The following is a 57308-nucleotide window of genomic DNA, read 5'->3' on the forward strand; positions in this document are numbered from 1 at the left end:
GCATCGCGATCGTCGGGTACGGAGGCTCGGGGCGTGGGATCCACGCCCGACTGGCCAGGGAGGTGGGGCTGGCGGTCACGGCCGTCGTCACCCGCGACTCGGGACGGCGCCAGCAGGCCGCCTCCGACTGGCCTGGCGCACGCCTGCACGACGACCTCGACGCGCTGGTCGCCGCGCGCGCCGGCTACGACGTCGTCGTCGTGACCTCGCCGACGGCGCTGCACGCCGACCACGCCGCGCACCTGGCGCGCGCGGGCATCCCCTTCGTGCTCGACAAGCCCATCGGCGTCGACGCGCACGAGGCGCGCGCGATCCTCGCCGAGGCCGCCGCGACCTCGACGCCGTTCACGGTGTTCCACAACCGCCGATGGGACGCCGAGCAGCTCACGCTCGCCGCCGTCCTCGCGCGCGGAGACCTCGGCGACGTGCACACCTTCGAACGGCGCTGGGAGCGGTGGCGACCCCAGCCGCAGCAACGCTGGAAGGAGAACGACGTCATCGGCGGCGGGCTGCTGCTCGACCTCGGGCCGCACCTGGTGGACAGCGCGACCCAACTCTTCGGACGGGTCACCAGCGTCTGGGCTCAGACGCGCGCGCTGACCACCACCACCGAGGACGACGTGTTCCTCGTGCTGGCGCATGAGCCCGGCGGAGGTCTGGCCCGCTCGGCGCGCGGCGTCGTGTCGCGGCTGTGGGCGGGGTCCGTCGTCGGCGCCCCGGGGCCACGCACACGAGCGCTCGGCTCCGCGGGCGCCTATGTGGTGACCTCCTACGAGCAGGACGCCTCGCCGTTCGAGGTGTTCGACGCCGACGCCCCCGCCGGCGCCGAGGGCTGGCTCACGCGTGGACGCGAGCGCACGCCCGTGCCGCGCGCCGCCGGAGGCCACGCCGACTTCTACCGCGCGCTCGTGGCGTGGTTGGGCGAGGACGGCGAGATCCCCGTCGACCCCGCCGACGCCGTGCGCACCGCCGAGGTGCTCGACGCCGCCCGCGTCGCGGCGCGCGAAGGACGCACCGTCGCGCTGTGACCGGGGGTGGGCCGCGCCCGTCGCGGCCTGCGCGGCGGATCGCCCCCGTGTGACGGCTCGCCTCGCGCTGTGGATAACCTCGGCTCCCGACCCGCCGGGTGCGGTTCGATCACCCCGTGACCGCAGAGCGACCCGATGACCGCCCCACGCCAGGCGCCGTCGTCGTGCCCGTCCCCGCCGACGCCGCGGCGCGGGCCGCGCTGACGGCGCGTGTCACGGCGCTCACGGGCGTGCGGCACGCGCATCTGGTCGCTGTGCTCGGCGCCGGCACGACGCGGCCGGGCGTGCTCGACGTCGTCTACGCGCGTGGCGAGGCCGCCGACCTGCCCACCGTGCTCGCCGTGCGGGGCCGCTTGACGCCCGCGGAGGCGGCAGCGGTCGGCGTGAACCTCGCGCAGGCGCTCGCGGCCCTGCACGCGGCCGGGCTGTCGCACGGGCCGATCGAGCCGTGCGACGTCGTCCTGCGGGCCGGCGGAGCCCCCGCACTGCGTCCGCGCACGGTCGCGCCGCCCGAGGAGTGGACGACGGCGCAGGACGTGCGCTCGCTCGCTCGGCTGGTCGACGGGCTCCTCGGGTCGCGGCCCGTCACGCCCGGTCCGGGATCGCCGTTCGACGGCGACCGGGTCGTCGACCCGGACGGCGCACTTCGCGCGGCGCTGGGACCGGCGCTCGGCGCCGACCCCCGCGCGCGCCCCGAGGCGGGGACCCTCGCCGCGCTCGTCGACGCGGCGTGTGAGCCGAAGGACCTGCGGCTGCCGGATCCGGCGACGCTGGCCGGAGCGGCGCTCGCGGGCACGCGCCGCGCCGCACCCACGAGCGGCCCGGCGCCACGGCCGGTCCGTCGCCCCCGTGACGCGCGGCCCGGCCGCCAGGCGGCGTCAGGGTCCCGGCGCGTCGTCGGCGGGCCACCGACGCATGACGGCAACACGCGTCCGCAGCCTGACTCGCCGCGGCGTGGCGGCGGGCCGGGCCGAGCCGGACGGGAGCGGCGCCGATGGGCCCCGCGATGGCCCGACCGCGCCGCGCTGCGGCCCGCGGCGGTGGTGGTCAGCGTCGGGCTGACCGTGGGGCTCATGACCGGAGCCGGCCTCACCTGGCGCGACCACGGCGCACGGGCGATGGCAGGCGGGCCGACGGCGACGCCATCCGCGCCCCCGCCCGACGCTCCGAGCCAGACGCCCGAGGCCGCGCCGACCAGCGGCTCGCTCGCCTCGGCGCCGCAGCCCCTTCGGGCGAGCACGGTCGACCCGACGCTCGACCGTGACCGGCCCGGGGACGCGGCCACCGTGCTGACGCAGCGGCGACTCGACCTGATCGCCGGGGCCGCGGGTGACCTCACCGCGGTCAACGTGGTGGGTTCGGCGGCCGAGCGTGCCGACAGCGAACTGCTCGCGCAGTTCGCGGCGCAACACGTGCGCCCCGAGGGCCCCCGGGCGACTGTCCGCGCCGTCGACGTCGTCGCCGAGGACGGCTCGACGGCGCACGTGCGCATCGAGTACGTCATCGAGGCGCATGCCTGGGTGGCCGCCGACGGGACGCGTACGACGGTCGCCGCCTCGCCCCGTCGCATCTCGACGTTGAGCCTGCGGTGGACGTCGGACGGCTGGCGCGTGGAGGGTGTCGCATGAGACGCAGTCTCGGCTACGGTGTGGCGCGGACAAGGCGAGTGCCAGGACGAGGACGTCGAGGCGAGGGGCGCACACATGGCGGAGCAGGTCGACGACGAGCGGCCCGACGGGGCCGGGGACCACGACACGCAGGCGCAGAGCATGGAGCGCCCCCCGGGTGAGGAGAGCTTCGACTACGACGTGGTGGTGGTCGGCTCGGGGTTTGGTGGGTCGGTCGCCGCCCTGCGGCTGACCGAGAAGGGCTACCGGGTCGGCGTGCTGGAGGCGGGACGCCGGTTCGCCGACGACGAGTTCGCCCGCAACTCGTGGCACGTGCGCTCGTTCCTGTGGGCGCCGGCGCTCGGGTGCTTTGGCATCCAGCGCGTTCGGCTGTTGCGCAACGTGCTGGTGCTCGCGGGCGCCGGGGTGGGCGGCGGCTCGCTGGTCTACGCCAACACGCTGTACCGCCCGCTCGACCCGTTCTTCACCGACCCCGCCTGGGCCCACGTGACCGACTGGAGGGACGAGCTCGCCCCCTACTACGACCAGGCCGAGCGCATGCTGGGCGCGACCCGGTTCCCGGGCCACACCCCCGCCGACGGGGTCATGCGGGAGGTCGCCCAGCGCATGGGCGTGGGGGAGACGTTCCGGTACGCGAACGTCGGCGTGTTCTTCGGCCCCGACGGATCGCAGACGCCGGGGCGCACCGCGCCCGACCCGTACTTCGGCGGCGCGGGGCCCGAGCGCACCGGATGCACGCAGTGCGGGGAGTGCATGACCGGCTGCCGGCACGGGGCCAAGAACACACTCGTGAAGAACTACCTCTACCTCGCCGAGCGCGCGGGGGCGCAGGTCCACGCGCTGACCACCGTCACGGCCGTCGTCCCGCTGCCGGGGGGCGAGGGGTTCGCCGTCGAGACCCGACGCACCGGGCGTCTGGGGCCGCGCCGCCGCATCACTGCGCGGCAGGTCGTCCTCGCGGCCGGCACGCTCGGCACACAGTCGCTGCTGCACGCGATGCGCGACACCGGGCGTCTGCCGCATCTGTCCGATCGGCTCGGGCACTTGACCCGCACCAACTCCGAGGCGCTGCTCGGCGCGATGACGCCGCCCAGCGGGCCGCGGACGCGGCAGGGCGACCGCGACCGCACGGCCCCGGACTACTCACAGGGCGTCGCCATCACGTCGTCGTTCTACCCGGACCCGGCCACGCACGTGGAGCCGGTGCGCTACGGGCGGCGCTCGAACCTCATGGGTCTGCTGCAGACGGTGCTGGTCGACGGCGTGGGTCCGGGCCAGGGGCCGCGGTGGCGGCGTTGGCTGGCCGAGCTGTGGCGGCAACGCCGGGCGCTGCCCGCCATCCTCGACCTGCGGCGGTGGTCGCAGCGCACGGTCATCGCGCTCGTCATGCAGGCGCGCGACAACTCGCTGACGACCTTCACCCGGCGCGGCCCGCTCGGGCGGCGGCTGACGTCCCGGCAGGGGACAGGCGCCCCCAATCCGACGTGGATCCCGCAGGCGCACGACGCCGTGCGCCGGATGGCCGCCGTCATGGGCGGGTATGCCGGCGGCTCGCTCGGCGACCCGTTCGACATCCCGATGACGGCGCACATCCTCGGTGGGTGCACCATCGGCGCCACCGCCGGCGACGGCGTCATCGACCCGTACCACCGCGTGCACGGATATCCCGGGCTGCACGTGGTGGACGGCTCGGCGGTGACCGCGAACCTGGGCGTCAACCCGTCGCTGACGATCACCGCGCAGGCCGAGCGGGCGTTCGCGCTGTGGCCCAACCGGGGACAGGCCGATCCGCGCCCCGCCCCCGGCGCCCCGTACACCCGGCTCGCCCCGGTCGCCCCGGCCTCACCCGTGGTTCCAGTGACCGCCCCGGCGGCCCTCCGGCTCCCGATCGTCGGGATCCGCCACCCCTGACCCGCAGTCCGGGCAGACGACGGCGGGGTCGGAGACCCGTGAGGGCCCGACCCCGCCGTTGAGTCACAAGGGCGTCAGATGCCGACCTCGGCCTCGAACGCGCCCTCCTCGATGCGGGCCTTGACCGCAGTGAGGAAGCGGGCCGCGTCCGCGCCGTCGACCAGGCGGTGGTCGTAGGACAGGAACAGGTAGGCGAACTGGCGGATCGCGATCGTCTCCTCGCCGTCGACCGTGATCACCGCGGGCTTCTTGGTGATCGTGCCGGTGCCCAGGATCGCGACCTGGCCGCCCGGGACGATCGGGGTGTCGATGAGCGCGCCCCCCGAGCCCGTGTTGGTGATGGTGAAGGTCGCGCCCGACAGCTCGTCCGGGCCGACCTTGTTGGCGCGGGTACGGGCGCCGAGGTCGCCGATCTGGCGGGCGAGGCCCGCCAGGTTCAGGTCGCCCGCGTTCTTGATGACCGGGACCACCAGACCGCGCTCGGTGTCGACGGCGATGCCGACGTTCTCCGACGCGTGGTAGGTGATCTCACCCTTCTCGGGGTCGATCGAGGCGTTGATCTTCGGGAACGCCTTGAGCGCCTCGACGGCGGCCAGCGCGTAGAACGGCAGGAACGTCAGGTTCGCGCCCTCGCGCGCCTTGAAGGACTCCTTGGCCCGCGCGCGCAGCTTGGCGACCTTGGTGACGTCGACCTCGACCACGGTGGTCAGCTGCGCCTGCGTGTGCAGGGCCTCGACCATGCGCTCGGCCACGATCTTGCGCAGGCGCGTCATCTTCTCGGTGGTGCCGCGCAACGGCGACGGCGCCGGGATCGACGGGGCCTTGGCCGCCGGGGCGGCGGGCGCGGCGGCCGGAGCGGTGGCGGCGACGGGGGCGGGCGCCGCGGCGGCCGCGGCCCTCTCGGCTGCCGCGAGCACATCCTCCTTGCGGATGCGCCCGCCGACGCCGGTGCCCACGATCGTGGCCACGTCGACGCCCTTGTCCGCGGCGAGCTTGCGCACCAGCGGGGTCAGGTAGGACTTGCCGTCCGCTGCGGGAGCGGGCGCTGCGGGAGCGGGCGCTGCGGGAGCGGGCGCTGCGGGAGCGGGCGCTGCGGGAGCGGGCGCTGCGGGAGCGGGCGCTGCGGGAGCCGGGGCGGCGGGCGCGGCTGCGGCAGCGACGGGAGCCGGGGCGGGCGCGGCCGGAGCCGCCGGAACGGGCGCGGGGGCCGCAGGCGCCGGGGCGCCTGAGCCGACGATCGCCAGAACTGCGCCGACGGCGACCGTGTCGTCCTCGTTGACGAGGATCTGCTGCACGGTGCCCGCCACAGGCGAGGGGATCTCGGTGTCGACCTTGTCGGTGGAGACCTCGAGCAGCGGCTCGTCGACCTCGACGCTCTCGCCGACAGCCTTGAGCCAGCGCGTGACCGTGCCCTCGGTGACCGACTCGCCCAGCGCGGGGAGCGTGACCTCGGTGCCCTCGCCGGAAGGGGCGGCGGGCGCAGGAGCGGCGGGCGCGGGGGCGGCGGGGGCCGCAGCCTCGGGCGCTACGGCGACCGGAGCCACGGGCTCGGCCGGAGCCGCGACGGGCTCGGCGGCCGGGGCGGCGGGGGCGGACCCTGCGCCCGACCCGTCGCCGATGACGGCCAGCGTCGCGCCGACCTCGACCGTCTCGTCCTCCTCGACCAGGATCTGCTCGAGCACACCCGCGACGGGCGAGGGGATCTCGGTGTCGACCTTGTCGGTGGAGACCTCGAGCAGCGGCTCGTCGACTGCGACGGTGTCGCCGACCTGCTTGAGCCAGCGGGTGACGGTGCCTTCGGTGACGGACTCGCCCAGTGCGGGCAGCTGCACGTTCTCAGACATGACCTGTGAGGTCTCCTTCGTCGGTTGTCGGGCCGTCGCGCGCCGGGTGCGCGAGGGCACTGCGAGTCATCTTGTCACTTCGGCTGGGTGCTCCCCAGCCGTTCAGGGCGCTCGACCCTGTGACGCTCAGTACAGTAAAGCCGCAGGTCCGAGGTCAGACCACGCGACGGGGCACTCACCTCGCACCGTCTTCGAGGTAGGCGAGCAGCGTGCGCACACCGACCCCGGTGCCGCCCACAGGGGTGTACCCGAACGCCGTCTTCTCGTTGAACGCCGGACCGGCGATGTCGAGGTGGCCCCACGGCGTCTGGCCGACGAACTCCTTGAGGAACGTCGCGGCGAACAGCATGCCGCCCGCCCGGTCGGACGCCGAGTTGACCATGTCGGCCACGTTCGACTTGAGCCCCGCCTTGAGCTCCTCGGGCATGGGCATGGGCCAGAACGACTCGCCCGCGGCGTCCGCCGCGGCCTTGACGGCGTCGCGCACGTCGTCGTCGCCCATCACGCCCGACACGCGGTTGCCGAGCGCGACGACCTGCGCGCCGGTGAGCGTGGCGATGTCGAGGACGACGTCGTGGCCGTCCTCGACGGCCGAGACGAGCCCGTCGGCCATGACGAGCCGGCCCTCCGCGTCGGTGTTGGTGATCTCGACGGTCTTGCCGCCGCGGATCGTCACGACGTCGCCGGGACGCTGGGCGTTGCCGCCCGGCATGTTCTCGGCGAGGCACAGGTACCCCGTGACGGCGACCGGCAGGCCCAGCCGGGCCGCCGCGACGACGGTGTGCAGCACCGCGGCCGCCCCCGACATATCCGACGTCATGGCGTGCATGCCGGCCGGCGGCTTGAGCGAGATGCCGCCCGTGTCGAACGTGATGCCCTTGCCCACGAGGGCCACGCGCGCGGACGCCTTGGCGGGGGAGTAGGCGAGCTTGACCAGGCGCGGCGGGCGCGCCGACCCCTGGCCCACGCCCACGATGCCGCCGTAGCCGCCCGCGGCGAGCTGCCTCTCGTCGAGCACGGTGACCTTCACGCCCTTGGCGCCGAGGTCCTTGACCGCGGTCTTGGCGGCTTCGGCGAACGCGGCCGGGAACAGGTGGTTCGGCGGGGTGTTGACCAGGTCGCGCGCCCCGTGGACCGCGGCGGCCACCACGTGGGCGCGCTCGACGGCGGCCTTGGCGCGCGCCGACCGCACGAACGGGGTCAGCACCTCGATCGAGGCCACCGGCGCCTTCTTCGCCGCCGCGTCGCCCGTGCGGTAGGCGGTATGGGCGTAGGCGCCCAGCAGGGCGCCCTCGACGACGGCGGTCAGGTCGTCCTCGGTCGCGGTCGGCAGAGCGATCGCGACCGACGTCGTCCCCGCGACCTCGCGCACGGCGGCGCCCGCGGCGCGGCGCAGGGTCTCGGCGGCGAACGTCCCGTCGGCCTCACGCTCGCCCAACCCGCTGAGCACCAGCACCGAGGCCTTGACGCCGTCGCCCGCGGGCAGTTTGCGCACCTCGTCGCGCGCGCCCGTGACGCCGAGCTGCGGCGCCAACGTCTCGATCTGGCGCACCAGGCTCGCCGGGAGCTGGTCGGCGACGATCGCCGGTCCGTCGGAGGTCTTGCACGTCCCGACGACGAGCGCGTCGACCTTCAGTGCGGTCGGGTTCTTTCCGGAGAGGGTGAGGTCAGCCACGCTCGCGATGTTATCGCCCACCGCGCACGCCTGCTGAGACGGGCGCGGCCCGGACGCCCGGTAGTCTCGGCCCCGTGGTGCTGCCCCTCCTCCTCGTCCTGGTCGCGCTGTGCCTGGCGCTCGCGGCGTGGGCTCTCGTCTTTGTGGTCCGCGATCGCGCCGTCGTCCTGCGGCAGCTCTTCGGCGCCGCGGCGGTCGAGGCGGTGCTGATCGTCCAGGCGGTCGTGGCCGGGGTCAAGCAGGCGGCGGGCGGGCACGACGTCGACGGGCCGCTGTTCTGGGGATACGTCGCCACCGCGCTGGTGCTGCTGCCGATCGCGGCGGCGTGGGCGTTCGCCGAGCGGACCAAGTGGTCGTCGGTGGTGCTCCTCGTGGCGGCGCTGACCGTCGGGTTCCTGACGTTGCGCATGTGGCAGATCTGGGAGGCGGCGTGAGCGGCACGACGACGGTGGGCGAACGCACGTCCGGGACGGGCTTCGGCCGCCTGGTGGTGACCATCTACGGCGTCCTCGCGTTCGCCGCGCTCGGCCGGTCGTCGTACCAAATCGCGACGTCGGCGCCGCACGTCCCGCTGGCGTACTGGCTCTCGGCGCTCGCCGCGGTCGTCTACGTGGTCGCGGCCATCGCCATCGCCCGGGGGCGCGGCCGTTGGCGCGCGCTCGCCTGGGCGACGGTCACCGTCGAGGCGGTCGGTGTGCTGTCTGTCGGCGTCGCGTCATTGTTCAGCGACGAGCTCCAGCACGACGGCACGGTCTGGCGCCTGTTCGGCATGGACTACGGCTTCTTCCCCCTGATCCTGCCGTTCGTCGGCCTGTGGTGGCTGTGGCGCACGCGCCCCGCGGCGGCTGCGGCGGGCACGACGATCGCGCCCGAGGCGACCGCCTCCCGCACGACCCCCTCCCGCACAACCCCCGAGAGTGAGGCCTGAGCGTTGCGCAAGCCCTACCACCTGTTCTTCGACGTCGTCTTCAAGCGCATGGACCCGGAGGCGGCGCACGGCCTCGCCTTCCGGTGGATCGGCCTGGCGGGCCGCGTGCCCGTGCTGCGCGACGTCGTCCAAGGTGCGCTCGCGCCCTACCTCGGCCGCGGTCTGGGCGGCCCCGGCAGCGTCGAGACGCTCGGGCGCACCTACGCGGCCCCGTTCGGCCTGGCGGGCGGCTTCGACAAGGATGCGCGCGCCGTGCGCGGCCTGACGATGCTCGGCTTCGCGTACGTCGAGGTCGGCACCATCACCCCGCGCCCGCAGCCGGGCAACGAGCCGCCCCGCATGTTCCGCGAGCTCGACCTGCGCGCGCTGCGCAACCGCATGGGCTTCAACAACGCGGGCGCGCACGCCGCCGCGGCGTCCCTGCGACGCCTGCGCTCGACGTCTGCGGGCCGTCAGCTGCGCATCGGCGTCAACATCGGCAAGAACAAGACGACCCCGGCCAAGGACGCGGCCGAGGACTACGCTCTGTGCGCGCGCGTGCTCGCCCCCTACGCCGACTACCTCGTCGTCAACGTCTCCTCGCCCAACACGCCCGGGCTGCGCGACCTGCAGACCACGGCCGAGCTGCGCCCCATCCTGACCGCGGCGCGCGCTGCGGCCGACGCCGCGACGAGCGCCGCGGGCCTGCCCCGCGTCCCGCTGCTGGTGAAGATCGCTCCGGACCTCGCCGACGAGGACGTCGACGCCGTCGCCGACCTCGTGCTCGACCTCGGCCTCGACGGGGTCGCGGCGGTCAACACGACCATCGGGCACAACCTGGGCCCCGGGGGTCTGTCCGGCCCGCCGCTGCTGGCCCGTGGGCTGGAGGTCGTCTCGCGGCTGCGCGCCCGACTGGGCGAGGGCCCGGCGATCATCGGCTCGGGAGGCATCACGACGCCCGACGATGCGCGCGCCTACCTGCGCGCCGGCGCCAACCTGATCCAGGGCTACACCGGGTTCATCTACGAGGGCCCGTTCTGGGCCGCGCGGCTCAACCGCACGCTCGTCGCCGACGCGAGGCGAGGACGGTGACCGGCGCCATCCGCCCGCGCTGGGAGTGGGCGCTGGTCGACGAGGCGGGCGCACTGCTCGACCCTGCGCTGAGCCCGGTCTTCACCACGCAGTACGACGCAGAGGAGTGGCTCGGAGAGCGGTGGCGCTCACTGGCCGCCGGGGGCGCCGTCGAGGCGCGGCTGTTGCACGACGGCGCCCCGGCGACCGCGCCGCTGCCGCTGCGCGCACCCTGACAGGTCACCCAGACACGCGCTCCCAGGCGCGCACGAGCCGCGGCAGCGCGCGCTCCAGGTCCGCCGTCGGGCGGGTGAATGTGAGCCGGACGCGGTCGGCGCCGCTGGCGAGGGCGGAGAAGGTGGGCCCCGCGTTGACCAGGACCCCCTCGGCGGCGGCCGCCGCGGCGAACGCCTGACCCAGCGGCGCGCGCAACGAGGGCCACACGCTCAACCCTCCGGCTGGGCGCGGCACGTCCCAGGGCAGCGCGGCGCGCAGCCCGTCGACCAGGACGTCGCGCTGCGCGCGCAGGCTCGCGCGGCGACCCGAGAGCACCTCGGCGCGCTGTGCCAGCAGCTCGACGACCGCGAGCTGGTCGAGCAGCGGTGAGGCGATGTCGAGCGATCCGCGCTCACGCGCCAGCCGCGCGACGACGTCGGGGTGTGCGCGCACCCAGCCGATCCGCAGCCCGCCCCAGAACGCCTTGGACGCCGACCCCACGGTGACCACATACGGGCTCGTGCCGTCGCCCGCGAGTGACGGCGGCACGTCGGCGTCGCTCGCCGGGGCGCCGTCGGGAGCGTCGAGCGCGAGCTCGCTGAGCGTCTCGTCGCCCAACACCGTGACGCCGTACCGCTCGGCAGCCGCGCGCACGGCCTGGCGCTCCGCGGCTGTGAGCGTCAGGCCCGTCGGGTTGTGGAAATCGGGGATGAGGTAGGCCAGGCGGGGGCGTGACCGGCGCAGCGTGGAGGCGAACAACTCGACGTCGAGCGCTGCGTCCGCGGGACACGGCACGCCGACAAGACGCGCACCGCCGCGGCGCAGCGCCTCGATCGCGTGCACGTAGGTCGGGTCCTGCACGACGACGGCCTCGCGCGGGCGCAGGAGGCTTCCCGCGAGCAGGGCGATCGCGTGCTGGGCGCCCGTCGTGACGAGGATCTGCTCGGGCGAGGTCGCGGCGCCGCGCTCGGTGTAGCGATCAGCGATCGCGGCCCGCAGGGCGGGCACACCGAACGGCTCGTAGCCCCCGCGCCCGAGGTAGGCGGGCAGCGCCTCAAGCGCGCGGGCGAAGGCGCCGTGCAGTTCGGGCGGCGCGGGGGGCGTCGCCTGCGAGAGGTCGACGCCGTCGTCCGGCAGCGTCTCGGCGCCGGGTGCGGGGGCGTCACCGCCGGGCTCGCTCGCGGCGGGCGTGGCCGGGCGGGGGAGCACCGCGACCGTGCCCGACCCGGTGCGCGAGACCGCGAAGCCGGCCTCACGCAGGCGGCGGTAGGCCGCCGTCGTCGTCGCGCGCGAGACGCCCAATGCCGCGGCGAACTCGCGCTCGCTCGGCAGGCGGGTGTGGGGAGCGAGCGACCCGGCGAGCACCGACTGGCGCAGCGCGTCGGCGAGCGCCGCGTAAGCGGGGCCGCCCGCGCGCCAGGCGCCGAGCAGCCGCACGGCCGCCGCGGGGGACAGATCGCGCTGCGCGGGTGGGGGCGTCACCGATCCACTCTGGCGCAATTGGCTATGGAAATCCAGTCCAAAGGACGCGCAGAATGGGCGCCGTGACAAGCACCGATCACCCGGCCGAGCCCACGACGACTCAGCCCCGCCGAGCCCCGCGCACTCAGGGCGCACGTCGCGGCGTCCCACTCATCCTCGGCCTGCTCGCCTACGCGCTGTCGATGGCCCTCATGCTGCACGCCGGGCAGGGCGGCATGCCCTGGGACGTGCTCCACCAGGGGATCGTGCGGCGCACGGGGCTGGCGTATGGGCCCGTCGTCGTCGTCGCGAGCGTTCTCGTGCTGCTCGCGTGGATCCCGCTGCGCCAGCGCCCCGGAGTGGGAACGGTCGCGAACGTCGTCGTCATCGGCGCTTCGGTGGACCCGTTCCTCGCCCTCCTGGAGCGGGTGGCGCCGCATCCAGCGCTCGTCGCTCAGGTGGCACTGGCGCTCGCGGGCATCGCGCTCAACGGCGTCGCGACCGCGGCCTACATCGGCTCACGGTTCGGACCCGGCCCACGCGACGGGCTCATGACCGGGCTCGTGGCCCGCACGCGCCTCTCGGTGCGGGTCGTCAAGACGGCGATTGAGGTCACCGTCGTGCTGCTCGGGTGGGCGCTGGGCGGCACGTTCGGCTGGGCGACGGTCGCCTATGCGCTGGGTGTCGGCCCCGTCGTCCAGCTCGCGGCCCGCCGCCTGGCCCCGTCGATGACCGCACACCCCTGACGCGCACCCTCGACACCCCCACCCCGACGCCCACCCGCGCTGCCCCGCCACGCGCCCGCTCCGACGGGCTGCCCCGCCACGCCCGCACCGCCCCGGCGCCCGCGCACGGGGCTCGCAATTCGGGTGTTCGAGCGATTGGGGGGTTCTTCGAGCGCTCGTGGGCTCGAAGAACCCGCCGTTTGCTCGAACACTCCGCGAATGCTCGAACTCGCGTGGGCGGGCGGGCGGGTGGGCGGGAGGCGAGGGCGGGCGTTGGGCGCCCTGTTGCCGGGCACCGGGCGGGCGTCGGGCGTCCGGCCGCCGGTCGGGTGCCGGGGCGTGGTGGGTCAGCTGGGGCGGTGGCGGGGGGCGTTCTCGGCCGTCATGGCCGGGTCGCGCTCGACGACGTCGCCGAGCACGTCGTCGATGCGCGCCAGCAGGTCGGCCGGGATCGTCACGCCCGACGCCTTGACGTTCTCGGCGACCTGCTCGGGTCGCGAGGCGCCGACGAGCGCGGCCGCCACGTTGTCGTTCTGCAGCACCCACGCGACCGCGAGCTGGGCCATGGTCAGGCCGAGCTCGTCGGCGATGGGTCGCAGTCCCTGCACGCGCGTGAGCACGTCGTCGTTCATGAAGCGGCCGATCATGTTCGCGCCGCCCTTGGCGTCGGTGGCGCGCGAGCCGGCGGGCAGCGGCTGGCCCGGCACGTACTTGCCGGTCAGCACGCCCTGCGCCACGGGCGACCAGACGATCTGCGAGACGCCCAGCTCGCGCGAGGCCGGCACGACCTTGTCCTCGATGACGCGCCACAGCATCGAGTACTGCGGCTGGGAGGAGATGAGCTGGAGGCCGAGCTCCTTGGCCAGCGCGTGCCCTGCGCGCAGCTGGTCGGCGGTCCACTCCGAGACGCCGATGTACAGCGCCTTGCCCTGGCGCACGACGTCGGCGAACGCCTGCATCGTCTCCTCGAGCGGCGTCTCGGTGTCGTAGCGGTGGGCCTGGTAGAGGTCGACGTAGTCGGTGCCCAGGCGCCGCAGCGATCCGTTGATCGACTCCATGATGTGCTTGCGCGACAGCCCTGAGTCGTTGGGGCCGCCGGGGCCGGTGGTCCAGTAGACCTTCGTGAAGATCTCCAACGACTCGCGGCGCTGGCCCTTGAGCGCGTCGCCGAGCACCTGCTCGGCCTTGGTGTTGGCGTAGACGTCGGCGGTGTCGAACGACGTGATGCCCGCGTCGAGGGCGGCGCGCACGCACGCGGTGGCGACGTCGTTCTCGACCTGCGAGCCGTGCGTCAGCCAGTTGCCGTAGGTGATCTCCGAGATCTTCAGACCGCTGTTGCCGAGGTACCGGTAGTTGACCATGGGGTCACCCTAACGCGGCCTCAAAACGATTCGACAGTCACCCTCGCCGTGTCGGGCGCCAGGTGTCACCACTCGCCGGGGGCGGTCACTGGGGCCAGACGCCGTGCTGCTTGAAGTTCGGCCGCGGCATGCGCGAGCGGCGGATCTGGAACGCGCGCATCCCCGCATACCAGGCGGTGCCGCGCTCGACCTCGCCGAACTTCGCCTTGAGCTTGCCCTTGAGGCGGTACCACATGATGACCGCGTCGGCGATCGCCACGAGCACGACCACATAGAGCGCCACGAGAATGACGAACGCCAAGGTCGGGCCGAACCGCGCGATGGCGAAGTTCAGGATGATGAACACGAACGCGACGGGCAGGAAGTACTCGCCGACGTTCCAGCGCGCGTCGACGTGGTCACGCACATAGCGGCGCTGCGCGCCCTTGTCGCGGGCCGGTAGGTACCGCTCCTCGCCGCGCTGCATGCCCTCGTACGCCCGCGCGCGGGTCTCGCGCTGCTTCACCTTCGCCTCGCGGGCGGCGCTCTTGCGGTCGCTCGGCACGAGGGGGCGCTTGTTGGCGGCCTCGGCCACCGAACGCTTGGGCGTGGGGTGGCCCTTGCCGACGGCGCCGGCGCGCTCGATCTCGGCGGCCTGTGCGGCGGCGTCGGTGGCGTCGGGGGATCGCTTGTTGCGGGAGAACACGGCAGGAGTCTACGGGGACAGGCGGGCGGCCGGCGCCGCCGGGCCCGGGTAGCGTGGGCGGGTGACCGCTTCGACTCCCGACGTCCCCGAGCCCCGCCCCGCCGACGTCGAGGCGCTGCGCGCCGCCGTCGACGACCTCTTCCCGGCCCTCCAGGAGGACCTCGCCTCGCTCGTGCGCATCCCGAGCGTCGCCATGGCCGCCTACGACCAAGCGCACGTCGCCGCCTCGGCCGACGCCGTCGCGCGGCTGCTGCGCGACGCAGGCTTGCCCGAGGTGCGGATCCTGCGGGCGCCGCGGCCCGACGGCACGCTGGGCGCGCCCGCCGTCGTCGCCCGCCGCCCGGCGCCCGACGGCGCGCCGACGGTCATGCTCTACGCGCACCACGACGTGCAGCCGGTGGGGGAGGGCTGGCAGACCGATCCGTTCGAGCCCGTCCAGGTCGGCGAGCGGCTGTACGGCCGCGGCGCGGCCGACGACAAGGCCGGTGTCGCCGCCCACCTCGGCGCGCTGCGCGCGCTGACGGCGGCCAACCTGCTGCCCGAGGTGGGCGTCACGGTGTTCGTCGAGGGCGAGGAGGAGGACGGCTCGCCGTCGTTCCGCGCGTTCCTCGAGGAGCACCGCGACTCGCTCGCGGCCGATGTCATCGTGGTGGCCGACTCGGCCAACTGGAAGGTCGGCGTGCCCGCGCTGACGACGTCGCTGCGCGGCCTCGTCGACGGCTTCGTCGAGGTCGAGGTGCTGGGCCACGCGGTGCACTCGGGCATGTTCGGCGGCCCGGTGCTCGACGCGCTCACGCTGCTGTCGCGCCTGATCGCGACGCTGCACGACGACGCCGGCGACGTCGCGGTCGCCGGGCTCGTCCAGGGGCCCGAGCCCGTCGTGGAGTACGACGAGGCGGCGTTCCGCGAGGAGTCCTCGGTGCTCGACGGCGTCACGCTCGCGGGCACTGGCCCGCTCGCCGGTCGGATCTGGACCAAGCCCGCGCTGTCGGTCATCGGGATCGACGCGACGCCGGTGGCGCAGGCGTCCAACACGCTCACGCCGCGCGCCCGGGCCAAGCTCTCGCTGCGGCTCGCACCGGGGCAGGACCCGCAGGCGGCGGCCGTCGCGCTGGAGGAGCACCTGACCTCGCACGCTCCGTTCGGGGCGAAGGTCACCTGGACCACCAAGGAGACCGGCAAGCCGTTCCTCGCCGCGGGCGACACCGCGGCGATGCGGGCCGCGCGGGCCGCGTTCGCGGCGGCGTGGGGCGTCGAGCCGGTCGACACCGGCATCGGCGGCTCGATCCCGTTCATCGCCGACCTGCTCGAGGTGTTCCCCGAGGCCGCGATCCTCGTCACGGGCGTCGAGGACCCCGACTCGCGCGCGCACGGCGCCAACGAGTCGGTCCACCTGGGCGAGCTGCGCAAGGTCATCGTCGCCGAGGCCCTGCTGCTCACCCAGGTCGCTCAGGCCGTGTGAGCCTCGTGGCCCACCGCCCCCTCGCGGTGGGCCACGTCGACCGAGCGGGCCCACGCGGCCACCTCGGGCGGCAGGGTGGGCGAGGCGGGGGCGTCGTCGCCGAGCAGCGCGATGACGTCGGGCATGGGGATGCGCGACCCGTCGCGCGAGAGGAAGCGCCCGGCGAGCCACGCCGAGGCGTACACGACGTCGCCGCGCGTGAAGACCTGCTCCATGTAGACCACGCGCTCGTCCCACCCGAGCACGCGCGTGGTGATGCGGAACCTGTCCCACAGTTGCAGCGACCGCTTGTACTTGACGGTTGACGCCGCGACGACGGGGTACCAGCGCCGCTCGCCGAGCCGGGCGAACCCGCCGAGGTCGGCGAGGTAGTTCCAGCGCGCGATGTCGGCCATCTGCAGGTACACGCCGTTGTTGACGTGCAGCAGGATGTCGAGGTCGCCGGGATGCACGCGCATGTCGGTGACCGACGGGTCGAGCAGGCCCCGACCGGGCACGGGCTTGCGCGGGCGGAGCGTTTTCCAGGCGAGCTGCAGCATCCGGGTCACGAGCCGCAGACTACTGCCCGTGACGGGCGGTATCAGATATCTACGTCACACCCGTAGATCACACTGATGGGTCACGCGCGTGCGTCACACCTCACAGCAGGTCGGCGCCCGGCTCATGCCGCAGGTCATCGCGCACGGCCTGCGCCACCGCCCGCGACTCGAGCCGCGCGACCAGGTGCAGGGCCATGTCGAAGCCCGCGACGCCGCCGGCCGAGGTGACGACGTCGCCGTCGTCGACGTACCGGGCCTCGGTGTCGATGACGACCGACGGGTCGATCTCGGCGAGCTCGTCGTAGTGGTCGCGGTGCGTGGTCACGGGCCGGCCCGCCAGAAGCCCGGCGGCGGCGAGCACGAGCGCCCCGGTGCACACGCTCGCGACGAGGGGCGTCGTCGTGCGCGCCGAGCGCAGCCACTCGAGGTGGCTCCGGTCTGCGCGCAGCGCGCCTGCGCCGATCCCGCCGGGGTGCACCAGCAGGTGGAGCGGTCCGACGTCGTCGGCGCCGGCCGCTGGAACGACCCGCAGCCCGTGTGCGAGGCGCACGCCACCGCCGTCGCGCGAGAACGTCGTGACGGTGGGCTGCAGCGCCGAGCGGGCGACCCACGCCGAGAGCACGACGAACGGACCCGCGACATCCAGCTCCTCGGCCCCGTCGAACACGAGGATGCCGATATGCGGCCCCGCGTTGGTCGTCATGGCCCCATCGTCGTGCCACGATCAGCACCGTGCACGCGCTGATGCTCGCCTCCACGGCCGCTGAGGCCGAGGCCCTCGCCTCGGTGTGGCGTACGGCCGCGGCGGGATCCGTCGACCCGGCGGTGCTGCCGCCCGGTCCCGCCGCGCCGACGACACCGGGCGTCTTCGTCCCCCTCGCCGCGCTCGGCCTGACGACGGCGCACGCGACCGACCCCGCCGAGGTGCGGCTGCGCGAGCTCACCGGACTCGCCGACGTCGTCGTCGTCCACCTGGCGGCGCTCGACGGCGCGGGCCTGCACGAGGGCGCGTTGCCGCTGGTCACGCGCGTCGCGGCCGAGCGCGCGACGCCGGTCGTGGTGATGGCCGAGCGCAGCGAGGTGAGCCGGCGCGAGTGGTCCGCGGGCGGTGTCAGCGGTGTGCACGAGGTGGGCCCGGCGGGCGCCGCGCGCGATGAGGCGGTCCGGCGCGTCGCGCGCACCTGGGCGCCGCGTTGGTCGCAGACGGTCCCCACGGAACGTCGCGATGCGTAGTATCGGGAAGAGCGAGACTCACCCTGTTGTTGGAGGAAGCATGACCGACACCCTCGAGACCGCCACGCACGGCGTGGTCCTGACCGACGTCGCAGCCGCCAAGATCCGTAGCCTCCTGGAGCAGGAGGGCCGCGATGACCTGCGTCTGCGCGTCGCCGTGCAGCCCGGCGGCTGCTCGGGCCTGATCTACCAGCTCTACTTCGACGAGCGCCTGCTCGACGGCGACGCGACGCGCGACTTCGACGGCGTCGAGGTCGTTGTCGACAAGATGAGCGTGCCCTACCTCGAGGGCGCGACCGTCGACTTCGCCGACACGATCGAGAAGCAGGGCTTCACGATCGACAACCCGAACGCGGGCAGCTCGTGCGCCTGCGGAGGCTCGTTCGCCTGACAGGGCTCTGACGACAGCGCCGGCCCGGCCGCCTGGGGACACGCCCCAGGCTGCCGGGCCGTCGTCGTCTGAGGGAGCGGGATGCGGCGTGGAGTTGCTCACACAGGTGCGGACGCCCGCGCGGTGAGCGTCAGCACCCGCGCAAGCGTCGACGCTCGCCCCGCCGTACCGCCGCCAAGAATCTGACATTCCGTCCGCGAGTGTCGTGACCAGCGCCGATGCTGGCGCGAACACCTCCGGTCGTCACCTCCGAGCCGACCCTGTGCGGTGCTGTTCGGACGGTCGGCGCGCTAGGCTTCGGCTATCGAGGACGAGAAGGACCCGCCACCGGTCTGTCGCGCAAAGTGTCATCAGCTGACGCTGACCGCTCGGACTGGGATGCGGGTCGCGATGTGAAAGGCCTCCCTTGCAGTCGAAGCCACCTACCCGCACCCCGCGGACCATCCTGCGCGTGACGGCGATCGCCGCCGCGGTCGCGGTGCTGGCCTCCGGATGCGCGAGCGACGCCGTCAAGCGCGGCTACCTTCCGGGATACACCGATGGGGAGGTGACCAATCACACCGAGGGGCTGCGGCACCTGTGGGTCGGCTCCTGGGTCGCCGCGCTCGCCGTCGGCGTCATCACCTGGGGCCTGATGTTGTGGTGCGTCGCCGCCTACCGCAAGCGCCGTGACGACAACCAGTTGCCGGTGCAGACGCGCTACCACGTGCCGCTTGAGCTGATGTACGTGATCGTTCCGCTGGCGATGGTCCTCGTGCTCTTCTACCACACCGACCGTGTGATGAGCGACGTCAACCAGGTCGACGGCGACGCCGACGTGCACATCCAGGTCATCGGCAAGCAGTGGAGCTGGGACTTCAACTACCTCGACGACGACGTCTACGACACGGGCCAGCACCTGGCCGACCCGGGCAGCCAGACCGCCGAGGACGAGATCGACGGGGCGCCCGGCACCTCGACCGCGCTGCCCACTCTGTACCTGCCAGTGGGGGAGAAGGTCGAGTTCACGCTCGACTCGCGCGACGTCATCCACTCGTTCTGGGTCCCGGCCTTCCTCTACAAGAAGGACATGATCCCGGGGCGCACCAACGTCTTCGAAGTGACACCTGAGCGCGAGGGCGCCTACGCCGGCAAGTGCGCCGAGCTGTGCGGTGAGTACCACTCGGGGATGCTCTTCAACGTCAAGGTCGTCTCGCGCTCTGAGTACGACGCTCACATGGACGACCTGCGCGCCCAGGGGAACGTCGGCGAGCTCGGACTCGACCTCAACCGCCACCAGGAGGCCCCGGCCTCCGCCGAGAGCCAGGAGGCCGAGCACTGATGGCGACGCCAGCAATCGCAGGCGGCGAGCTGATCCCCGGGCTGGCGCCCGCGCGTCAGAACCTCGGCCGCACCGTGGTCAAGTGGATCACCTCAACCGACCACAAGACGATCGGATACATGTACCTGATCACCTCGGTGATCTGGTTCTGCATCGGCGGTGTCCTCGCGCTGTTCATCCGCGCGGAGCTGTTCGAGCCGGGGCTCCAGATCGTGCAGAGCAAGGAGCAGTACAACCAGCTCTTCACGATGCACGGCACCATCATGCTGCTGCTGTTCGCGACACCGCTGTTCGCGGGCTTCGCCAACATCATCATGCCGCTGCAGATCGGCGCCCCCGATGTCGCCTTCCCGCGGCTCAACATGTTCGCGTTCTGGCTCTTCCTCTTCGGCGGCATCATCGCCGCGGCGGGGTTCTTCACCCCGCAGGGCGCCGCGTCCTTTGGGTGGTTCGCCTACGCGCCGCTGTCGAACACGACGTTCAGTCCGGGCCTGGGCGGGGACCTGTGGGTCTTCGGCCTCGCGCTCAGCGGTTTTGGCACCATCCTCGGCGCGGTCAACTTCATCACCACGATCATCACGATGCGCGCGCCCGGCATGACGATGTTCCGCATGCCGATCTTCACCTGGAACACGCTCATCACGAGCATCCTGGTGCTGATGGCCTTCCCGCCGCTGGCTTCGGCGCTGTTCGCGCTCGGCGCCGACCGCCGCCTCGGCGCACAGGTGTTCAACCCGGACAACGGCGGCGCCATCCTGTGGCAGCACCTGTTCTGGTTCTTCGGCCACCCCGAGGTGTACATCATCGCGCTGCCGTTCTTCGGCATCGTCTCGGAGATCCTGCCGGTCTTCTCCCGCAAGCCGATCTTCGGCTACAAGGGCCTGATCTACGCGACGATCTCGATCGCCGCCCTGTCGGTGACCGTCTGGGCCCACCACATGTACGTGACCGGCGCGATCACGCTGCCGTTCTTCGCGTTCATGACGATGCTCATCGCGGTGCCGACGGGCGTGAAGTTCTTCAACTGGATCGGCACGATGTGGCGCGGGAAACTCACGTTCGAGACGCCGATGCTCTGGTCCATCGGGTTCCTCGTGACGTTCCTGTTCGGCGGTCTGACGGGCGTCATCCTGTCAAGCCCCGCCCTGGACTTCCAGATCTCCGACACCTACTTCGTCGTGGCGCACTTCCACTACGTGGTGTTCGGCACCGTGGTCTTCGCGATGTTCGCCGGCTTCTACTTCTGGTGGCCGAAGTTCACGGGCCGCATGCTCAACGAGCGCCTCGGCAAACTGCACTTCTGGCTGCTGTTCATCGGCTTCCACACGACCTTCCTCATCCAGCACTGGCTGGGCGTCATCGGCATGCCGCGCCGCTACGCGGACTACATGCCGGAGGAGGGCTTCACCTGGATGAACCAGGTCTCGACGGTCGGCTCGTTCATCCTCGCCGCCTCGCTCCTGCCGTTCTTCTGGAACGTGTACACCACGTGGCGCCACGCGCCGCGCGTGACGGTCGACGACCCGTGGGGCTATGGGCGTTCGCTTGAGTGGGCGACGTCGTGCCCGCCGCCGCGGCACAACTTCACCTCGTTGCCGCGCATCCGCAGCGAGTCCCCCGCGTTCGACCTGCACCACCCCGAGGTCGCCGCGATGGAGCAACCCGAGCTGTACCCGCAATACGCCAGCGCGACGAGCACGATCGAGGGAGGCGCCAAGTGAAGATCGAGACCAGGCTGTTCCTCTACCTCGCGCCGTTCTTCGTCGCCATCGGCGTCGTCTACGGGTTCGTCGTGGACTGGCAGGAGCCCGTCGGGTTCCTCGCCCTGCCGCTGCTCGGCGGCCTCATGGCCATGGTCGGCGCCTATCTCGCGCTGACCGCGCGTCGCATCGACGCGCGGCCCGAGGACGACGAGCACGGCGAGATCGCCGACGGCGCGGGCGACCAGGGTGTCTTCGCCCCCTGGAGCTGGTGGCCGCTGGTCATCGCCGCCGCGGCGGCCGTCGCCTTCCTGGGGCTCGCCGTCGGCTGGTGGGTGCTCTACCTCGGCTTCGTGCTCGGCGTCATCGGACTGGTGGGCTGGGTGTTCGAGTTCAGCCGCGGCCAGCACGCGCACTGAGCGCCTGATCCGAAAACCCCGCTGCGCGCGGCGGCCCACGACAGGCCCGCGCAGCGGTTCGGCTCCCACGAGAGCCGACGTGAGGGGCCCGTTCCGTAGAGGAGCGGGCCCCTTGCCATGCCACGATGACGGGGACGGTGCGAGGATCGGCGCGGGCCAGGTCCTATCAGCCGGGGGGTCGCGGATCTCGGCTGCGGCCGAAGGTGAGGGCTGCTCGGGGATCACGACGCCGCCCGGCTCGGTTCGAGGCGGAGGTGGTGGCCGAGGGTGTCGGTAGACGAAAGCGCCCCCTCCCGCCGGCGGGCGGGAGGGGGCGCTCTCGGGAGTGAGCCGTCAGAGAGACGGGACGATCAGCCCAGCCGTCTGCGCCTTGGCGCGGGCCAGGCGCGCGTCGGCGTCGGCCCAGTTGACGACGTTCCACCAGGCATTGACGTAGTCCGCACGGACATTCTGGTAGTCGAGGTAGTACGCGTGCTCCCAGCAGTCGAGCAGCACGATCGGCACCAGGCCGAGCGCGATGTTGCCCTGCTGGTCGTAGAGCTGCACGATGACGAGCTTCTCGCCGATCGAGTCCCAGGCGAGGATCGCCCAGCCGGAGCCCTGCACGCCCGCGGCGACCGCCGCGAAGTGGGCCTTGAACTTCTCGAACGAGCCGAAGTGCTCGTCGATCGCCGCGCCGATCTCGCCGGTGGGCTCGCCGCCGCCCTCGGGCGACAGGTTCGTCCAGAACGCCGAGTGGTTGACGTGGCCGCCGAGGTTGAACGCGAGGTTCTTCTCGTGCAGGTTCACCGCGGCCAGATCGCCGCCGTCGCGGGCCTCGGCCAGCTTCTCGAGCGCGGTGTTGGCTCCGGCGACGTAGGCGGCGTGGTGCTTCGAGTGGTGCAGCTCCATGATCCGCCCCGAGATGTGGGGCTCCAGCGCAGCGTAGTCATAGCTCAGGTCAGGGAGCGTGTAGACAGCCATCAACATCCTCCTGTTGCTGTCTCGGCCGTCGGGGTGGCGGTCGAGGGGAAAGACGACGACCCGTGCCCGCCCATCATGGCGGATGGGCGCGCACGGGCCGTCGCAGTCGATCAGGTCAGCGCTCAGCGCTCCTGCTCGGTGCGGGTGGCGCCGGCGGGCAGCGCGGCGTGGTCACCGCGCGCGGCCTCGACCGCGTCGTGCTCACCGTGCGAGTGAGCGGCGGCCAGCTCGGCGGGCGTGACGGGCTCGACGCGGTCCTCGAAGAAGAACCTCGAGAGGCGGTGCCAGCGCTTCTCGGCGGCGTACCCCTGGCGCTTGACGCCACGGGCGTCGCTGGCGGGGGCGAGTTCGAGCGGCCGGCGTGCCTCGTAGTTGACGCGCAGCCAGCGCTCGTGCTCGTCGAGCGGGGTGTGGACCTCGATGTACTCGCCGCTGGCGAAGCGCACGATCCGACCCGACTCGTGGCCGTGCAGCACCAACTCGCGGTCCTTGCGCTGCAGGCCGAGGCACAGGCGCTTGGTCACCCAGAACGCGAACCACGGGCCGACGAAGAGCAGAACCCGGAACACCCAGGTGATCTCGTTGATCGACAGGTGGAAGTGCGTCGCGATGAGGTCGTTCGAGCCGGCCAACGCCAGGATGATGAACGCCGTCAGGAACGCGACACCCAGGCCGGTGCGAACCGGGACGTTGCGCGGGCGGTCGAGCACGTGGTGCTCGCGGTGGTCGCCGGTGACCTTGGCCTCCAGGAAGGGGTAGGCCAGCAGGAACGTGAACAGGATGCCCGGAACCACGACGGCGGGGATGAGCACGTTGAGCGACAGAGTGAAGCCGCCCCACGTGACGATCTCCGCCTGGCCCGGCATGAGGCGCAGCGATCCCTCGAGGAACAGCATGTACCAGTCGGGCTGGGCTCCGGCCGAGACCGGCGACGGGTCGAACGGGCCGTAGTTCCACACGTTGTTGATCGCCATCGTGCCGCCCATGAGGGCCAGGACGCCGAAGACGAAGAAGAAGTTGCCGCCCATCTTCGCCACGTAGACCGGGAACGCGGGGAAGCCGACGACGTTCTTGTCGGTGCGCCCTCCGCCCGGGTACTGCGTGTGCTTGTGGAGCACCATGAGGAACAGGTGCAGGCCCACGAGGGCGAGGATGAGCGCGGGCACCAGCAGGATGTGCACCGTGAAGAGCCGGGCGATGATGTGCTCGCCGGGGAACTCGCCGCCGAAGATGAAGTACGACATGTACGAGCCGATGATCGGGATCGACTTGACCACGCCGTCGGTGATGCGCAGGCCGTTGCCCGACAGCACGTCGTCGGGCAACGAATAGCCCGAGAAGCCCGCGGCCAGACCGAGGATCATGAGCGTCGCGCCGACGAGCCAGTTGAGCTCGCGCGGCTTGCGGAACGCGCCCGTGAAGAACACGCGCATCATGTGCGTGACGATCGAGGCCATGAAGATCAGCGCCGACCAGTGGTGGATCTGGCGCATGAGCAGGCCGCCGCGCACCTCGAACGAGAGGTCGAGGGTCGAGGCGAACGCCGCCGACATGAGTTGGCCGTGCAGTTGCGGCAGGTCGCCTTGCCAGGTGACGAGCGCCATCGACGGCTGGAAGAAGAGCGTCAGGAACACGCCCGTGATCAGCAGCACGACGAACGAGAACAGCGCGATCTCGCCGAGCATGAACGACCAGTGGTCGGGGAAGATCTTGCGCGCGAACTCCTTGACCGCGACGCCGATCGACGTGCGCTGGTCGAGGTAGTCGGCCGCCTTGCCTGCGGGCGTGGTCGGCTCGGCCGCCCGGCGTGGGGTCGCGGCGGTCTGGGACGTGGATGCGGTGCTCACTTCAGGCGCTCCCAGAAGCTCGGGCCGATGGGCTCGGAGAAGTCATCCTCAGCGACAAGGTACCCCTCATCGTCGACGGTGATCGGCAATTGGGGCAGCGGTCGCTTGGCCGGGCCGAACACCACCTTCGCGCCGTCCGCGATGTCGAACGTCGACTGGTGGCAGGGGCACAACAGGTGGTGGGTCTGCTGCTCGTACAGCGCGACCGGGCAGCCGACGTGGGTGCAGATCTTGGAGTAGGCGACGATGCCCTCGTAGGACGCGCCCGGGCGGTGCTCGGACTTGATGTCCTCGGGGTTGAGGCGCACCAGCAGGACCACGGACTTGGCCTTCTCCGTGATCCACTCCCCGGTGCGGCGCTCCTCCTCGGTGGCGTCGGGCTGGACGTGCGCGACCGAGCCGACCGTGAGGTCCGTGGCCTTGACGAGGCGGCCATCGGGGTCGTAGGCGAGCCGGCGGCCCTTCTGCCACAGCGTGTGGCGGAACTTGCTGACGTTCCAGTCGTCGCCGACCGAGCTGATGAGCGGCACCGCGATGGTGAGCGGGAAGAGCGCGAGTGCGCCGACCATGGCGCCCTTGAGCACACCGCGCCGCGCGATGCCGGAGTCCTCGACGCCCTGCTGCAGAGCGATGACGGCGACCTCGCGCGCCTCGGGCGACGTCGCGGTGGTGTGCCGCTCGTCGATGTACTCGCGGTTCGACATGAGCGACTTGGCCCAGTGGATGGCCGCGAACCCGATGCCGAGCAGCGAAACCGCCAGCGTCACGCCGAGCATGAGCGTCGAGAGCCGCACACCCTGCGTGGTGCCGTCGGGCCGGACCGCGAAGTAGGCGACGAGCGATCCGATCGTGCCGAGCGCCGACAGCGTGAACAGGATGACGACGGTCCGCTCGGCGCGCTTGGCGGCCCGCGGGTCGGTGTCCGTCAGGCGCGGCTGGTGCGCGGGGACGCCGGGGTCGGCGAACCGGTCGGCCTGCGCGAGGGCGCCCGCGTCGTGCGCGCGCTCGACCTCGTTCGAGGGGTTGTGGGGGGTGTTGCTCTCGCTCACGAGGACTTCGCTCCGATCCAGATCGCGCCGGCGATCATGATGCCCAGGCCGACGACCCACGCCCACAGACCCTCGGACACCGGTCCGAGGCTGCCGAGCGCGAAGCCGCCAGCCGATCCGGCGTGCTGCTCGTCGATGAACGCGATGATGTCGCGCTTGCCCTCGGGCGTGATGGTCGCGTCGTTGAACACCGGCATCGACTGGGGGCCCGTGAGCATCGCCTGGTAGAGGTTGCGCTCCGAGGTCTGCAGCAGCGACGGCGCGAACTTGCCCTGCGACAGGGCGCCGCCGGCGCCGACGGCGTTGTGGCACATCGCGCAGTTGGTGCGGAACAGCGCCATGCCGTTGGCGGCGTCGCCCTTCGACGCGTCCACCTGGGCGTCCGTCGGGATCGCCGGGCCGGCGCCCAACGAGGCCACGTACGCGGCGAGCGCGGCGGTCTGGTCCTCGTCCATCTGCCGGGGCTTGGCCTGGGCCTGCGGGCCGCTCATCTGCATCGGCATACGGCCGGTCGAGACCTGGAAGTCGACGGCGGCGGCGCCGACGCCGACCAGCGAGGGCGCGTCGGCCGTGCCCTCGGCGTTGGGGCCGTGGCAGGTCGCGCAGTTCGCCTGGAACAGCTGCTTGCCGGTCTCGATGTCCGCGGTGCTGGCGGTCGCGGCGTTCGCCGGACTCGGGGCGAGGGCGGCGTACACGCCGCCCGTGACCAGCAGCGCCAGCAGCAGGAGCACGACCGGGGCTGCCCGGTGGTGCCTGCGGGCGGCGAGTGCCTTCACGAAAGTGACCTCGTCTCGTGGCTGTGAGGAGTGAGTGGGTGGAGGGCGCGGGAGCCGCTGCGCCCCCGCGACGTGGGCGCCTGCCTCGTCACTGGAGCAGGTAGATGACGGCGAAGAGAGCGATCCAGACGACGTCGACGAAGTGCCAGTAGTAGGACGTCACGATGGCCGTCGTGGCCTCGTGGTGCCCGAAGCGCTTGGCGGCGAAGGAGCGGCCGAGCAGGAAGAGGAAGGCGATGAGGCCGCCGACGACGTGCAGGCCGTGGAAGCCCGTCGTCAGGTAGAAGACGGAGCCGTAGGAGCTCGACGAGATGGTCAGGCCCTCGTGGATGAGCGAGCTGTACTCGAAGATCTGACCGCCGATGAAGAAGGCGCCCATGAGATAGGTGAGTGTCATCCACTCGTTCATGCCCCACTGGCCGGCCTGCCAGAGCTTGCCCGTGCGGACGGGCTTGAAGCGCTCGGCGGCGAGCACACCCATCTGGCAGGTGACGGAGGACAGCACCAGCACCGTGGTGTTGAGGAGTGCGAACGGCACATTGAGCCGCTCGGTCTCGGCGGCCCACTCGGCCGGGTCCATCACGGAGCGGACCGTGAAGTACATCGCGAAGAGGCCCGCGAAGAACATGAGCTCGCTGGCGAGCCAGACGATCGTCCCGACCGAGACCGGGTTCGGCCGGTTGACGCTCACATGCTGATGGGCGGTGGGGGCAGCAGCCGTATCGATCGTGGACACGGAGTCATTATTGCCGACTTGGGCACGGTTCTGCCCATGCCTCACGGCACTTCGGGTCCGGAAGTCCGCGGATTCTCGCGGATTCGCGCCAAAGTGCTCGCGCTTGCTGACGTTCGATGGGAGAGTGCCATGAAGAGACCACGTTTTGATGGTTCTCGACGTGACGCTCGTGTGCCACGATGCCATCAAAACGTGGTTCACCCTCGCCCCGAGGCGCGTTCTGTCGCACCCGGGGCCGCGACGGAAGGCACGACGGCATGACCGAGACCAGCCCAAGGACGAGCGGTCCGCGCATCCTGCTCTACAGCGACGACCGGACCGTGCGCGACCAGGTGCGCCTCGCTGTCGGGCCGCGACTGCGTGCGCACGCCCCCGAGATCGAGTGGGCCGAGGTCGCGACGCCGTCCGCCGTCGTCGACGCCGCCGACCGTGAGCGATGGGACCTGGTCGTGCTCGACGGCGAGGCCGACAAGGCGGGCGGCATGGGCCTGGCGCGCCAGCTCAAGAGCGAGGTCTACGAGTGCCCGCCCGTGCTCGTGCTGACCGGTCGGGCCGAGGACGCCTGGCTCGCGTCCTGGTCGCTGGCCGACGCCGTCGTGTCACGCCCGCTCGACGCGATCGCCGTGCAGGCCACGATCGCCGGCCTGTTGGCGGGCGCCCGCGTCTGAGGCGCGGACCGCGCGGCCCGGCGCCCTGGCGACCCGGTAGCGTTCGCTGTGGCCCCAGCGCCCTGCGCGGACGCGGGGGCCGGTCGTGCCCGCACCGAGAGAAGGACCAGCCGTGAGCCAGCCCGTCGTCGACACCGCCCCCGCGACCGACCCGACGCTGGCGTGGCCCGTCGTCATGAACCGGCTCGTCGTCGGCGGCGACCTCACGGCCGCGCAGGCCGCCTGGGCGATGGACGAGGTCATGTCGGGCGAGGTCTCGCCCGCTCGGCTCGCGGGGTTCCTCATGGGCCTGCGCGCCAAGGGCGAGACGGTCGCCGAGCTCGGGGGCCTGGCGACGTCGATGCTCGCGCACGCGACGCGCATCGAGGTGCCGGGCCCCACCGTCGACCTGGTCGGCACCGGTGGGGACCGCGCGCACACCGTCAACATCTCGACCATGGCGGCGATCGTGGTCGCGGGCGCCGGACTGCGCGTGGTCAAGCACGGCAACCGGGCCGCGACGAGCGCCTCGGGCGCGGCCGACGTGCTCGAGGCCCTGGGCATCCGGCTCGACCACGAGCCGGCGCGCGTCGCCCAGATCGCCGCGCAGGCGGGCATCACGTTCTGCTTCGCGACGGTGTTCCACCCGTCGATGCGCCACGCCGGCGTGGCGCGCAAGGAGCTCGCCGTGCCGACGGCGTTCAACTTCCTCGGCCCGCTCACCAACCCCGCGCTGACGAGCGCGACGGCGGTCGGCTGCGCGGACGCCCGCATGGCGCCGCTCATGGCCGGCGTCTTCGCCGAGCGCGGCACGTCCGCCCTGGTGTTCCGCGGCGACGACGGGCTCGACGAGTTCGCGGCGACCGGCGGCACCGCGGTGTGGGAGGTGCGCGACGGCGTCGTGACGCCGAGCCACATCGACGCGGCGGCCGAGCTGGGGCTGACCCGCATCACGGTGGCCGACCTGCGCGGCGCGGACGCAGCGCACAATGCGCGGGTCGCGCAGCGGGTGCTCGACGGCTCCGACCGCGGCCCTGTCCGCGAGACCGTCCTGCTCAACGCCGCCGCGGCACTCGTCGCCGACGCGACGGCGCCGGGCACCGCGCAGGGCACGCTGGTCGAGCGCCTCGCGGCGGGGATGCGCATCGCCGCGACGAGCGTCGACGACGGCGCCGCGCTGGACGCGCTTGAGCGGTGGCGCGCGGCGTCGGCCTGACGTCCGCTGGTTGAGCCGCCCGCTGGTTGAGCCTGTCGAAACCAGGGCGCCTCGAACGGGGGGGTTTCGACAGGCTCAACCACCGGGGTGGTGGGTGGTTTCGACGCGCTCAACCACCGGGGTGGGTCACTCGTCGAGGCCGAGGGCGAACGCCTGGTCGAGGTCGACGCTTGAGTAGGCGCGGAATGCGATGAGCGTCTCGGTGCGCAGCACGCCGGGCACCTTGTTGACGCCGTCGGCGATCGCGTCGGCCAGGTCCTCGTGGGCGCGCACGCGCACCATCGCGACGAGGTCAGCCTTGCCCGTCACCGAGTAGACCTCGCTGACCCCTTTGAGGTTGGCCACGCGGTCGGCGACCTCGGGGATCTTGTTGGGTTCGGTGTCGATGAGCACGATCGCGGTCAGCATGGGGCCATGGTAGTGATCCGCTGCCTGACCTCGCCCGAGACGTCGGCCAGATCGGCGTGGGACAGCGCCGAGCGCACGGGCAGCGACCACGGGGCGCTCGTGTGCACGAGCCGCACACCCGGGGACTCCAGCCAGCTCAGGACGAGCGCCGCCTCCTCGGGATGGCACGCGGGCGCCGGCGGCACCGGCGCGTCGACCGTCTCGGCCGTGGCGCGCAGCGCGTCGACCACGGGCAGCGGGTCCTGCCCCGGCAGGGTCACGGCGGTCGCCGCGAGCCGCGCGTGGCGCACGACGACGAGCTCCCACCCGCCGTCGGCGCCGGGGAGCTGTCCGGGGCCCGCGGGGGCCGGGCGGGCCGCCACCAGTTCGGCGCACGCGGCGAGCGGCGCCAGCCGCTGGGCGCGCCCCGCGCCCTGGACGTAAGCGCGCAGGCGCTCGGTGACCTGCCCCGCCTCCTCGAAGCGCTCCTGCGCCGCGAGCCGTCCGATGCGGTCCGCGAGCGCCTGGACGACGGGCGAGGGGTCGCCGGTGAGCACGTCGGCGGCCACGCGCGCGACCGTGGCGTAGGCGGCGTCGGGCGACTCGACGGCTGTGCACGGCGCCGAGCACCGGCCCATGCCCGCCAGGGCGCACGGGCTGCCGGCGGCACGTGAGACGGCGGCCAGGCGCAGCGAGCACTGGCGCAGCGGCAGCGCGTCGTGCAGTGCGTCGACGGCGGCCTGCGCGACGCGTCGCGAGCCGAAGGGGCCGATGTGCGCGGCGCCGGGGCGCACATCGCGCACGAGCGACAGGCGCGGGTAGGGCTCGTCGGTCAGCCGCACCCAGGTGTGCCGCTCGGGGTGCTTGGAGCGGCGGTTGTAGCGGGGCTCGTGCTCGGTGATCAGCCGCAGCTCGCGGACGGCCGCCTCGAGCGGCGTCGCGCACACCACCGGGGTGACGTGCTGGGCGATGCGGACCATCTCGGTGATGCGCCGCCGCCGCTCCGCCGCGGTGAAGTAGCTGCGCACGCGTCTGCGGATGTTGGTCGACGTGCCGACGTACAGCACCTCGTCGCCGGGGCCCTTGAACAGGTAGACCCCGGGCGCCTCGGGCAGCGAGTCGGCCAGGTGGCGCTTGCGGCGCACGTCGGGCGGCACCGGGTCGGCGGCCGTGGCCAGGTCCTCCAGATGGGTCACGCCCATCGCCCCGAGGCGGTCGAGCAGGCCGTGCAGCACGTCGACCGTGGCGCGCGCGTCGGCGAGCGCCCGGTGCTCGGGGGTGACCTGCGCGCGGAAGAGGCGCGCGAGCGTCGAGAGCTTGTGGTTGGGCGCCTCGTCGCGGGTGACCACGCGGCGCGCGAGCGGCACCGTGTCGACCACGGGGAAGCCCGGCCACGCGTAGCCCAGCCCGGAGGCGGCGGCCTTGAGGAACCCGACGTCGAACGGCGCGTTGTGCGCGACGAGCACGCAGTCGTGGGCCCACTCCAAGAACGACGGCAGCACCAGGTCGATCGCGGGCGCCGTGGCGACCAGCGCCGTCGTGATGCCCGTCAGGCGCGCGACGAACGCCGGGACCTCGCGCCCGGGGTTCACGAGCGACTGGAACTCGCCGAGCACCTGCCCACCGCGGACCTTGACGGCCCCGATCTCCGTGATCTGGCTGTCCGCCGCGCGGGTGCCGGTGGTCTCGAGGTCGACGACGACGAACGTGACGTCCCGCAGCGGCGTGCCCAGCTCCTCGAACGTGGGCTGGTGGCCCACGCCCGCCGCCGTGTCCTGGTGCCTCATGGCGCGAACGCTACGAGGCGCCTCCGACACGTCGGCCCGGCGCTATCGACCCGAGGCGGTCCGCCCGCGGCGCGGTCAGGCGGTGTGCAGCGAGGCCCGGTCGGCGGTCGGGGCGTAGATGCGCTCGACGTCGTCGGCGAAGTCCTTGAGCACCAGCGCGCGCTTGACCTTGAGCGAGGGCGTCAGGTAGCCGTTCTCGACCGTGAAGTCGCCGGGCAGCACCGTGAACTTGCGGATCGACTCGGCCTTGGAGACCGCGGCGTTGGCGCGCGTGACCGCCAGGTCGAGCGCGCTGAGCACGTCGGGGTCGGTCATCGCCTGGGCGACGGTGAGCTCGGGCTTGCCGTGCATCGTCAGCCAGCCGGGCAGACCCTCGGGGTCGATGGTGATCAGCGCGCCGATGAACGGCTTGTTGTCGCCGACGACGACGCACTGGCTGACCAGGGCGTGCGCGCGGATGCGGTCCTCGAGCACGGCGGGGGCGACGTTCTTGCCGCCCGCGGTCACGATGATCTCCTTCTTGCGGCCCGTGATCCTCAGGTAGCCGTCCTCGTCGAGTGAGCCCAGGTCGCCCGTGCGGAACCACTCGCCGTCGAACGCCTCGGCGGTCGCCTGCGGGTTGTTGTGATAGCCGCGGAAGATGTGGTGCCCGCGCAGCAGGATCTCCCCGTCCGGCGCCACGCGGGCCGCGCAGCCGGGCAGTTGCGCGCCGACCGTGCCGATCTTGGTCCGCTCGGGCCGGTTGACGCAGGTCGGCGCCGTCGACTCGGTCAGGCCGTAGCCCTCAAGGATCGTCAGGCCGATGCCGCGGTAGAAGTGGCCGAGGCGCTCACCGAGCGGGCCGCCGCCCGAGACGGCGTAGCGGGCGCGTCCGCCGAGCTTGGCGCGCAGCTTGCCGTACACGAGCGCGTCGGAGACCGTGTGCTGGGCCCGCAGCCACGGGGAGGGGCCGCGCGGCGTGTCGAGCGAGCGTGAGTAGGCGATCGCGGTGGCCGCCGCCCAGTGGAAGATCCGCAGCTTGCCGCCCGACGCGGCGGACTGCTCGGCGGCGTTGTAGACCTTCTCGAAGACCCGCGGCACCGCGAGCACGTAGGTCGGGTGGAACGCGCCCAGGTCGTCGACCAGGTTCTTGATGTCGGGGGAGTGGCCCAGGACGGTGCCGCTGCTGATCGCGAGCACCTCGATGAACCGCGCGAACACGTGCGCGAGCGGCAGGAAGAGCAGCGTGCGCCCACCGGCGTCGGCGAACACCTCGGGCACCTCGGGCACGGTGTTCGCGGTCAGCGAGGCGAAGTTGCGGTGCGTGAGCTCGGCGCCCTTGGGGCGACCCGTGGTGCCCGAGGTGTAGATGATCGTCGCCAGGTCGTCGAGGGTGGCGAGGCCACGACGGCGGGCGATCTCGTCGTCGGGCACCTGCGCGCCCGCCGCGGTCAACGCCTCGACGGCGCCGTCGTCGATGACGAGCACCTCGCGCAGCGCGGGCGCCTGGTCGCGGACCTCGGCGACGGTCGCGGCGTTGGCGGCGGTCTCGGCGACCACGACGCTCACCGCGGCGTCCGTGAGGATCCACTGCACCTGCTCGGCGCTTGAGGTCTCGTAGATGGGGACCGGAACGGCGCCGGCCGCCCAGGCGGCGAAGTCGAGCAGCGTCCACTCATAGCGGGTGCGCGACATGATGCCGACGGCGTCGCCGGGCTCGACGCCGTGGGCGACCAGCCCTTTGGCGACGGCGACCACCTGGGCGTCGAACTCCCGCACCGTGACCGGCGCCCAGCGTCCGCCACGCGGAACCTCGGCCAGTACGGCGTCAGGCGCCTCGCGCAGGCGCGTGCCGATGATGTCGTTGAGGTTCGAGGTGCGCGGCAGCTCGATCCGCAGCGCGCTCGTGGTCTCATCCATACTGACTCCAGTGGCAGTCGACGGTGGTGTGACGCACGATACTCGGTCTCACGCATGGTTGTGACCACCGTCACTGGGGCGAGATCGGCGCGCGGTCGGATGAGACGTGGCGCGAGGCGAGCGCCCCGGACCGCGGCGGTCCCGGCCCGTCGATAGGCTGTGGCAAGCGTCGTGCGCGAGGCGGAGCCCCGCCAGCGTCGGCGCGCGCCCCTAGCCTGTCGTGACCCGGCAGCACTCAACGACGAACGTGAGGACCTCATCCATGCATGCGATCGGTGTCGACATCGGCGGGACGAAGATCGCGATCGGCGTCGTGGACGAGGACGGGCGCATCCTGGCTCAGGTCCGGCGTGAGACCGACCCCGACGACGTCGCGAGCATCGACCGCGCCATCGCCGACGCCTGCGTCGAGCTCGGCGACCAGTACGAGGTGGGCGCCATCGGGGTCGCCGCCGCGGGCTTTGTCAGCGCGGATCGCACCACCGTGCAGTTCGCCCCCAATATCGCCTGGCGCGAGTACCCGTTGGCGAGCAAGATCGCCGCGCTGGTCGGACCGCAGGTCCCCGTCGTCGTCGAGAACGACGCCAACGCTGCCGGCTGGGCCGAGTTCCGGTTCGGCGCCGGGCGCGGCGCGTCCGACATGCTGATGCTGACGATCGGCACGGGGCTGGGCGGCGCCGTCGTCGTCGGCCGTGAGCTGGTGCGCGGACGCTGGGGTGTGGCGGCTGAGGTCGGCCACATGCGCGTCGTGCCGGGCGGGCACTACTGCGGGTGCGGGCACGAGGGCTGCTGGGAGCAGTACGCCTCGGGCAGTGCGCTCGTCCGCGACGCCAAGGCGGCCGTGGTCGCCCAGCCGCACCTGGCCGGGCGCCTGCTCGACCTCGCCGGCGGCGAGCGCAAGAGGATCAAGGGACCGCACGTGACCAAGGCCGCCCAGGAGGGCGACGCGCTCGCGGTCGCGCTGCTGGCCAAGCTCGGCCGGTGGATCGGCGAGGGCGCGGCGTCCGTCGCCGCGCTGCTCGACCCCGAGGTCATCGTCATCGGCGGCGGGGTCGCCGGAGCCGGCGACCTGCTGCTGACGCCCGCGCGTGAGGGCTTCACGGCGCAGCTGTCGGCCCTCGGGCACCGGCCCGTGGCGCGCATCGAGCTGGCCGAGCAGGGCAACGAGGCGGGCATGGTCGGCGCGGCGGACCTCGCCAGGCGCTGACCGGTCAGACGACGGCGCCGTCGTCGTCGTCCGAGGGGTCGCGGCGCTGTGGCATGCGCCAGACGAGCACCGCCACCGAGGCGAGGAATGCGAGCGCCGCGGCCGGTCCGACCCACCCGGGCACATGCGTCGCCGGAACGAACGAGCGCACGATCAGCGCCACGACCGCGAGCAGCGGGATGCCGGCCGCCCCGGCCCACGCGAGCGTCACGAGCGGGTCGCGCGAGGTGAGCACGGGCCCAGGCTCCGGTGGCTCGAAGTGCGACTCGGCGTCCTCCAACGCCTCGACCTCGGGCGTCGTCGGCCAGTCGCGCGGACCGGGTGTGCGCGCGACGACGTGTCCTGTCGTGGCGGGAGGCTCCGCCTCGGGCGCCGCGGGCGAGCGTGGTGCGCTCGTCGTGGGGCCGGGGCCGACGTCGTCCGGCGCCGCGTCGCGCTCCATCTGGCCGAGTTGGGCGACGATGTCGGCCCACCGGGCCTCGACCTCGGCGTCGCCGATGCTCGGGTCGCCGGACGCGCTCCGGGCGTCCTCGCCCTGGGTGTCGTCCTCGCGCCCCGTGCCGCCGCCTGTGCTCGTCCCGGCCATGACAACACCTTAGAGTTCATGCAGCACCGCGCGCTGCTGTTGCGCGCGGCCGATGCCGGGACGGACCGAGCCGGTACCGTGGCGGGACGTCGCCGAAGGTTCGAGGAGGACCGCTTGTTCTACTGGCTCATGAGGCACGTCGTGGCCGGGCCCCTGCTCAAGCTGTACTTCCGCCCGTGGACCAGGGGTCTGGAGAACGTGCCCAGCGACGGTCCGGCGATCCTCGCGTCCAACCACCTGGCGGTCATCGACTCGTTCGTGCTGCCGCTGGTGCTCGACCGGCAGGTCCAGTTCCTCGGCAAGTCCGACTACTTCACGGGCGCCGGGCTCAAGGGGCGGCTCGTGGCGGGCTTCATGCGCGGCGTCGGGACGATCCCCGTCGACCGTGCGGGCGGCAAGGCCAGCGAGGCCGCACTGCGCACCGGCCTGCGCGTGCTCGACCAGGGCGGCCTGTTCGGCATCTACCCCGAGGGGACGCGCAGCCCGGACGGGCGCCTGTACCGCGGCAAGACGGGCGTCGCGCGCCTCGCGCTCGAGTCGGGCGCGCCCGTGGTGCCCGTGGCCATGGTCGGCACCGACGTCGCCCAGCCGCTCGGGCGGGTGATCCCCAAGTCGATGCCCATCGGGATCGTCATCGGCGAGCCGCTCGACTTCTCGCGCTACCAGGGCATGGAGAACGACCGCTTCGTGCTGCGCGCGGTCGCCGACGAGATCGTCTACGCGATTCTGGGCCTGTCCGAGCAGGAGTACGTCGACGTCTACGCGGCCACGGCCAAGGCGCGTATCGCCACCGAGCGGGCGGCCGAGCGGCGCGCGGCCGAGCAGGCCCAAGCGGCGCAGCGCGCCCAGGAGCGCGGGCCCGAGCAGGTGGCGGAGGGCGACGGCGCGACCGCGGGGGACTGAGCCGATCGCAGTGCGCGCCGACCCGTGAGCCGGGCGCCGCGCATGCCTCTAGGATCGAGCACAGTCCAACCCCCCACCCGGAAGGTTCCAGACATGGCTGTTCGTCGCGTGGCCCTGCTCACGGCCGGCGGCTTCGCCCCGTGCCTCTCGTCCGCCGTCGGCGGGCTCATCGAGCGGTACAACGAGCTCGACCCGTCGATTGAGATCATCGCCTACCAGCACGGCTACCACGGTCTGCTGACCGGCAACAAGATCGTCATCGACGCCGAGGGCCGCAAGCAGGCGGGCATCCTGCACCGGTTCGGCGGCTCGCCGATCGGCAACTCGCGCGTCAAGCTCACCAACGTGGCCGACGCCGTCAAGCGCGGCCTGGTCAAGGAGGGCGAGAACCCGCTGACCGTCGCCGCCGAGCAGCTCAAGGCCGACGGCGTCGACGTCCTGCACACCATCGGTGGCGACGACACCAACACCACGGCCGCCGACCTGGCCGCCTACCTGCACGAGAACGGCTACGAGCTGACCGTCGTCGGCCTGCCGAAGACGATCGACAACGACGTGGTGCCGATCCGCCAGTCGCTCGGCGCGTGGACGTCGGCCGAGCAGACCGCCATCTTCGGCGAGAACATCATCGGCGAGCACCGCTCGGGCCCGCGCATGCTCATCGTGCACGAGGTCATGGGCCGGCACTGCGGGTGGCTGACCGCCGCCTCGGCCGCCGCATACCGCAAGCGCCTGGACGCCAAGGAGTTCGCCCCCGCGCTCGGCCTGACGCGCGAGCGCTGGGACATCCACGCGGTGTTCCTGCCCGAGCTGGCGATCGACATCGACGCCGAGGCCGCGCGCCTCAAGGCCGTGATGGACGAGCAGGGCAACGTCAACATCTGGCTGTCCGAGGGCGCCGGCATGCACGAGATCGTCGAGCAGCTCGAGGCCGCCGGCACGCCGCCGGCCCGCGACCCGTTCGGCCACGTGCGCCTCGACGAGATCAACCCGGGCCAGTGGTTCGCCAAGCAGTTCGCGCAGAAGCTGGGCGCCGAGAAGGTCATGGTCCAGAAGTCGGGCTACTACTCGCGCGCCGCGGCCGCCAACGCCGAGGACCTGCGCCTGATCAAGTCGATGACCGACCTCGCGGTCGAGTGCGCCCTGCGCGGCGAGCCCGGCGTCATCGGCCACGACGAGGAGGACGGCGACCGCCTCAAGGCGATCGCGTTCCCGCGCATCGCCGGAGGCAAGGCGTTCGACGTCACCCAGGAGTGGTTCACCGACCTGCTTCGCGAGATCGGTCAGCCGCTGCGCCCGGCCGCGCCCGCCGCGCACTGACCCGGACCGGTGGTTGAGCTTGCCGAGACCACCTGAGAGGGTGTCGACAAGCTCAACCACCGGAGTCGCTATGACCATCGCCGCGCAGCCCACGCACTCGCCCACCCCGACGAGGGGCGGTCCGGGGACCGACGCGCCGTCGGAGGCGATGGCGCGCGAGCTCGACGCGTTTCGGCGGTTGCCGGCGCTGCAGCAGCCGGTCTGGCCCGACCGCGCCGCGCTCGAGGCCGTGGCCACACGCCTGGGCGAGGCGGCGCCGCTGGTGCTGCCGGCCGATGCCGACACGCTGCGCTCGCGCCTGGCGGCCGCCGGGCGCGGCGAGGCCTTCGTGCTCCAAGGCGGCGACTGCGCGGAGATCTTCGCCGAGGCGAGCGCCACAAGGATCCGCAACAAGATCCGCACCATCCTGCAGATGGCGGTCATCCTCACGCACGGCGCCTCGACGCCCGTGGTCAAGATCGGCCGTCTGGCGGGCCAGTACGCCAAGCCGCGCTCGTCGGACGACGAGACGCGTGACGGCGTGACGCTGCCCGCCTACCGCGGCGACATGATCAACGGGTTCGAGTTCACGCCGCAGGCGCGCACGCCCGACCCGCGCCGACTCGAGCAGGCCTATCGCATCTCGGCCGCCACGGCCAACGTGGTGCGGGCGTTCACGCAGGGCGGGTACGCCGACCTGCGCCAGGTGCACGAGTGGAACCGCGGGTTCATGCGCAACCCCGCCTACGCGCGCTACGAGCGCACTGCCGCCGAGATCGACCGCGCCATCCGGTTCATGCAGGCCTGCGGCGCCGACTTCGACGCGCTGCGCACGGTCGAGCTGTACCTGTCGCACGAGGCGCTCGTGCTCGACTACGAGCGGGCGCTGACCCGCGTGGACTCACGCACGGGCCACGCCTACGACACCAGCGCGCACTTCCTGTGGATCGGGGAGCGCACGCGCCAGCTCGAGGGCGCGCACGTCGACTTCCTTGCGCGCGTCGCCAACCCGATCGGCGTCAAGCTCGGCCCGACGACGACTCCCGACGACGCGCTCGCGCTCGCCGCGCGCATCAACCCCGACAACCTGCCGGGCCGGCTCACGTTCGTCGCCCGGATGGGCGCGGGCAAGGTCCGCGACGTGCTGCCCGGCCTGGTCGAGAAGGTCACGGCGGCGGGCGTGTCGGTCACCTGGGTCACCGACCCCATGCACGGCAACACCATCACGTCGGGCACGGGCTACAAGACGCGGCGTTTCGCCGACGTCCTGGACGAGGTGCAGGGCTTCTTCGAGGTGCACCGGGCGCTGGGCACAGTGCCGGGGGGACTGCACATGGAGCTGACCGGCGACGACGTCACCGAGGTGCTCGGCGGCGCCGAGGCGATCGACGAGGCGGGCCTGGCGCGACGGTACGAGACCCTGGTCGACCCGCGGCTCAACCACCAGCAGTCGCTCGAGACGGCGTTCCTGGTGGCGGAGATGTTGCGCGCGCGCTGACCCGTGGCCGGTCGGCGGTGGCTCAGAAGACGGTGATCGTGACGGTCGACCCCTTGGGGGCCGTGCCGGTCGTGTCCTGGAACCGGACCCGGTCGAGCAGACCGCCGAGATAGCGGGTGACCCGTACCTCGAACCCGGCGTCGCCCAACGCCCGCTGCGCCTCGGCCGTGGGCTTGCCGACGACGTCGGGGACCTCGACGATCGGCGGGCCGGAGGACGCTGTCAGCATGACCGTGTCGAGGCGGTGGGCGGGCGCGCCACTCTCGGGCGACTGGCGGATGATGCGCCCGGCCGGCACGGTCTCAGAGGCCTCGTCGGGCGTGAACTCGACACGGAACCCGAGGTCCTCGAGCGCGGCTCGCGCGTCGTCCCGGTCGCGTCCGACCTGCTGGGTCACCGTCACCGGGGCGGGGCCGCCCGAGACGGTGAGGGTGACGACGGTGGTGTGCGGCACCTGCTCGGCGGGCTCGTGCGAGGCCGCGAGGACCTGGCCGGCGGGGACGTCGTCACTCCACTCCTGACGAGCCTCGCCGACGCCGAGCCCGGCGCTGCGCAGCGCCGCCTCGGCGTCGGACTGCGCGGCGCCCACCAGACCCTCCGGCACGGCCACCATGCGGATCCCGAGCGAGACCACGAGGTCGACCGACCCGTCCTTGCGCACGCGCTCGCCCTCGCCGGGCTGGGTCGAGACGACCGAACCCTCCGGGACGGTGTCGTCGTGCTGCGTGGTCGTCGAGACCGCGAGGCCGTGCGAGGTGAGCACGGCCGTCGCGGCGTCGAGCGTGGCGTCGTCGAGCCCGCTCGGCACGGTCGTCCAGGCGCCCGGCCCGTCCTGGAACCACCACCAGGCGCCGTACCCGGATCCGCCGAGCACGATCGCGAGCGTGAGCGTCCAGCCCACGACACGCGGCCAGCGGCGCCGGCGCGCCGGTGCGTCCGGCGCCGTGACGGCCGGGGCTGTCGGGTGGCCCGCGGTGGCGACGCGGGTGGTCGGCTGCTCGACGAGGCGCTCGGTCGCGGCGCCGTCGCCCTCCTCGCCGGGGAACCAGGCGTCGACGCCCGCAGGCGTCGGGGCGGGCGGGGGGAGCGTGAGCGCTCCGGCGAGCGGGATCGCGTCGAGCGCGTCGGCCCCGCGCCCGTCGTCGGGCTCGGCGCCGTCCCCGGGCGCGTCTGACTCGTCGGACGCGGCCTCGTCCGGGCGGGTGAAGCCCTCCGGCGGCTCGGCACGTCGGGCGAGGGCGTCCGGCTGCGTCGCCTCGACCCGCACGCGCGCCGAGCGCAGCAGTTCGAGCGCCGTCGCGGCGTCCACGGGGCGGGCGCCGGGGTCACGGGCGGTGAAGACGGCCACGAGGTCGTCGACGTCGGCGGGCAGCCAGGGCGCGCGCTGGCTCGGCGGGGCGACGTCGTCGTGCACGTGCTGGAAGGCGACCTGGATGGGTGTGGCGCCGTCGTGGGGGAGCGTGCCCGTGAGCATCTCGTAGGCGAGGACGCCGACGGCGTAGACGTCGGTGCGCGCGTCGCACGCCCCGGTCGCGATCACCTCGGGCGCGAGGTAGGCGACCGTGCCGAGGATGGTGCCGGTGGTCGTGCTCGTGACCTCGGTGACGGCGCGCGCGAGCCCGAAGTCGGCCACCTTGACGTGGCCCGCGGTGTCGGCGTGGTGGCCGTGCCCGGCCGTGATCAGGACGTTCTCCGGCTTGATGTCACGGTGGACCAGGCCCTTGGCGTGCGCGGCGGCGAGCGCCGCGAGCACCTGTTCGAGCAGGTCGAACGTGCGCGCCAGGGTCAGTGTGCCCTCCGCGCGCAGCTCGCGCCGCAGGTTGCTGCCCGGGACGTACTCCATCGTCAGGTAGCTGGTCTCGCCGTCGAGCCCCTGGTCATAGACGGCGACGACGCCCGGGTGCGTCAGGCGCGCGGCGGCGCGCGCCTCACGGCGAAAGCGCGAGACGAACGCCGCGCCGTCGACGCCGTCGGCCAGGTGTGGGTGCATGACCTTGAGCGCGACGTCGCGGTCGAGGCGGCGGTCCACCGCGAGGTAGACGGTGGCCATGCCGCCGCGCGCGATGCGCGCACGGATCTCGTACCGTCCGCCGATCAGGCGGCCGATCAGGGGGTCGGTCGTCACGATGGCCACTTCGCGATTCTACGGAGCGCGGGGCGTCGGAGCCCGGGATCGACGTTCGGCGCGCCCCACGCTCGCGCCGAACCGGGCATGCGGCGGCATAGGCTCTGCGCGTGAGCACCGACCTCGACGCCCTCATCCCGAGCTGGCTGACCCTTCCCGACCTCGCCGAGCGCCTCGGCGTCCAGTTCCCCCGGGTGCGCGCGCTGGTGCGCGACCGGGCTGTGGTCGGCGTCAAGCGCGGTGAGCGCGCCGCGTTCCAGGTTCCCGAGGCCTTCCTCGTGCCGGCCGAGGACGGTGGCGAGGAGGTCATCGCGACGCTGCGCGGCACCGTCGTGGTGCTCGGCGACCAAGGGCTGAGCGACGAGGAGATCCTCGAGTGGCTGTTCACGCCCGAGCCGTCGCTGCGTGTGGCGCCGGTCGAGGCGCTGCGCGCCGGGCGCCGGGCCGAGGTGCGCAGGGTGGCCCAGACCCTCGTGTGAGGTGTCGGCCGCCGCCGGGCTCAGGCTGCGCGGTCGACGGCCGCGAGCGCGAGCTCGCGCAGCACACCCCGGCCGGGCTCCGTGAGCCCGGCCGCCGCGTCCAGTCCCGAGGTCGCGGTCTGGGCCAGGTCGTCGATGAGCCGCTCCACGCTGGCCAGCGCCCCCGAGTCGACGACGGCGTCACGCAGCGCGGCGACGTCGTCGTCGGTCAGCAGCGGGTCGCCGAGGCGTTGGGCCACGAGCGCGCGCTGGGCGGCGTCGCCGCCCGCCATGGTCCGTGCGACGAGCACCGTGCGCTTGCCCTCACGCAGATCGTCACCGGCCGGCTTGCCGGTGACGTCGGGGTCGCCGAAGACGCCGAGCACGTCGTCACGCAGTTGGAACGCCTCCCCGAGCGGCAGGCCGACGGCGTCGACCGCGGCGACCTGGGCGGCGTCGGCGCCCGCGATCAGCGCGCCGATCACGAGCGGCTCGCGCACCGAGTAGCTCGCGGACTTCGCGCGCAGCACCGCACGCGCGCGGCCCTCGTCGGCGGCGGGGTCGTGGCCCCAGGGCTCGGCCTGGACCAGCACGTCGAGGTACTGGCCGACGATGACCTCGCTCTGCATCGCGTCGAACGCCGCGCGGACCGCGGCCGCCCGCTGCGGCGGCAGCGGGGCGAGCGCCTCGGCGATCTCGCGCTGAGCGGCGATGAGGCACAGGTCACCGAGCAGGATGGCCGCGGACTGCCCGAACCGGCCCGAGTCGCCCGCCCAGCCGGCCGCCGCATGCCGGGCCTCGAACGCACGGTGCGCCGTCGGAAGCCCGCGGCGGGTGTCGGAGGCGTCCATGACGTCGTCGTGCAGCAGCGCCGCAGCCTGGAACAGCTCGAGCGCCGCGCCCGTGCGCACCGCCGCCTCACGCTCGGGGCCCGAGGGCCCGCCGCCGTGCGCCCGGAAGGACCAGTAGGCGAACGCCGCCCGCAGGCGCTTGCCGCCGCCCAGCAGCGCCGCGGCCTGCGCCGTGAGCGCGGTCGCCTCCGGGCAGATCGTCGCGACCTGCCCGGTGAGCGACTCCAGGTGCCGTGTCACCGCCGCGTCCACGTCGGCGCGAAGGTTCTCGAGGTCGACGAGGTCAGGCATGCGCAGAGCCTATGCCAGCGCGTCGGGCCGGGGCCCAGGGCGTGACTCAGTCGGGCGGTGTCGCCACCGTGCCGCTGACGGACACGAGCCGGCTGTCGCCGTCGTCGAGCACCCCGATCAGCAGCGTCTCGATGAGGGGGCCCTCCGGCCGCTCGCTGCGGCGGGTCCACGCCGTCTGAGCGGTGAGGCCCGAGAGCGCCTGGGGCTGCGTCGGGGCGAATCCCGCGGCGGCGAGCGGGCCGCCGAGTTGCGCGAGGACGTCGTCACTCGACGCGGGCGTGGAGAGGTTGAGGGAGATGCGCGTCAGCCCTCCGTCGAGCGGCTGCGCCGAGCTGGCGATGACGGTCGCACCCTCGGGCGCCTCGACGAGCGAGCGCGGGAAGCCGTCGGCGTAGTCCCCGACGGTGGAGGACGCGTCGAAGGTGGGCAGCGCGGTGACAGCGGCGGGTGCGGTGGGCTGCTGCGAGGGCAGACCCCCGTATGGGGCGGTGTCGAGGCGGCCGGAGGGCGCCGCGGTGCAGCCGCACACGAGGCCGGCCGTGACCAGCGCCGTGACGCCGGCGGTCACGGGCGAGCGGAGGTTCACGCGCCTACCGTAGTGCGCGCGGGCCGGCCACCCTCCGCCCACCCTGGGCCCGCGCCGCACGGCGCCGTCGTCGGCCAGCCTCGCCGCCGGTCGCGCGACCGCCGCGCAACCGCGCGAGCTGGTCCCCAGGCCCGCGCCGACGACCGGGGCCCACAGGCGCCGACGGGCGTGCGCGCGCCGCCGCGCCCGAAGGGCTGGGATCGGCCCATGACACCGACGACGACGCCGAAAGCCCCCACCGTGCGGGTGCGCGACACGCGCGACCTGCTGTCCATCGTGCCGTTCGCGCTCGGCTACCGGCCCGCCGAGTGCCTGGTGGTCGTGTGCGTGCGCCGAGCCGGCGGCCTCGGCCTGGTGGCGCGCGCCGACCTGGCCGACCTGCGCCGGCCCGGGGAGCGCAGCCACGTGGCCGAGCTGGTCGCGACCCGCGCCGGACAGGACGCGACCGCGGCCGCCTACGTCATCGTCTACACCGCCGCGGACACGAGTCCTGGCACTCCGGCGCGCACCGCCGCGGACGCGTTCGCGGCCGCGCTCGACGCCGTCGTGCCCGAGCGGGAGTCGTGGGTGGTCGGCCGGCGGCGGTATTGGTCCCTCGACTGCGCCGACCCTGAGTGCTGTCCGCCTGACGGGTTCCCGCTCGACGCCCTCGAGTCGACCGAGCCCGGGGCACAGCTCGTGCTCGCGGGCCGCGCTCCCGCGCGCTCGCGCGACGAGCTGTACCGCGTCTCGCGCGCCGACGAGGCGCGCCGTGGTCTGGCGGGCCGCGCGGCGTCCCGGTGGGCTCGTGCGCGCGAGCGCGACGCGGCGCCCGAGGCGCTGACCTCGTGGCGCGCGCAGTCGTTCGACGCGTGGCGGCTGGCCGCGGAGCGTGCCGCGGGCGGTGGCGAGATTCCCGCCGCGCTGCTCGGGCGCCTCGCGGTGGCGCTCGAAGACAGGACCGTGCGCGACGCCGTCCTGCTCTGGCTCGTGCCCGGCCGCGCGGACCTCGCCGCCGCCGTGGCCGCCGGAGGCGAGGGCGACTGCGCGACCGACGCCGCGACGGGCGAGGCGATCGCGGCCGTCGTCGACCCGGCGTGCGCGTGCCTGCCCGACGAGGAGTGGGTGGCGGCGGCGACGGCGGCGCTCGAAGCGGTCGTCGCGCACGCCGCCCGACGCCGGACGGTCGCGCCGCTGACGCTCCTGGCCTTCATCGCCTGGTGGACCGGCGAGGGCTCGCGTGCCAACTACCGTCTCGCCGAGGCGCTCGCCGTCGACCCCGGGTACCGGCTGGCGCGGCTGCTCGACGCCGCGCTGGAGGCGGCGTTGGCGCCCGGATGGGTGAACGCGCGCTGCGACGCGACGTCTGCGCGAGGCGGGGGCCCCGACCTCCGGTAGCGTGCGGCACATGACGGTCGTGGTGAGCCACCTGAACAACCCCGAGGGCCGCCAAGCCCTGTCGACGGCGGTGGCGGAGGCGCGCTCGCGTGCCACGCGCCTTCTCGTCGTCGCGCCGTCGACGGCCGCGGCCGAGGGACCCGACAGCCTCGCGGAGCTGGGGGCCCGGCTCGACCAGTTCGGCGTCGAGCACGATGTGGTGACCTCGGAGGGCGATCTGGCGGAGGCGCTGGTCACCGCGGCGGCGCGGGCCCGCGCCGAGTTGATCGTCATCGGCCTGCGTCGGCGCAGCCCGGTCGGCAAGCTCATCCTGGGCTCGGGCGCGCAGCGCATCCTGCTCGACGCCCCGTGCCCCGTGCTCGCCGTCAAGTCCTGAGCCGGATCGCCTCTCGGCGCCCGTGCGGGAGGGCCCCGGGAATCATTTCGCGCGCCGCGCCGTTGTGCCTCAAATCCCCACCGCAGCGCCCTCACCGGGTGACTTCGCGGCGCGTTGTGCACTGCGTGCGTGGTCGAGCGTAGGTGTGGCGGGGTGTCGAAGGTACAATATCCGTGTCCGCCGGAGCATCGACGGTCCGAGCACGGCCCTCGGGCCACACGCACTCACCCAGGCGGAACACCGCCCCTCGAATGCCGAAAGGTCGGTTTGTGGCGTCCACGTCCCAGAGCCCCGCACAGCAGAACACCACACTTCCCCGCGAGTTTGAGCACCCAGCGCTCAAGGAGTTGCTCGCCCACGGGACAACGCAGGGTCGCGTTGACGCGGACTCGTTCCGCACCGCCTGCGAGACGGCGGGAGTCGGTGACGCCAAGCGCCTCAAGGCGGTGCTGAAGGCGCTGTCGATCGCCGGGGTCGAGGTGGGCATGCCGACCGTGACGAAGGTCGCCGCGGCCACCACCTCGCGCCGCGCCACGTCGGCGCGCGCCAAGGCGCCGTCCGCGAGCGCCGCGAAGGTCACGACGACCACGGTCGCGGCCACCGCCGTCGCCGACGGCCCCGAGGAGGGCGAGCCCGCCCGCAAGCCGGCGGCCAAGTCGGCCGCCAAGACGACGCCGCGCAAGGCCGCCGCCAAGAAGCCCGCCGCCAAGGCGGCCAAGGCCGAGTCCGACGAGGACAAGGCCGACGACGTCGAGATCGACGACGCCGACCTCGCGGTCGACGTCGAGGCGGATGTCGAGGACGTCGCCGAGGACGCGGAGGGCCAGGAGCCCGCCGAGGAGTCCGACGACAACAAGCCCGCCGCCGCCAAGCCCGCGGGCGCCGAGGAGGAGGACACCGGATTCGTCGTGTCCGACTCGGACGACGAGGACCAGCCCGCCCAGCAGGTCGTCACCGCCGGAGCGACCGCCGACCCGGTCAAGGACTACCTCAAGCAGATCGGCAAGGTCGCGCTGCTGAACGCCGAGCAAGAGGTCGAGCTCGCCAAGCGCATCGAGGCCGGCCTGTTCGCGGAGGAGAAGCTGGGCAAGGAGTTCGCCGGCTTCGACCGCACCAAGGCCGACTCCGACACGCGCCGCCTGGTGCGCGACCTGCAGTGGATCGCGCACGACGGCAAGCGCGCCAAGAACCACCTGCTCGAGGCCAACCTGCGTCTGGTCGTCTCGCTCGCCAAGCGCTACACGGGTCGCGGCATGCTGTTCCTGGACCTGATCCAGGAGGGCAACCTCGGCCTCATCCGCGCGGTCGAGAAGTTCGACTACACCAAGGGCTACAAGTTCTCGACGTACGCCACCTGGTGGATCCGTCAGGCGATCACGCGCGCCATGGCCGACCAGGCCCGCACCATCCGCATCCCGGTGCACATGGTCGAGGTCATCAACAAGCTCGCCCGCGTGCAGCGCCAGATGCTCCAGGACCTGGGCCGCGAGCCCACCCCGGAGGAGCTCGCCAAGGAGCTGGACATGACGCCCGAGAAGGTCGTCGAGGTCCAGAAGTACGGCCGTGAGCCCATCTCGCTGCACACCCCGCTCGGCGAGGACGGCGACTCCGAGTTCGGCGACCTCATCGAGGACTCCGAGGCCGTCGTGCCGGCCGACGCGGTCTCGTTCACGCTGCTTCAGGAGCAGCTGCACCAGGTGCTCGACACCCTCTCGGAGCGCGAGGCGGGCGTCGTCTCGATGCGGTTCGGCCTGCAGGACGGTCAGCCCAAGACGCTCGACGAGATCGGCAAGGTCTACGGCGTGACGCGTGAGCGCATCCGCCAGATCGAGTCCAAGACGATGTCGAAGCTGCGCCACCCCTCACGCTCCCAGGTCCTGCGCGACTACCTGGACTGACCCGCGGCTCACGCCGACGAAGGCCTGTGCCCCCAGGGGCGCAGGCCTTCGTGCGTGTCACGCGCGGCCGGGCACGGGCTCCCACGGCGCGTCGAGGACGCCGTCGGGGTCGAACTTCTGGCGCAGCTCGGTGAGCCGAGCCAACGCCGGAGCGCTCCAGGCGGCGCGCAGCGCCTGAGCGGAGCGCGCGTCGCGCGGGTCGCCCAGGTCACGGGCGGCCCCACCCGTCGTCCACGGGGACAGGGCGTCGATCAGCGCGTCGGCTCCCGCCTGCTCGACGGCGCTCGCGCGCAGGCTGAAGGCCGCGTCCCGCCCGGGGACGCACCCGGGGATGGGTGCCTGCCGGCCGAGCGCGCCGCCCTGGAGCCGCAGGCGCGCCGTCGTGCCCTGCGCCGCGGCGTCCATCGCGGCGACGACGCCGTCGAGGACGGCGTCGGGCATCGAGGCCAGGAGTGCGCCGCGCGCGGGACCGCGCTCAGGCGCAAGCTCGCGCAGGAGTCGGTGCGCGCGGTCGGCCGGGAGGTCCGCCAGCGTGCTGCGCCCGGGCGCGGGAACGGTCTCGCGCAGCTCGGCGATCAGCGCCCGCCCCTCGGCGGGGTCTCCGGCGTGGGCGAACCGCACGGCGAGCGCCAACCCCTCGCCGCCCACGGCCGTGAGCGCCACACCCGTCGACATCGACTCGGGCAGTCCGTCGAGCCACGCGCCCCAGCGGCTCAGGACGGTCGCGACGCGCGACGCCGGCCCCGGGCCGTACCACCAGGCGCCCGCGTACAGCGTCGTGAGTGGGACGAGGCCGAGGGACATACCGATCGGCACGCCGAGGCCTTCGACGCCCCCACGCAGCGCGCAGAACAGCTCCTGGTCCGTCTCCGGGCTCACGGTGCGGCAGTCGCCGTCGGGCGTGACGAGGTCGACCGAGAGCACGTGGTCGCACGCGAGTCCGAACGTCCGCGCGAGCGGGCCGACCGCCCCGGCCAGGGTGTCGGCGACCGTGGGGCGCGCCAGGTCCTCGCCCGCGAGCACCGCGAGCCGGTGGGGGGCGATGGAGGCGATGAGCCGCTCCCACGTGACGCCCGCGCCGACCTCGACGGACTGGCGGCTGGGGGTCAGCGTGGTCGTGTCGAACGCGGTCAGGTCCAGCACGTCGGCGCCGGGCCGCGCCGCCGCCGTCGTCACGCGCCGTCCGGCGGCGGCCGCGGCGCGCAGCGCACGCGTGACGTCGTCGGGCGTCGCGACCCGCAGTCGCGTCGAGCCGCCGGTGGCGGCGCGGGGGCTCGGGCCCTCGGTGGGCTCGAGTGAGGACATCTGCTCACCTCCGAGTACTGATCGTGTCGTACTCAGGAGACAGAGAGTCGAGCGCGGCCGATTCGTGACACCGATACGGCACTGGAGGCCCGCACCCCGAGGGTGCGGGCCTCCAGTGTGAGGCGGGGACGTGTCAGTGGGCGCCGTGCTCGGCCAGCAGCCGATCGGTCTCGTCCTGGATGTAGGTCGCGATGTCCGCGTAGGCCGGCGCGTGCTCGCGTGAGTGGTGCCCGCAGAACAGCAGCTCGCCCACGGGCAGGACCACGCGGACGTACGCCTGAGCTCCGCAGCGGTCGCAGCGGTCGGCGGCGGTGAGCGGTTCGGTCGTCAAAGTGGTCACAGGGGAATCCAACCATCTGCGCGCTGAGGCATTCCACGCGAGGGGGCCAGGTTCGCCAGGGGCGTAGCACGATGAGCACGCGCGCGCGTCGCGGTGGCGCGAGACGGGGTGGCGGACCGGCCGTGTCGGAGGCGTCGTCTACCCTGCAAGGCGTGACGACCACCGCCTCTCCGGAATCGAGCTACACCGCCCGGCACCTCTCCGTCCTGGAGGGGCTCGAGGCGGTGCGCAAGCGGCCGGGCATGTACATCGGGTCGACCGACTCGCGCGGGCTCATGCACTGCCTGTGGGAGATCATCGACAACTCGGTCGACGAGGCGCTGGGCGGGTTCGCCACGCACATCGGCATCGTGCTGCACGCCGACACCTCGGTCACGGTGACCGACGACGGCCGCGGCATCCCGGTGGACGTCGAGCCCAAGACGGGGCTCAGCGGCGTCGAGGTCGTCTTCACCAAGCTGCACGCGGGCGGCAAGTTCGGCGGCGGCTCCTACACCGCCTCGGGCGGTCTGCACGGTGTGGGCGCCTCGGTGGTCAACGCGCTGTCCGCGCGCCTGGACGTCGACGTCGACCGCGGCGGCAAGACGCACCGCATGACCTTCCACCGGGGCGAGCCGGGCACGTTCGCCGACGGCGCCGCCGGCGCCTCGCCCGACTCGGCCTTCACTCCGTTCACCGACCACAGCGAGCTCGTCGTGGTCGGCAAGACCCGCCGTGGCGTGACGGGCACCCGCGTGCGGTACTGGGCCGACCGCCAGATCTTCCCCAAGACGGCGGTGTTCAGCTATGACGAGCTGGTCACGCGCGTGCGCCAGACGACGTTCCTGGTGCCGGGGCTGGAGATCTCCGTGCGCGACGAGCGGGGGCTGGCGGGCACGCCTGGGGAGTCGGGCCCCCACGAGGAGGTGTTCCGCCACACCGGCGGCGCGGTCGACTTCGTCGACTTCCTCGCCCCCGACACGCCCGTCACGGCGACCTGGACGCTGCGGGGCCACGAGACGTTCACTGAGACCGTGCCGGTGCTCGACGAGCGCGGGCACATGACGCCGCGCGAGGTCAGCCGCGACTGCGAGGTCGACATCGCCCTGCGCTGGGGGACCGGGTATGAGAGCGAGGTGCGCACCTTCGTCAACATCATCGCGACGCCCAAGGGCGGGGCGCACCTGAGCGGGTTCGAGCAGGGTCTGCTCAAGGTGGTGCGCAAGCAGATCGAGGCCAACGCCCGGCGCCTGAAGATCACGGCCAAGGATGGGGGCGAGCGCGTCGAGAAGGACGACGTGACCGCGGGTATGACCGCCGTCGTCACGGTGCGCCTGGCCGAGCCGCAGTTCGAGGGGCAGACCAAGGAGGTGCTGGGCACGGCCCCCGTGCGCGGCATCGTCGCGCGCGTCGTCGAGCGTGAGCTCGGCGCGATCCTGACCTCGACCAAGCGTGACGACAAGGCGCAGGCGGCACTCCTGCTCGACAAGGTCGTGGCCGAGATGCGGGCGCGTGTGAGCGCCCGCAAGCAGAAGGAGATCTCACGGCGCAAGAACGCGCTGGAGACCTCGTCGCTGCCCGCCAAGCTCGCCGACTGCCGGTCCGACGACGTCGGGCGCTCCGAGCTGTTCATCGTCGAGGGCGACTCGGCGCTGGGCACCGCCAAGCTCGCGCGGTCGAGCGACTTCCAGGCGCTGCTGCCCATCCGCGGCAAGATCCTCAACGTCCAGAAGGCCTCGATCAGCGACATGCTGCGCAACGCCGAGTGCGCCGCGATCATCCAGGTCATCGGCGCCGGATCGGGCCGCTCGTTCGACCTGGACGGCGCGCGCTACGGCAAGATCGTGCTGATGACCGACGCCGACGTCGACGGCGCGCACATCCGCACGCTGCTGCTCACGCTGTTCTACCGGTACATGCGCCCCCTCGTGGAGGACGGGCGCGTCTACGCGGCCGTGCCGCCGCTGCACCGCGTCGAGGTCATCGGGGGCCGCGGCAAGCCCAACGAGTACATCTACACGTACTCGGAGGCCGAACTGCACGCGACGCTCAAGCGACTCGACCGGGCGGGCAAGCGCTACAAGGACGACATCCAGCGGTACAAGGGCCTGGGCGAGATGGACGCCGACCAGCTCGCCGAGACGACCATGGACCCGCGACACCGCACGCTGCGTCGGGTGCGCGCGCAGGACGCCGAGGCGGCCGAGCGCATGTTCGAGCTGCTCATGGGCTCGGACGTCGCGCCCCGCAAGGACTTCATCGTGGCGGGCGCGGGCGCGCTCGACCGCTCGAAGATCGACGCCTAACGGCGCGCGCCCGCGGCGCGGTGGCCCGTCAGGGGCTCGTCAGGAGAGCGAGGGGACGACCACCAGCGCACCCCAGGAGACGAGCGGGCCGATGAGCACGAGCGCGCCGCCCCAGCCGAGGAACTGCCGGTAGGTGCGCTCGCGGCGGTCTTCGGCGGTGTAGGCGACCATGAGCGCGCCGTTGGTCGAGAACGGCGAGCAGTCCACGACGCTGGCCGAGACCGCGAGCGCGGCGACCAGGCCGATCGCCCACACCTCGCCCGTGAGCAGGAACGGCACGGCCAGCGGCACCAGGGCGCCGAGGATGCCCGTGGTCGAGGCGAGCGCCGAGACGACGGCGGCGATGAGGCAGATGACGAGCGCGGCCAGCAGCGGCGCGCCGATGCTCGCGACCGAGCCGCCGAGCCAGTCGACGACGCCCTGGCTCTGGAGCAGGTTGACGTAGGTGACCACGCCGCACACCAGCAGGGCGGTGGGCCAGCACACGTTGTTGACGGCGCCCTTGGCCGTGTCGCTGAAGACCGCCGAGAGCACGACGACGATGAGCAGGCCGACGAAGCCGACGTCGTGCTGGAAGACGAACGCCTCGACGCCGAGGGCCACGATGCCGACGAGCGACCACACGAGCTTGGCGTCGACCTGCGGGCGGTCCAGCGCCGCCTTGTGCGCGACCCGGTGGTCGGCGCGCCACAGGGCCAGGCCGCCGAAGGCGAAGTAGGCGACCGCGACCGTGAGCAGGATGAACCCGAACGACGCGCCGAACAGGACCAGGGGGCTGGACGGCAGTGCGTTCGCGCGCACGATGTCGTTGATGATGACGCCGTAGACGCCCATGGGGGAGAACGAGCCGGCCGAGGCGCCTTGGATGACCGCCATGCCCATGAGCACCGGGTGGATGCGATGCCGCTTGGCCAGGCCCATGGCGATCGGGCCGACGATCGCGGCCGCGGCCGGAGTCAGCGCGCCCACCGACGTGATGAGCGCGGTCACGAGGAACATGACCCAGGGGATGAGGCTGATGCGCCCCCGCACCGCGCGGACCGCCGCGTAGACGATCGCGCTGATCGCCCCGGCCCGCTCGGCGAAGGCGAACAGGTAGGTGACCCCGACGAGCGTCAGGAACAGGCCCGCCGGGAAGCCCGCGACGACCGTGTCGACGTCGACGCCGAAGACGAGCGTCCCCACCAGCCATGACGCCGCGAGCGCGGCGGCTCCGAGGTGGACGGTCCGCACGGTCGCCAGGACGAAGAGGGCGGCGAGGACGAGGACTGAGACGACCTCGGCGGTCATGGGCGACTCCGGTGACGAGCGGACACGCTGACTCGTCCCGAGTATTCGGCAACCGTCGAGCGCGCGACCCGGTGGCGGCGCTGGGCGCCTGACGGCGCTGCGCTGGCTCGCTCACCCGCTCGGCGCGAGCCGGCGTCACTGCGCGCGCGGGCGCCCTCGGGGCCGGGGCGGGCGCAGCCCGGCCGGCGTGCGGCCGGCGCGCTCGAGCGCCTCGCGCAGCAGTTTGTCGACCTGGGCGTTGAGGCTGCGCAGGTCGTCGGCGGCCCAGCGCGCGAGCGCGTCGTGGACCGCGGGGTCGAGCCGCAGCAGCACGGCCTTGCGCTCGCGCGCGGTCGGCCGCTGCGGCTCGTCCTGCGGGCTCACTGGTACAGGGTGCCCGCGTTGACGACGGGCGTGACCCGGCTGTCGCCGCACAGGACGACCAGCAGGTTGGAGACCATCGCAGCCTTGCGCTCGTCGTCGAGGTCGACCACCGCGTCGCGCTCGAGGCGGGCCAGCGCCTCCTCGACCATCGAGACGGCGCCCTCGACGATGCGGTGGCGTGCGGCGATGATGGCGCCCGCCTGCTGGCGCTGGAGCATGGCCTGGGCGATCTCGGGGGCGTAGGCGAGGTTGGAGATGCGCGCCTCGACGATCTCGACGCCGGCCAGCGCGACGCGGGCGGCGACCTCGGCGGCGATCTCGCCCGAGACGACGTCGGTGGCGCCGCGCAGCGAGCTCTCGCCCGCCTCGGGCTGGTCGTAGGGGTGCGCCATGGTCACGTGCCGCAGCGCGGACTCGGACTGCACGCGCACGAAGTCCGCGTAGTCCTCGACGCCGAAGACGGCCTTGGCGGTGTCGGCGACTTGCCACACGACGATCGCGGCGATGTTGACCGGGTTGCCGTCGGCGTCGTTGACCTTGAGCTCGCTCGTCTCGAAGTTGCGCACGCGCACCGACACGCGCCGACGGGAGGACAGCGGCACGGTCAGCTGCAGGCCCGTGCGCCGGATCGTGCCGATGTACCGGCCGAAGAACTGCACGACGCGGGTGCTTCCGGGGCTGATGACGGTCAGCCCGGTCATCAGGACGAGGGCGAGGAGCATGACGACGGCGCCGAGGACGCCGAGCGCGACCTGCCCAGTGGCGTCGGCGCTCACCCACAGCACGATGGCCGCGACTATCCCGGCGAGCGCCGCGACGAGCGCGATCGCGGCGGGGCCGGCCCCCAGGGCCCAGGCGGGCCGCTCCTCGATGTCGACCCGAACCCCCTGGTGGCCGACGGGTTGGGTGGCGACGGCGATCTCGGTCATGCGCTTCCTCCTGGCGTCAATGCGATCCGTGCTATCAAACTGATATCAGTTTACTCCGGGGGCCGAGTCCGCCCGACCACGGCCAGGCCGAGGCTGAGCGGCGCCCGGCGCGAAGTGCTCGCTCGCCTTTGTCCCGCGTCGGCGCGTGCCGCGAGAATCTGCCGGTGGACGACGAACAGACACACACGCAGGCCGCGCGCGTGACGCGCGCGGCCTGGGCCGTGTTCGCCGCCTATGCGGCGGCCGGCTTCGCCATCGGCACCGTCGCGTCGCGGCTGCCGACGGTGCGGGCGGGGCTCGGCCTCGACTCGGCCCAGATGGGCCTCGTGCTGCTCATGTGGGCGCTGGGCTCCGTGCTGTCGCTGCCCGCGTCGGGCATCGTGATCACCCGTCTCGGACCGGCTCGGACGGCGGCCGGCTCCGGCGTCGTGGCCGGGATCGGACACGTGTGCCTCGCCGTCGGGGTGAGCGTGGGCAGTGTGCCGCTCGCGGTCGCGGGGCTGTTCACCGCCGGGATCGGCGAGGGCGCCTGGGCCGCGGCCACGACATTCCAGGGCGCACTCGTGGAGCGGCGCCTGGGCTACGCGGCCATGCCGCGATTCCAGGCCGGGGAGTCGCTGGGCACCGTGGCCGGCTCGGGTCTGGGCGCTCTGCTCGCCGCGACCGGACTGCCGCTGCTCGGGCACATGGGCCTCGCGGCGACGCTCGCCGTCGTGACGGCGCTGGTCAGCGCGCGTTCGTTCCTCACAGCGTCCGCGGCGGGCCAGGGTGTGCCAGCGGACGGCGACGCCGCGGCCGCGCGGCGGGGGACCGCGCTGCGGGCGACGCTCGCGGCGTGGCGCGAGCCGCGCACCCTGCTGCTCGGCCTGGTCATCCTCGGCGCCGCCCTCGCCGAGGGCGCGGCCAGCGACTGGACGAGCCTCGGGCTCGTGTCCGGCTTCGGGGCGTCGGAGTCCACGGGTGCGGCCGGAGTCGCGGTGTTCTTCTCCGCGATGCTCACGATGCGCCTGTTCGGCTCGCACCTGATCGGGCGCCTCGGGCGCGTCGCGTCACTGCGGCTGTGCGCGGGAGCGGTGCTGGTCGGGATCGCGCTGTTCGCACTCTCGCCGTGGCTTCCGCTCGCGCTCGCGGGGTCGTTCGTCTGGGGGCTCGGCGCGGCGCTGGGCTTCCCGCTCGGCGTGTCGGCCGCGTCTGACGATCCCCTCAAGGCCGCCATGCGCGTCTCGGTGGTCACGACGATCGGGTACCTCGCCTACCTGGTCGGTCCGGTTGTCATCGGCCTGGTCGCGCAAAGCCTCGGCTACCGCGGCGCGCTCGTCGTGGCCGCGGTCCCGGTCCTGCTCGGCGTGCTCGCCGCGGGCGCGGCACGCCCCCTCGACGAGCGCGGGGCACGAGCGCGCGGCGGCCCGACGGCGGGCCCGACCGCGGGCCCAGTGCGCGCCGGCCGGGGCGCCGCCGCGATGCCGCAGCCGGTGGTCCGGCCCGCGCGGACGACGCCGCGCGCGAGAGCGGGCGTCACGGCGCTGTCGCGGGTCACCCTCCGGCGGACGCGGGCGTCGGGCTCGCCACCACGCCCCGAGCGCCGCCCCGACTCCGTGGCTCGGCAGTAGGTCGATAGACGCCTGGAGTTGGCCCGAGCCGCGGACAGCCTCTGGCGGGGGTGCGACGTCGTCGGGCAGTGTGGTGCGTGTCGTCGCGCACGCGACGGCGGCCCGTGGGGCGTCTGGGAGGCATGAGCCGACGAGCGCCCACCCCGGTCTGACAGGGGTGCGGGAAGACCTACGCCCCCTCGGTTGCCGGCTGAGTGCCGAGCCTGGGGGGACCGCCGGCTCGGCCGGTCGGCGGCGGTGGGCGACCCGGGCGAGGCGCCCCGACCACAGTCGGGGGCGGCGAGCCCCGAGCGGCGAGCTCGGAGGAACGGGTGGGTCTGGCGACCGCCTCTCGCGACGGCGAGGGGAACCGGACGCGTCGCGACGGCGGCGCGGCGAGACCGTGCGCGGGGCCCCGGACGTGCGATGAGCGCGGACCGGGGCCTTCGTGCGTCCGCGGGGCGCGGTCGCACCTGCGGACCCTGCGGCTGCGAGGCGCCCCGCAGTGTGCTCGGGTGGAGGAGCACACCCCGCCACCGGAGGAGAGCATGACGACACCTGACCAGCACCCAGACCACAGCGTCGCCGAGCACAGCAAGGCGGCCCACGAGCACGGCGCCGGCTGCGGCCACCAGAGCGTCGAGCACGACGGACACGTCGACTACGTGCACGACGGCCACCGGCACTCGCCCCACGGCGACCACTACGACGAGCACGGCGCGGGCTGACGCCGCTCGGAGCCGGCCCGCGCGCACGCGCGGGCCGGCTCCTCGGCTCGACCCCGGTCCCCACAGGTCGACCAGCCCGTAGGGCAGGGCTGCCGTCGCCAGGCGCCACGTGTGCCCCGCGCCCGGCTCGACGCGCAGGCTCACGGGGATCGAGCGCGACGCAAGCGCCGCCCGCAGCGCGGGCGCGTCGCGCGCGTCATGGTCGCTTGCCCCCGCTGCGAGGAATACGCGTGGCGGGTGCGTGACAGCAGGCCGTCGGCCGTGTGCGCCGATCCGGGTACACGACGACGGTGTGCGACCCTGCGACCGTCGACGGCCCGCTGCGCGCACAGCTCGACGAGTTGCAGGCCACCAGCCGCCGCGGCGGACGCGAGCGCGGCTTCTCGATGACGCTGTCGCGGCTGTTCGACCCCCGCGACACGGGGTTCCTGCTCACCGTGGCGACGAACCCGCAGGGGCGGGCGGACGCGTTCGTGCAGTGGGCGCCGGCCCCCGGCATCGACGGCTGGTCGCTCGACGTCATGCGCCGGCGCCTCGACGACGACGTGCCCAACGGCGTCATCGACGCCTGTGTGGTCGCGACCATCGAGGAGGTCCTCACGCGCGGGCGGTCGGGTCTGTCGCTCAACTTCGCGCCCATGCGGTCGGTCCTCGAAGGGGAGCGCGACGCCGGAGGGCGGCTCGCCGAGCTCACCCGGCCGCTGTTGACGCAGTTGCGCGAGCGCACGCAGATGTCGTCTCTGGCCGCGTTCAACCGGAAGATCCGGCCGCGCTGGAAGCCGCGGTACGTCGTGCTCGACTCGGTCGAGTGGGTCGCCGCGCAGTCCCTCGTCATGGCCGACGTCGAGGGGGTGACCGAGCTGCCCGTCATCGGCAGGTTCCTGGGGCGCGGCGAGGGGTGAGGAGGCGGGCGCGGCCCGGGCGCGGCGTCGCGGGCCCGGTCAGCGCGACCGTGCGCGCTCGGCGTCGTCGCCGCAGGTTGCGCCAGCCGACCGCGACGGCGAGCGCGAGCAGCGCGAGCGCGGTCAGGAGAGTCCACGGCGGCGCCCACACCAGGACGGTGGGGCTGGTCATGGTCACCGTCTCGCTCAGGTCCTGGCCGCGCGAGGTGGCGCGGGTGGCCTCGACCGTCAGCCAGTAGGGCCCCAGCGGTGGCACCCCCGTCAGGACGCCGCTGGTCGTGGTGGCGCCGCCGGGCAGGATCTCGTCGGTGTCGTCCAGTGCGACCGACCCGGTCCACAGTCCGAACAGCGAGCGGACCCGGACTACCGCAGTCGGGTCGAGGCGGATGTTCCCGGAGTTGACCAGGGTGGTCTCGACCTCCAGCCGACCCGGCGTCAGCGGCCCGAGGCGACCGGCGTAGGCGCCGCGCAGCGGGCTCGCCTCCAGCGCCGGCGCGACGGGACCCCCGACGCGGACGTAGACCCGGGTCCCGGTGGCGATCTGGACCGCGGGGCCCTGCGACTGCGCGACCTCGCTGACGGCCAGGACACCGCCCGCGTGGTCTCCAGGCTCGGCGTCGCGGGGCACGTCCAGCACGAACGGCACGACGACCGACGCGCGCGGTGGCACCGTCACGCGGCCCTCGGCGAGGCGCAGCCAGACGCCGACCCGCGTCGGGGTGTCCTGCGGCGTCCGCACGGTGAACGCGCCGTCGGGGCCGTGGTCGGCGTCCTGGACGTAGACGTCGACGGTGAGCGGCTGCTCGCCGAGGTTGCGCACCGCGACGTGGTCCTCGACACGGGCGCCCGGCTCGACGGCGTAGTCGAGGCGCCCGCGCCCGTCGGGGCCGTCGGCGCTCGCGGGGACCACCGCCCAGGCGCGTGGGGAGTCAGCGGCGGGGTCGCCGTCGCCCGGCAGCGCGGACACGGGCGTCGCACCGGCGGCGAGCAGGGCGAGCAGGAGCGCCCCGGCGACGGCACGCGTCAGGGCTCGGTACAGCACGGGCATGGGGTTCCTCGGTTGTCGCGGCGGTGGGGCGGTCACCAGGACGGTCACCACGGCGTGCGTGAGCGGGCGCCGGCCGGTCCTGGCCGGCGCCCGCGGTCGCTAGATGACGGTCAAGAGCATCAGGCCGGTGTACGCCCCGGGGGCGATGGTCAGCGGCGCCTCGATCCGCAGGTCGGCGCCGAGCACCGAC

At 73.3% G+C, this 57308-nt stretch carries 53 protein-coding genes and 1 pseudogene (2 of these 54 running past the window's edge); 28 read left to right on the top strand and 26 right to left on the bottom strand.

Translation table 11 applies throughout. The annotated features are described in order from the left end of the window. From EV386_RS03600 to EV386_RS03610, 3 genes are all read left to right on the top strand, one after another. Positions 1–1028: the 3' portion of a Gfo/Idh/MocA family protein gene (locus EV386_RS03600; RefSeq protein ID WP_130412417.1), read on the top strand. The gene continues 13 nt to the left of window position 1, outside the view; 1028 of the gene's 1041 nt are visible here — the last part of the coding sequence; its start codon lies off the left edge, out of view; it ends in the stop codon at positions 1026–1028. 116 nt (positions 1029–1144) lie between these two features. Beyond that, positions 1145–2656: a hypothetical protein gene (locus EV386_RS03605; protein ID WP_130412419.1), complete on the top strand. Its 1512-nt coding sequence runs from the start codon at positions 1145–1147 to the stop codon at positions 2654–2656. A gap of 141 nt (positions 2657–2797) precedes the next feature. Beyond that, on the top strand, positions 2798–4567 hold the full coding sequence (locus EV386_RS03610; RefSeq protein ID WP_130416744.1) for a GMC family oxidoreductase: 1770 nt from the start codon (positions 2798–2800) through the stop codon (positions 4565–4567). 74 nt (positions 4568–4641) lie between these two features. On the opposite strand, the gene sucB is transcribed toward EV386_RS03610, so the two are convergent. Then, positions 4642–6411, bottom strand: a complete 1770-nt coding sequence (gene sucB, locus EV386_RS03615; protein ID WP_130412421.1) for a 2-oxoglutarate dehydrogenase, E2 component, dihydrolipoamide succinyltransferase — start codon at positions 6409–6411, stop codon at positions 4642–4644. A 175-nt stretch (positions 6412–6586) separates the two neighbouring features. Then, positions 6587–8086: a leucyl aminopeptidase gene (locus EV386_RS03620; protein WP_130412423.1), complete on the bottom strand. Its 1500-nt coding sequence runs from the start codon at positions 8084–8086 to the stop codon at positions 6587–6589. A gap of 74 nt (positions 8087–8160) precedes the next feature. Here EV386_RS03620 and EV386_RS03625 point away from each other — a divergent pair, with 74 nt between their 5' ends. Genes EV386_RS03625 through EV386_RS03640 form a run of 4 tightly spaced genes read left to right on the top strand, consistent with a single transcriptional unit; the run spans position 8161 to position 10300 of the window. Further along, complete coding sequence (locus EV386_RS03625; RefSeq protein WP_130412425.1) at positions 8161–8520, top strand: hypothetical protein; 360 nt, start codon at positions 8161–8163, stop codon at positions 8518–8520. Then, positions 8517–9014 (top strand): hypothetical protein, encoded by a 498-nt coding sequence (locus tag EV386_RS03630; RefSeq protein WP_341272801.1) that lies wholly within the window; start codon positions 8517–8519, stop codon positions 9012–9014. The genes EV386_RS03625 and EV386_RS03630 overlap by 4 nt, the downstream gene beginning before the upstream one ends. A 48-nt stretch (positions 9015–9062) precedes the next feature. After that, entirely contained in the window at positions 9063–10085 is a 1023-nt protein-coding gene (locus tag EV386_RS03635) for a quinone-dependent dihydroorotate dehydrogenase (RefSeq protein ID WP_242608051.1), read from the top strand. Next, entirely contained in the window at positions 10082–10300 is a 219-nt protein-coding gene (locus EV386_RS03640) for a hypothetical protein (RefSeq protein WP_130412429.1), read from the top strand. The genes EV386_RS03635 and EV386_RS03640 overlap by 4 nt, the downstream gene beginning before the upstream one ends. Before the next feature lie 4 nt (positions 10301–10304). Here EV386_RS03640 and yczR read toward each other — a convergent pair whose 3' ends face one another. Next, a complete protein-coding gene (gene yczR, locus EV386_RS03645) occupies positions 10305–11762 on the bottom strand; it encodes a MocR-like transcription factor YczR (RefSeq protein WP_242607815.1) in 1458 nt (485 codons plus the stop codon). Positions 11763–11815: 53 nt separating this feature from the next. Here yczR and yczE point away from each other — a divergent pair, with 53 nt between their 5' ends. Beyond that, entirely contained in the window at positions 11816–12487 is a 672-nt protein-coding gene (gene yczE / locus EV386_RS03650) for a membrane protein YczE (protein ID WP_423218954.1), read from the top strand. Positions 12488–12813: 326 nt separating this feature from the next. Here the strand turns inward: yczE and EV386_RS03655 are convergent, their stop codons facing one another. After that, entirely contained in the window at positions 12814–13827 is a 1014-nt protein-coding gene (locus tag EV386_RS03655) for an aldo/keto reductase family protein (RefSeq protein WP_130412433.1), read from the bottom strand. Positions 13828–13912: 85 nt separating this feature from the next. Continuing rightward, positions 13913–14512, bottom strand: a complete 600-nt coding sequence (locus EV386_RS03660; RefSeq protein WP_130412435.1) for a DUF3043 domain-containing protein — start codon at positions 14510–14512, stop codon at positions 13913–13915. Between the two features lie 61 nt (positions 14513–14573). On the opposite strand from EV386_RS03660, the gene EV386_RS03665 reads away from it, so the two are divergent. Beyond that, positions 14574–15974, top strand: coding sequence for a dipeptidase (locus tag EV386_RS03665; RefSeq protein ID WP_130412437.1), 1401 nt, complete (start codon positions 14574–14576; stop codon positions 15972–15974). Here the strand turns inward: EV386_RS03665 and EV386_RS03670 are convergent. Together EV386_RS03670 and EV386_RS03675 are read right to left on the bottom strand one after the other, a co-directional pair. After that, entirely contained in the window at positions 15962–16513 is a 552-nt protein-coding gene (locus EV386_RS03670; RefSeq protein WP_130416746.1) for an acyl-CoA thioesterase, read from the bottom strand. The genes EV386_RS03665 and EV386_RS03670 overlap by 13 nt on opposite strands. A 100-nt stretch (positions 16514–16613) precedes the next feature. Next, the gene (locus tag EV386_RS03675; protein ID WP_130412439.1) at positions 16614–17216 is read right to left on the bottom strand and encodes a DJ-1/PfpI family protein; all 603 of its coding nucleotides are present in this window, start codon (positions 17214–17216) and stop codon (positions 16614–16616) included. Positions 17217–17245: 29 nt separating this feature from the next. On the opposite strand from EV386_RS03675, the gene EV386_RS03680 reads away from it, so the two are divergent. The 5 genes from EV386_RS03680 to EV386_RS03700 all read left to right on the top strand — a co-directional run bounded on the left by EV386_RS03680 (position 17246) and on the right by EV386_RS03700 (position 21577). Then, positions 17246–17746: a hypothetical protein gene (locus EV386_RS03680; protein ID WP_130412441.1), complete on the top strand. Its 501-nt coding sequence runs from the start codon at positions 17246–17248 to the stop codon at positions 17744–17746. Positions 17747–17786: 40 nt separating this feature from the next. After that, positions 17787–18137: an iron-sulfur cluster insertion protein ErpA gene (gene erpA, locus EV386_RS03685; protein ID WP_130412443.1), complete on the top strand. Its 351-nt coding sequence runs from the start codon at positions 17787–17789 to the stop codon at positions 18135–18137. 406 nt (positions 18138–18543) lie between these two features. Beyond that, the gene (gene ctaC / locus EV386_RS03690; protein ID WP_130412445.1) at positions 18544–19458 is read left to right on the top strand and encodes an aa3-type cytochrome oxidase subunit II; all 915 of its coding nucleotides are present in this window, start codon (positions 18544–18546) and stop codon (positions 19456–19458) included. Next, a complete protein-coding gene (gene ctaD, locus EV386_RS03695; protein ID WP_130412447.1) occupies positions 19458–21179 on the top strand; it encodes an aa3-type cytochrome oxidase subunit I in 1722 nt (573 codons plus the stop codon). The genes ctaC and ctaD overlap by 1 nt, the downstream gene beginning before the upstream one ends. After that, positions 21176–21577, top strand: coding sequence for a cytochrome c oxidase subunit 4 (locus EV386_RS03700; protein ID WP_130412449.1), 402 nt, complete (start codon positions 21176–21178; stop codon positions 21575–21577). The genes ctaD and EV386_RS03700 overlap by 4 nt, the downstream gene beginning before the upstream one ends. A gap of 333 nt (positions 21578–21910) precedes the next feature. On the opposite strand, the gene EV386_RS03705 is transcribed toward EV386_RS03700, so the two are convergent. From EV386_RS03705 to ctaE, 5 genes are all read right to left on the bottom strand, one after another. Next, positions 21911–22540 carry a superoxide dismutase gene (locus EV386_RS03705; RefSeq protein WP_130412451.1) on the bottom strand — a complete coding sequence of 210 codons (630 nt, stop codon included), beginning with the start codon at positions 22538–22540 and terminating at the stop codon, positions 21911–21913. Between the two features lie 122 nt (positions 22541–22662). After that, positions 22663–24387 (bottom strand): cytochrome bc1 complex cytochrome b subunit, encoded by a 1725-nt coding sequence (gene qcrB / locus EV386_RS03710; RefSeq protein WP_207216460.1) that lies wholly within the window; start codon positions 24385–24387, stop codon positions 22663–22665. Continuing rightward, entirely contained in the window at positions 24384–25436 is a 1053-nt protein-coding gene (gene qcrA, locus EV386_RS03715) for a cytochrome bc1 complex Rieske iron-sulfur subunit (RefSeq protein ID WP_130412453.1), read from the bottom strand. The genes qcrB and qcrA overlap by 4 nt, the downstream gene beginning before the upstream one ends. Beyond that, positions 25433–26212 (bottom strand): cytochrome bc1 complex diheme cytochrome c subunit, encoded by a 780-nt coding sequence (qcrC, locus tag EV386_RS03720; protein WP_130412455.1) that lies wholly within the window; start codon positions 26210–26212, stop codon positions 25433–25435. The genes qcrA and qcrC overlap by 4 nt, the downstream gene beginning before the upstream one ends. 88 nt (positions 26213–26300) lie before the next feature. Next, entirely contained in the window at positions 26301–26948 is a 648-nt protein-coding gene (ctaE, locus tag EV386_RS03725; protein ID WP_165399829.1) for an aa3-type cytochrome oxidase subunit III, read from the bottom strand. Between the two features lie 257 nt (positions 26949–27205). On the opposite strand from ctaE, the gene EV386_RS03730 reads away from it, so the two are divergent. Further along, positions 27206–27616 carry a response regulator transcription factor gene (locus EV386_RS03730; RefSeq protein ID WP_130412457.1) on the top strand — a complete coding sequence of 137 codons (411 nt, stop codon included), beginning with the start codon at positions 27206–27208 and terminating at the stop codon, positions 27614–27616. Positions 27617–27728: 112 nt separating this feature from the next. After that, on the top strand, positions 27729–28811 hold the full coding sequence (gene trpD / locus EV386_RS03735) for an anthranilate phosphoribosyltransferase (protein ID WP_242607816.1): 1083 nt from the start codon (positions 27729–27731) through the stop codon (positions 28809–28811). A 126-nt stretch (positions 28812–28937) separates the two neighbouring features. Here the strand turns inward: trpD and EV386_RS03740 are convergent, their stop codons facing one another. From EV386_RS03740 to EV386_RS03750, 3 genes are all read right to left on the bottom strand, one after another. Then, the gene (locus EV386_RS03740; RefSeq protein ID WP_130412459.1) at positions 28938–29219 is read right to left on the bottom strand and encodes an Lrp/AsnC family transcriptional regulator; all 282 of its coding nucleotides are present in this window, start codon (positions 29217–29219) and stop codon (positions 28938–28940) included. Continuing rightward, a complete protein-coding gene (locus EV386_RS03745; protein ID WP_130412461.1) occupies positions 29213–30985 on the bottom strand; it encodes a DEDD exonuclease domain-containing protein in 1773 nt (590 codons plus the stop codon). The genes EV386_RS03740 and EV386_RS03745 overlap by 7 nt, the downstream gene beginning before the upstream one ends. Positions 30986–31060: 75 nt before the next feature. Then, a complete protein-coding gene (locus EV386_RS03750) occupies positions 31061–32884 on the bottom strand; it encodes an AMP-dependent synthetase/ligase (RefSeq protein ID WP_130412463.1) in 1824 nt (607 codons plus the stop codon). Positions 32885–33146: 262 nt separating this feature from the next. On the opposite strand from EV386_RS03750, the gene EV386_RS03755 reads away from it, so the two are divergent. Then, positions 33147–34091 (top strand): ROK family glucokinase, encoded by a 945-nt coding sequence (locus EV386_RS03755; RefSeq protein ID WP_130412465.1) that lies wholly within the window; start codon positions 33147–33149, stop codon positions 34089–34091. Between the two features lie 4 nt (positions 34092–34095). On the opposite strand, the gene EV386_RS03760 is transcribed toward EV386_RS03755, so the two are convergent. Next, entirely contained in the window at positions 34096–34677 is a 582-nt protein-coding gene (locus EV386_RS03760; RefSeq protein ID WP_130412467.1) for a hypothetical protein, read from the bottom strand. A gap of 114 nt (positions 34678–34791) precedes the next feature. Between EV386_RS03760 and EV386_RS03765 the strand changes: the two genes are divergently transcribed. From EV386_RS03765 to EV386_RS03775, 3 genes are all read left to right on the top strand, one after another. Next, positions 34792–35580, top strand: coding sequence for a lysophospholipid acyltransferase family protein (locus EV386_RS03765; RefSeq protein WP_242607817.1), 789 nt, complete (start codon positions 34792–34794; stop codon positions 35578–35580). 93 nt (positions 35581–35673) lie between these two features. Further along, on the top strand, positions 35674–36900 hold the full coding sequence (locus EV386_RS03770; protein ID WP_130412469.1) for a pyrophosphate--fructose-6-phosphate 1-phosphotransferase: 1227 nt from the start codon (positions 35674–35676) through the stop codon (positions 36898–36900). A gap of 148 nt (positions 36901–37048) precedes the next feature. Then, complete coding sequence (locus tag EV386_RS03775; protein WP_130416751.1) at positions 37049–38377, top strand: class II 3-deoxy-7-phosphoheptulonate synthase; 1329 nt, start codon at positions 37049–37051, stop codon at positions 38375–38377. A 22-nt stretch (positions 38378–38399) separates the two neighbouring features. On the opposite strand, the gene pknB is transcribed toward EV386_RS03775, so the two are convergent. Continuing rightward, positions 38400–40511, bottom strand: coding sequence for a Stk1 family PASTA domain-containing Ser/Thr kinase (gene pknB / locus EV386_RS03780; RefSeq protein WP_130412471.1), 2112 nt, complete (start codon positions 40509–40511; stop codon positions 38400–38402). A gap of 101 nt (positions 40512–40612) precedes the next feature. Between pknB and EV386_RS03785 the strand changes: the two genes are divergently transcribed. After that, positions 40613–40981 (top strand): Rv2175c family DNA-binding protein, encoded by a 369-nt coding sequence (locus tag EV386_RS03785; protein WP_130412473.1) that lies wholly within the window; start codon positions 40613–40615, stop codon positions 40979–40981. Between the two features lie 20 nt (positions 40982–41001). Here EV386_RS03785 and EV386_RS03790 read toward each other — a convergent pair whose 3' ends face one another. Both EV386_RS03790 and EV386_RS18205 read right to left on the bottom strand, forming a co-directional pair. Continuing rightward, on the bottom strand, positions 41002–42102 hold the full coding sequence (locus EV386_RS03790) for a polyprenyl synthetase family protein (RefSeq protein WP_130412475.1): 1101 nt from the start codon (positions 42100–42102) through the stop codon (positions 41002–41004). A gap of 46 nt (positions 42103–42148) precedes the next feature. Next, positions 42149–42688, bottom strand: a complete 540-nt coding sequence (locus EV386_RS18205) for a hypothetical protein (RefSeq protein WP_165399830.1) — start codon at positions 42686–42688, stop codon at positions 42149–42151. A gap of 207 nt (positions 42689–42895) precedes the next feature. On the opposite strand from EV386_RS18205, the gene EV386_RS18210 reads away from it, so the two are divergent. The 3 genes from EV386_RS18210 (at position 42896) to EV386_RS03805 (ending at position 46339) form a co-directional block, all read left to right on the top strand. Continuing rightward, positions 42896–44065, top strand: a complete 1170-nt coding sequence (locus EV386_RS18210) for a DUF4192 domain-containing protein (RefSeq protein ID WP_165399831.1) — start codon at positions 42896–42898, stop codon at positions 44063–44065. A 10-nt stretch (positions 44066–44075) separates the two neighbouring features. Beyond that, on the top strand, positions 44076–44441 hold the full coding sequence (locus EV386_RS03800; protein WP_130412479.1) for a universal stress protein: 366 nt from the start codon (positions 44076–44078) through the stop codon (positions 44439–44441). A gap of 251 nt (positions 44442–44692) precedes the next feature. Then, positions 44693–46339, top strand: a complete 1647-nt coding sequence (locus EV386_RS03805; protein ID WP_130412481.1) for an RNA polymerase sigma factor — start codon at positions 44693–44695, stop codon at positions 46337–46339. A 57-nt stretch (positions 46340–46396) separates the two neighbouring features. On the opposite strand, the gene EV386_RS03810 is transcribed toward EV386_RS03805, so the two are convergent. Next, positions 46397–47644 (bottom strand): FAD-binding oxidoreductase, encoded by a 1248-nt coding sequence (locus EV386_RS03810; protein ID WP_130412483.1) that lies wholly within the window; start codon positions 47642–47644, stop codon positions 46397–46399. Between the two features lie 133 nt (positions 47645–47777). After that, positions 47778–47984, bottom strand: coding sequence for a DUF7455 domain-containing protein (locus EV386_RS03815; protein WP_130412485.1), 207 nt, complete (start codon positions 47982–47984; stop codon positions 47778–47780). A 152-nt stretch (positions 47985–48136) separates the two neighbouring features. Between EV386_RS03815 and EV386_RS03820 the strand changes: the two genes are divergently transcribed. Further along, positions 48137–50269 (top strand): DNA gyrase/topoisomerase IV subunit B, encoded by a 2133-nt coding sequence (locus tag EV386_RS03820; protein ID WP_130412487.1) that lies wholly within the window; start codon positions 48137–48139, stop codon positions 50267–50269. 39 nt (positions 50270–50308) lie between these two features. Here EV386_RS03820 and EV386_RS03825 read toward each other — a convergent pair whose 3' ends face one another. The 3 genes from EV386_RS03825 to EV386_RS03835 all read right to left on the bottom strand — a co-directional run bounded on the left by EV386_RS03825 (position 50309) and on the right by EV386_RS03835 (position 52851). Continuing rightward, on the bottom strand, positions 50309–51559 hold the full coding sequence (locus EV386_RS03825) for an SLC13 family permease (protein ID WP_130412489.1): 1251 nt from the start codon (positions 51557–51559) through the stop codon (positions 50309–50311). 135 nt (positions 51560–51694) lie between these two features. Further along, positions 51695–51922: a type II toxin-antitoxin system antitoxin gene (locus tag EV386_RS03830; protein ID WP_130412491.1), complete on the bottom strand. Its 228-nt coding sequence runs from the start codon at positions 51920–51922 to the stop codon at positions 51695–51697. Next, entirely contained in the window at positions 51919–52851 is a 933-nt protein-coding gene (locus EV386_RS03835; RefSeq protein WP_130412493.1) for an SPFH domain-containing protein, read from the bottom strand. The genes EV386_RS03830 and EV386_RS03835 overlap by 4 nt, the downstream gene beginning before the upstream one ends. Positions 52852–53015: 164 nt before the next feature. Here EV386_RS03835 and EV386_RS03840 point away from each other — a divergent pair, with 164 nt between their 5' ends. The 3 genes and pseudogenes from EV386_RS03840 to EV386_RS03850 form a co-directional block, all read left to right on the top strand. Next, positions 53016–54461: an MFS transporter gene (locus EV386_RS03840; RefSeq protein WP_130412495.1), complete on the top strand. Its 1446-nt coding sequence runs from the start codon at positions 53016–53018 to the stop codon at positions 54459–54461. A 527-nt stretch (positions 54462–54988) separates the two neighbouring features. Further along, positions 54989–55168, top strand: coding sequence for a zinc transporter permease (locus EV386_RS03845; RefSeq protein ID WP_130412497.1), 180 nt, complete (start codon positions 54989–54991; stop codon positions 55166–55168). Between the two features lie 260 nt (positions 55169–55428). After that, positions 55429–56070, top strand: a pseudogene (locus EV386_RS03850) (phosphatidylglycerol lysyltransferase domain-containing protein); the annotation flags it as partial. On the opposite strand, the gene EV386_RS03855 reads toward EV386_RS03850, so the two are convergent. Continuing rightward, positions 56036–57118, bottom strand: coding sequence for a COG1470 family protein (locus EV386_RS03855; protein ID WP_130412501.1), 1083 nt, complete (start codon positions 57116–57118; stop codon positions 56036–56038). The pseudogene EV386_RS03850 and the gene EV386_RS03855 overlap by 35 nt on opposite strands. A 99-nt stretch (positions 57119–57217) precedes the next feature. After that, on the bottom strand, positions 57218–57308 hold the end of the coding sequence (locus tag EV386_RS03860) for a choice-of-anchor M domain-containing protein (protein ID WP_130412503.1). Its footprint extends 1406 nt past the window's final position; the window shows 91 of its 1497 coding nt (coding positions 1407–1497); the start codon falls outside the window, past its right edge; it ends in the stop codon at positions 57218–57220.

The sequence above is a fragment of the Xylanimonas ulmi genome, assembly GCF_004216535.1.
GTDB classification, from domain to species: Bacteria; Actinomycetota; Actinomycetes; order Actinomycetales; family Cellulomonadaceae; genus Xylanimonas; species Xylanimonas ulmi.

Bases quoted from the DNA above. Each gene is read 5' to 3' on its own strand.
- EV386_RS03800 (WP_130412479.1), top strand. From the start codon at position 44,076: ATGACGGTCGTGGTGAGCCACCTGAACAACCCCGAGGGCCGCCAAGCC.
- EV386_RS03810 (WP_130412483.1), bottom strand. From the start codon at position 47,644: ATGTCCTCACTCGAGCCCACCGAGGGCCCGAGCCCCCGCGCCGCCACC.
- EV386_RS03805 (WP_130412481.1), top strand. From the start codon at position 44,693: ATGCCGAAAGGTCGGTTTGTGGCGTCCACGTCCCAGAGCCCCGCACAG.
- erpA (WP_130412443.1), top strand. From the start codon at position 17,787: ATGACCGACACCCTCGAGACCGCCACGCACGGCGTGGTCCTGACCGAC.
- EV386_RS18210 (WP_165399831.1), top strand. From the start codon at position 42,896: ATGACACCGACGACGACGCCGAAAGCCCCCACCGTGCGGGTGCGCGAC.
- yczE (WP_423218954.1), top strand. From the start codon at position 11,816: ATGGGCGCCGTGACAAGCACCGATCACCCGGCCGAGCCCACGACGACT.
- EV386_RS03845 (WP_130412497.1), top strand. From the start codon at position 54,989: ATGACGACACCTGACCAGCACCCAGACCACAGCGTCGCCGAGCACAGC.
- EV386_RS03705 (WP_130412451.1), bottom strand. From the start codon at position 22,540: ATGGCTGTCTACACGCTCCCTGACCTGAGCTATGACTACGCTGCGCTG.
- EV386_RS03760 (WP_130412467.1), bottom strand. From the start codon at position 34,677: ATGGCCGGGACGAGCACAGGCGGCGGCACGGGGCGCGAGGACGACACC.
- EV386_RS03730 (WP_130412457.1), top strand. From the start codon at position 27,206: ATGACCGAGACCAGCCCAAGGACGAGCGGTCCGCGCATCCTGCTCTAC.
- EV386_RS03855 (WP_130412501.1), bottom strand. From the start codon at position 57,118: ATGCCCGTGCTGTACCGAGCCCTGACGCGTGCCGTCGCCGGGGCGCTC.
- EV386_RS03740 (WP_130412459.1), bottom strand. From the start codon at position 29,219: ATGCTGACCGCGATCGTGCTCATCGACACCGAACCCAACAAGATCCCC.
- ctaD (WP_130412447.1), top strand. From the start codon at position 19,458: ATGGCGACGCCAGCAATCGCAGGCGGCGAGCTGATCCCCGGGCTGGCG.
- EV386_RS03775 (WP_130416751.1), top strand. From the start codon at position 37,049: ATGGCGCGCGAGCTCGACGCGTTTCGGCGGTTGCCGGCGCTGCAGCAG.
- sucB (WP_130412421.1), bottom strand. From the start codon at position 6,411: ATGTCTGAGAACGTGCAGCTGCCCGCACTGGGCGAGTCCGTCACCGAA.
- EV386_RS03770 (WP_130412469.1), top strand. From the start codon at position 35,674: ATGGCTGTTCGTCGCGTGGCCCTGCTCACGGCCGGCGGCTTCGCCCCG.
- EV386_RS03745 (WP_130412461.1), bottom strand. From the start codon at position 30,985: ATGAGGCACCAGGACACGGCGGCGGGCGTGGGCCACCAGCCCACGTTC.
- EV386_RS03755 (WP_130412465.1), top strand. From the start codon at position 33,147: ATGCATGCGATCGGTGTCGACATCGGCGGGACGAAGATCGCGATCGGC.
- EV386_RS03790 (WP_130412475.1), bottom strand. From the start codon at position 42,102: ATGCCTGACCTCGTCGACCTCGAGAACCTTCGCGCCGACGTGGACGCG.
- EV386_RS03675 (WP_130412439.1), bottom strand. From the start codon at position 17,216: ATGACGACCAACGCGGGGCCGCATATCGGCATCCTCGTGTTCGACGGG.
- EV386_RS03750 (WP_130412463.1), bottom strand. From the start codon at position 32,884: ATGGATGAGACCACGAGCGCGCTGCGGATCGAGCTGCCGCGCACCTCG.
- EV386_RS03670 (WP_130416746.1), bottom strand. From the start codon at position 16,513: ATGCTGCAGCTCGCCTGGAAAACGCTCCGCCCGCGCAAGCCCGTGCCC.
- EV386_RS03635 (WP_242608051.1), top strand. From the start codon at position 9,063: ATGGACCCGGAGGCGGCGCACGGCCTCGCCTTCCGGTGGATCGGCCTG.
- EV386_RS03655 (WP_130412433.1), bottom strand. From the start codon at position 13,827: ATGGTCAACTACCGGTACCTCGGCAACAGCGGTCTGAAGATCTCGGAG.
- EV386_RS03825 (WP_130412489.1), bottom strand. From the start codon at position 51,559: ATGACCGCCGAGGTCGTCTCAGTCCTCGTCCTCGCCGCCCTCTTCGTC.
- EV386_RS03835 (WP_130412493.1), bottom strand. From the start codon at position 52,851: ATGACCGAGATCGCCGTCGCCACCCAACCCGTCGGCCACCAGGGGGTT.
- EV386_RS03610 (WP_130416744.1), top strand. From the start codon at position 2,798: ATGGAGCGCCCCCCGGGTGAGGAGAGCTTCGACTACGACGTGGTGGTG.